This window comes from Rhizobium sp. SG2393, assembly GCF_042610495.1.
Classification (GTDB): Bacteria; Pseudomonadota; Alphaproteobacteria; order Rhizobiales; family Rhizobiaceae; genus RU20A.
In genome coordinates this window covers 1-56316 of the sequence record NZ_JBHGAP010000010.1, presented here as the reverse complement: position 1 = coordinate 56316, position 56316 = coordinate 1, and the positions used below count along the sequence as shown (strand labels likewise).

Here is a 56316-nt window from a genome sequence, read left to right as displayed (position 1 = left end):
CCCTGTTCGGTCAGGGTTCGGCGCAGCAGGTGGACATTGTCCATCAGCGACTGGCGCAGCTGACGGCCTTCTTCCGACTGGATGATGTCGAGCGCCTTCGTGACCACGGCAGCCTGCATCGGCGACAGCGCGTTGGAGAAGGTCGCCGACGGGCTGTAGAAGCGCAGATACTCCTTGAGCGCACGGCTGCGGCAGGCGACGAAGCCGCCATTGGAGGCGAAGGTCTTGGAGAAGCTGCCCATGACCAGATCGACCTTGCCCAGCATGTTCTGCAGGCCGATATGGCCGGTGCCGTCGCCGAGGGCGCCGAAGTCGTGGGCGACATCGACGACCAGGCGGGCGCCATATTCATTGCAGAGTTCCTGCATCGCGATGATGTCGGGCGTATCGGAGTCCATCGAGAAGAGGCCTTCCGTGACCACGAGGATGCCGTTTTCGGTATCGCGGGCGCGGATGGAGGCGAGCTTCTCGCGGCAGTGTTCCACGTCAAGGTGACGGAACTGGTAGATGTTGCGGGTGGCGGCGTTGGCGCCTTCCTGCAGGCAGACATGCGACAGCTGGTCCATCACGATATGGTCGGACGAGCGCACCAGGCCCTTGATGATGCCGTAGCCGGCAGCCCAGCCGGTCGGGTAGAGAATGGCTTCTTCCATCTGCAGCACATCGGCGAGGCGACGCTCCAGTGCGACGGAAAGATTGGTGTTGCCGACGAGCGCGGAGGAGCCGGCAGAGTGCACGCCGTAGACCTTGATGGTCTCGATCGCCGTTTCCTTGATGGCCGGATGGGAGGACATGCTCAGATAGTCCTGCGACGCAAAATTCACGCCTTCGATGCCATTGCCGCGGTCATCTGCAGCCTTGCAGACCGTGCCGGGGCCGGCTTCGGTGGAGCGCGAGAAGGGCCACAGGCCATTGTCGCGGCGATTGTTCTGCCAGGCAAAGAAAGCGTCGCCGCGCGTGGCGAGATCGGGGCCGGTCTGGACGCGGTAGTCGCGCATGCTGCCGGACAGTGCGGTGTGAATCTTCGTGTTGAACGGATCGTAGCTCATCGTAATCCCTGTTTTGAAGTTGTGCTTGTGTTTTCTTGTTGTTGCAGGGGGATGATTGCCGTCGCTATTTAAAGCTGCGTTAAAGCGGGGAGGGCTCGTTTCTCCTATATTTAACAGTCCCTTGAGATGGTCGATAAACCTGCGTGACATTACCCGGCGGCGGATGGGTTAGAATTTGTTAACCATGTCGCGTTAAGGTCTAAGGCAAATCAGGATTTACAAGGGTCATCGTCATGTCATTCGCTCGTCTTCTTGCAAAGCTTCAGGGCTCGAGGTTGCTCGCTCTCGGCTTGGCATCCGGCGTCGCCTTCGCCGCGATGGTATCAGGCAGTGCGGCTCGCGCTGAAGACACGTTCTCCTGGTCGGGCTTTTACATCGGCGGTGTTGCAGGCTATAACTGGAACAAGGACCTGACATCGGAATACATCACCGCCACGGGCGCGGCGCGCGGCATTACCTTCCCCTATGATCCCGATGGGATGAGCGGCGGCGTGAAGGCTGGCGTGAACTTCGAAGCGGGTTCCTTCGTTTATGGCGTCGAAGGCGATTTCGAACTCACCAATATCAAGGGCACCTTCATCGACCGAATCGAGAATATCGGTCGTGGTGACGACAAGTATGACTGGCAGGCCTCGCTGCGGGCTCGCATGGGTCTGTCGATGGACCGGCTGATGGTCTATGGCACGGGCGGTCTTTCCGTCGCGCGCATCGAAAATACCTACACGCTCGTGCCCTTTGGCATTTCCGAGAAGTTCGAGAGCACCCGTACCGGCTGGACGGCGGGTGCCGGTGCGGACTACGCCATCACCGATCACCTGATCGCGGGCGTTGAATATCGCTTCACCAAGTTCGAAAAGTTCTCGAACGTCTCGACGGTGGCCTTCCCGGGGCTGACGGGCACCCAGGAGCCGACCTCCCATGCGCTCCGTTTCTCGCTGAGCTACAAGTTCTGATCCGACACGACGGACGGGACCAAGGCGCCGCCGGAAGCCGACGGCGCCGCATTAATGTCTTTTCAATCGACCTTTGCCACAATCCGGCCGAAAAGCTCTCCCGCGGCCGGATGACGTTGTATGGCGATCCTGAATTCTCTCTCCCTCAAGCTTGACCGTCTCGTCGATTGGTTCATCCCACCCGACATCGCGGCTGACCGGGCCATGCGCAAGCAGGCCCGCATGTTTCTGATCAGCCATCTGCTGGGGCCATTCCTCGGCAATTCGGTGCCGCTCGCCCTTTATATCTTCGATCCGCATCCACAATGGGACGTTGCGATCCTGGCGGCTTCGATCACGGGCTTCTGGATCTTCCCGCTCGTCCTCAAGACCTACGGTCACTACAATCTCCTGGCGCTGATCTCGGTTGAAAACCTGCTCTTCGCCATCCTCTGGAGCTGTTACTGGTATGGCGGCGTCACGTCGCCGACCTTGCCCTGGGTGCTGACGATCCCGCTGCTCGCCTTCTTCTATATCGGGGAGACACCGCATCTGCGCGGTCCGATGCTGACGCTGTTCGGCGTCAACATGGTGATCTTCGGCCTCTGCATGTACCTGATCCCCGCGCCCGGGCACGGCATTCCGTCGGCCGAACTGCAGGGTCTCGGCATCATCTCGACGATTGCCGCGGCGCTCTACGTGGCGATGATGGCCATCTACTATGCCCGTGCTCTCGCGTCCCAGGCGGAGCTGGAAGCGGTGATGCGCCACCATATCACCACCGCGCGCAACCTTCGCCAGGCCGCCTTCGAAGCCGACCGCGCCACGCGTGCCAAGTCGGAATTCCTGGCCAAGATGAGCCACGAGCTGCGCACGCCGCTCAACGCCGTCATCGGCTACAGCCAGATCCTCATCGAAGAGGCAGAGGACGGCGGCAACCCTGACGATCTCGTCGATCTCGAACGCATTCACGCTGCCGGCCAGCATCTGCTGCGTCTCGTCAACAATGTGCTCGATCTCTCGAAGATCGAAGCCGGTCACATGCAGCTCTATTGCGAGGATTTCAGCCTCGTCGACATGGTCAACGACGCCGTGCGGGAGCAGACCCAGGCCGCAGCGGCGAACGGAAATCGCCTGCATGCCATCATCGAGCCGGGCATCGGTTACATTCACGGCGACGAGCTCAAGCTGCGCAACGCCCTGACCAACCTCATGCAGAACGCAACGAAGTACACCAAGAACGGTGAGATCACCGTGCATGTGAGCGAACGTGCCGAAGCGGCCGGCAACATGATCGAGATTCGCGTGCAGGATACCGGGATTGGAATGGACAAGCCCGAGCTCTCCGCCCTCTTCGAAAAGTTTGCGGTCGTCAATGATGAGACGGCAACGAAATATGGCGGCACCGGCGTGGGACTGGCGCTGACGCGCCAGCTCTGCCGCCTGATGAACGGCGACGTGACGGTGACGAGCCAGCCCGGCGTGGGCAGCTGCTTCACCATCACCGTGCCGGCAAAGGTCTCGGTGGCGCTGCAGCCGGTCAATGAGTTGCAAAAGACGCTTGCGATCGCACGCGCCATGGATCCGATGATCGAGCCGTCCGACGCGGCTGGCGAAACGGCATCCCAAGAGCGCAAATGGGGATAAGGGACATGACGAAGATCCTGATTGTTGAAGACAACGAAATGAATCGCGACATGCTGACGCGCCGTCTGCAGCGTTATGGCTACGAGATCTGCGTGGCGGTGGACGGGGCGACCGGCATCGAATCGGCCGAACGCGAAATGCCCGACCTGATCCTCATGGACGTTGCACTCGGGGCAATGGACGGCTGGGAGGCCACGACCCACATCAAGGCCAACCCCCGCACTGCCGGCATTCCGGTGATCACCCTGACCGCCCATGCCCTGTCCAGCGACCGCCAGAAGAGCCTCGAAGTCGGCTGTGTGGATTTCGACACCAAGCCGGTCGATATCCAGCGTCTCCTCGGCAAGATCGAACGGCATATCGTGCGTGACGGCGCGGCTGCGGATGCGCCTCGCCCCGTCTGAGGCGGCGATCCGGACCGAGCACACGGTTTTAGGGCCCCGCTCGCGCTGAAAGCGCGGGCGGGGTCTTGCGTCTGTTTACCGGCGCCTCGGCACGCTGTTTCATTTTCGCTCAAACGGATCTGGCCGAAGCAAACAAAGCGCTGACGCCGGACTAGGGATCTGTCCTTTGGCGGCCGGAACGTGACGGAAGGGGATTCCCGACAAACAGCGGATGGAAAAGGAAAATCCCTGTCGTACTGCGGATTTTCATCGCGGTGCATGCTGGCTGAACCGCCGGATTGATGAAAATACGCGCCTTCGTCGAAGTGAAGAATTAAGCCTGCTACTTTACCGGAGATTCCGACATATCGTTTAAAAGACGATCCATAGTCACACACACGTCGATTGAGGTGCCTCGTGAATCTTGCAGCCAAGACCTTTCGCGATCCGCGCAGCACCCGGGTCGATTTTCGAAATCACCTGCTGACGGCGCATTCGCGCATCGAGAAGGTGTTTCTTGAAGGTGGCGAGACGCTGGTGTCGGTCATGGATCTCGTGAACGGCATGGTCGGCACGCTCGACCGGTTCAGCCGAACCCTCGACGGCGACACGGCCACCGCAACGATCGACGGCATGAACCGTGCGATCCGCGAACTTGCGGGGCTCCCGGCGGCGGCGACGGAACGCCAGCAGTCCTTCGTCGATATCGCTGGCATCTGTGGCGGTGCCGTCACCCATGTTTCCGACATCCGTGAAACCTTTCGCTACCTGAAGGTCTTTGCAACGACCGTGAAGATCACCGGTGCCGGCCTTGCCGAGTTTGCCGAGTTTGCGGATGAAATCCGCAATCGCATCATGTCGGGTGCCGAAGAGATCGACCGGTTCTCCACCGAACTGAGCGGCATGCGGCGGGAACTGGACGGCGCGCGCGACCTGTCGGGCGGCATCATCGCCGAATTCGGCACGACCATCCCAGCGCTCGCGGCCAATCTGCAGCGTAACGCCGCCCGCATGAAGGGCGAGTATGACGCGATGGCGAAGCTTGCTCGCGAGGTGAAGGCCGTTGCGGGCGAAGTTCAGGCGAAGATCGCCCAGACCCTCTCGGCGCTTCAGATCGGCGACATCACCCGTCAGCGCATCGAACACATCCAGTCGAGCTTCGACCTCCTGGATGCCTTCCTGTCCGAACCCGAAGGCCTGGCGCTCGGCCAGGACCAGCGTGCCAACCTGGAAGCCGCCGTCACCCATCTCGTCAATGCGCAGATCGAGCAGACCCTGTCTGATTTCCGCGAGAAATGCGCCCGCATTTCCGCGACGATCTCATCGTTCAGCGCGGATGCGGCACGTATCCTGCAGCTGCGATCCGATCTTTCCGCCTCCCGGTCGGGCGAGGCCGACAGCACGCTGGTGCAGATGGAACGCGACCTGGGAGCAGCCCTCGAACTGACAGCGAAAGTGGAGGAGCGCAGCGGTGAATCCACGCGCCTGGCCCAGTCGGTCGCTGCCTCGGTCCAGAGCCTGATCGCCTCCATCGAGACGATCCGCTCCATCAAGATCGACATCCACTACATGGCGCTGAATTCCAACCTGCGGTGCTCGCGGCTTGGCGATGAAGGCCGCTCCGTCAACGTGGTCAGCGCCGAGCTGCGCAGCTTCGCAGGCCGCCTGGAAGAGCCTGCGGATGCCGTCGTGGCAAGCATGCATGCCATTTCCCGCTCGGCGGGCGTGCTGGTCGGCGCCAAGAGCGGCGGCACGCTTTCAACCCTTGCCCAGCCGCTGGAAGAAAGCCGCGCCGCCGTGGGCGAGGCCGCACGCGAGATGCAGGACGGGTTCCATGCGCTGGACGAGCAGGGCAACGCCGTTTTCGGTCGCATCTCCGCGGCCGTTCGTTCGCTCGACTTCGAGCGGGAACTCGGCGAAACTCTCGCCGCCTGCTCCGAACTTGCGACAGACATGGCCGACGATCTGCCGATGGACCCGTGCGGTGATTATGCCGCGGTCCTCGGTGCGCGCATCCACGCGATCTATACCATGGTCGAGGAGCGCGAGATCCACCTGCGCTTCCTGCCCGGCCCGCCCCTGGGCGAGAGCGTCGCCACGCCTGCAGCGCCGCAGAGCGACGAGGATCTCTTCGAGGACGCGCTGTTCTGACGTCACATTGAAGATACTTCTAATGTGGTAATCTTTACCGAATTTTCTTGTCTACTCCCTAGAATATGCAATCGCGGGACTCTGCGAATTCGGTTAATGGGATCGGCGTCGCGAGTGGACGTTCAATGATGGGAACGGAACGAGACAAGGACGGGGCATGAGGATCCTTCGACGTCAGGAAGCTGACACTTTCCAACCGGCGTTGCGCGCTTGGATGACGGAAAAGTCGATGCTTATCGAGCAGCTTGCTGCTGCCCGTGCGGCGGCGGAAAACGACGACACGGTTTCCGGTGATCTGGATCTTGCAAACCTCGCCTGGCGCTTTGCGGAAATCGAACGGGTTTCCGAGCGCGTGGCGCAGGCCATCGCACCGCTTGAGCCCTTGGCGCGCCAGAGGGCCGTCCACGTTATCGAGGATTGCACCAGCATCCTCCAGCTCATGCGGATTTCAGCCTGAGCGGCATGCCTGCCCGGAGTGCAGGCATTGCGACCCGTACGTTCAAAGCAATGTCAGCGCGAGACCCATGGCAGCGTAAGCCAGGATCACGATCGTCGTCACCCGCGCGCGCAGCAACAGATACCACTTGGGCTGATCGCCGCTGCGGTAGATGGCAAAATCGAGTCCGAGCAGGACGAGAAAACCTGCTGCCTGGACGATCAGCATGAAAGCCGGATCCATCTGCAGGGCGGCTGCAAAGAACACGGCCAGCGCAACGCCGTTGCTTGCCATCAAAAGCCATGCAGATCGGTTCTCGGACCAATGCGCCGCCGTCCAGATGGTGCCGGCCATGAAGGCGGCGATCACCATGCCGTAGGCGAGGAAGATGCGCAGACCCGTTTCGACCTGCAGCACGCCCGCGAACATCGCGGCGACAGTGAACCAGAAGGGCAGGGCGCCTGCATAGGTGAGAAGCAGTGTGAGGGAGCGGTCACGGAACATGGTGATAATCCCACGCTGCGCGCTGTTCCGATCCATGGGGCGTGTGCGCCTCTTCTCTGGCATGCGGTCTTGAGGGTGCGCCAACGATAAACGGGAGCGACTTCACAGGAATTTTCAGGCTCGGCACGTCGAACTCCGCGTTATGCAGATGCCCTACGCACCGTCAAAGGCAACGGATTGCCAGCGTCCCGAATTTTGTGCGTCGTGACAGCATTTTCATGGCCGACGCCGCAAGTGCCAGCAACACATTGAAAATCAGGCGGCTTCTTCGGCTGCCACCACGCGGTTGCGGCCGCCGGCCTTGGCGCGGTAGAGGCGGGTATCTGCGATCCGCAGCAAGGTCTCGACGCTGGCGCTGCCATCGATCTCGCTGGAGCAGGCAATGCCGAGACTTGCGGTGGCGGTGATCGTTCCGCCGTCATGGACGATCGGCGTCTCGCAGATCGCCGCACGGACCCGCTCGGCGATCTGCCCGGCTGTTTCCGTATCCGTCCGCGGCAACAGGATTACGAATTCCTCGCCGCCGAACCGCGTGACGATATCGTCGCGCCGCACCGCCCGCTGGCAGCGCCGCGCGATCTCAACCAGGGTTGCGTCACCGCCGGCATGGCCGTGTTGATCGTTGATTTTCTTGAAGAAGTCGATGTCGAGCAGGATGAGCGACACACAGTCGCCCCGGCCGACGAGCCCGTTGGCGAGCCGTTCGGTTTCTTCGCGGAAATGGCGCCGGTTGAAGGTCGCCGTCAGGTCGTCGAGGTGGATGAGGCGGCGCAGGATCTGGTTCTTCGTCTCGATTTCCCACAGCAGGGTGATGATGACGAAGAAGGAGAACGGTGCGGCCAACATCGGGACAAGTGTCGCCGTCATGTACCAGGCCGGCCCGAAAGCCATGTCGGGAAAAAACAGGCGGCAGACCGCAAAGGCGATGGTGTTCGATATTGCGACCGACAACAGCGTCAGGCAGATGGTCAGTCTGGCCCGTCCCATGCCAAGCATCCAGCGGACGACAGGTCGGCGACCGTCGACGCGAAGCATCAGTGTCCTGTTCATCTGTCCGGATGGCATGACCGCCACGTCTCACCCCCGGTGGCGGATGTCAACCGTCACCGGGCAGCCGATGATCGAGCGGCAGGCACTCGCCGCCGGATCACGGGCGGCGGGGCCGGGTGTTGGCGCTATTCCGCTGCCACCATATCATAGCGCGTCTCAGCGGAGGTCTCCGGGGTCACGGCACGATTGGCGAGATAAATCAGGCAGCTGGTCCGCAGCAACGAGGCGAAGTTCGAGACGCTCCCGTTGATCTCCAGCGCTTCGTCATGCAGCAGCGACAGAAAGCGCGACGTCGAAAGTCCCTGGGCCGCCGACATTTCGTCGATCAGGGCCCAGAAGGCCGATTCGAGCTGGATGCTAGTCGAGTGGCCTCCGATCCGGACCGAGCGGTTGACGGGGCGATAGCGATGCGGGTCCTGGCCCGCGAAGACTTCACACATGGCAGATGCTCCTCCGTTTTTCTTATTGAGAAAAGTATGGGGCGATCCTTGCCATTGGTCAAATCGTCCCTTCGTCGGAGGCCTACGGAAAATTAGCCATGGCGGATGGGCGGTTACTGAGAAATTTTTGGCTGCGGTAACGGGCTGCTACCAGCATCGCCCGAATCCGCCTCACATTTCCTCCCATGCGGGCATATTCGAACCTGCAACGGTAACGGAGGAGCATTCTTGGCAAAGGCAATTCACAGCATGATCCGCGTGCTCGACGAGGCACGGTCGGTCGATTTCTACGAGAAGGCGTTCGGCCTGGCGGTGGCCGACCGGCTGGACTTCGAAACCTTCACGCTCGTTTACATGAGCAATGCCGACAGCCCGTTCGAGCTGGAGCTGACGATCAACAAGGGCCGTACCGACCCCTACAATCTCGGCGACGGCTACGGCCATTTCGCGGTCTCGGTGGATGATCTCGATGCCGAACACGCCCGCGTCAGCGCCCTTGGCCTGACCGTCGGCAAGATCGTCGAGTTCAATCGCGATGGCGGCCTGCTGGCCCGCTTTTTCTTCATGACCGATCCGGACGGATACAAGATCGAGGTCCTGCAGCGGCACGGCCGCTTCCAGTGACCGCAAGACCGTTCGTCCCGTGACGGGAGGTCGCGGGGCGGGTGACGACGACGGACGAAGGCGCTGTTGAGGAGCGGCGCCATGACGGCATGCCGGGCCGCTTGGTCCCCGGCATCGCCGACCACGCCATCAAGGAGGAGAGACGACGATGGTCACCATACATCAGGGAAAGCATGCTCATGAGGGCAAGGCCGGTCTTTCGCGCCGCGAGCTTCTGAAGCGCGGCACGATCGGCGCGGCACTGGTCGTGACGGCGAAGGGCGTGCTCTGTCCCGCCAATGCCTGGGCGCTGGAATCCACCACGCTGAAGCCGGATACCATGGCAACACTGATCCAGCTCGCCCGAGACATCTACCCGCATGACAACCTGGCCGACCGCTTCTACGCGATCGCCGTCAAGGGCCAGGATGCGCGCGCGGCCAAGGACGCCGCCCACAAGACGCTGATCGAAGACGGTATCGCCGATCTCGACAAGCGGGCCGGCGCCGGCGGCTATCGCGGCATCGGCTGGGAAGACGGGCGTGTCGCCCATCTGCGCGAGATCGAAAAGACGCCCTTCTTCCAGGCGGTGCGCGGCGATCTCGTGGTCTCGCTCTACAACCAGAAAGAGATCTGGCCGATCTTCGGTTACGAAGGCGAGAGCTATTCCAAGGGCGGATACATCGAACGCGGCTTCAACGACATCGAATGGCTGTGACGGCGGCTTGACCGCACGACCACGGGCGGCGGCGAGGAGGCCGCGCCCGGCAGGCACAGTCACGGCAACGAGCGACCCATTCGGAGGAAAACATGGCAGCTCCCTATGATCTCAAGGACGACAGCGTCGTCGTCATCATCGGTTCGGGCGCGGGCGGCGGCACGCTCGGCAACGAACTCGCGCAGAAGGGCATCGACGTCGTCGTGCTCGAATCCGGCAAGCGCATCGAGCACGAGGATTTCATCAACGACGAGTGGGACAGCTTCGCCCAGCTCGCTTGGCTCGATCACCGCACCACCGGCGGCGGCTGGCGGGTTTCGAAGGATTTCCCGAACCTTCCGGCCTGGATCGTCAAGGCCGTGGGCGGCACGACCACGCACTGGGCCGGCGCCTCGCTGCGCTTCCAGGAGCACGAGTTCAAGACCCTGACCCACTATGGCAAGCTCGAAGGCGCCAATCTGCTCGACTGGCCGATCACGCTCGCCGATCTCGAGCCCTACTATGCCCGCGCCGAAGACAAGATGGGTGTCACGCGCACCAACGGCATCGAGGGCCTGCCGGGCAACAACAACTTCAAGGTCTTCTCCGCCGGTGCCGCCAAGCTCGGCTACAAGGAGTGCAACACCGGCCACATGGCCATCAACTCCGCCGACCGCGACGGCCGCATGGGCTGCCAGCAGACCGGCTTCTGCTTCCAGGGCTGCAAGTGGGGCGCCAAATGGTCGACGCTCTACACCGAAATCCCGAAGGGGGAGGCGACCGGCAAGCTGGAAGTCCGGCCGCAGTCGCATGTCATCAAGATCGAGCATGACAAGAGCGGCAAGGTGACGGGCGTCGTCTATGCCGACAAGGACGGAAAGATCCATGAGCAGAAGGCCCGCATCGTGGCGGTGGCCGGCAACTCCATCGAAAGCCCGCGCCTGCTCCTGAATTCCGCCTCGTCCATGTTCCCGGACGGGCTGGCGAATTCGTCGGGCCAGGTCGGCAAGAACTACATGCGCCACACGACCGGCTCGGTCTATGCCGTGTTCGAAAAGCCGGTGCACATGTATCGCGGCACGACCATGGCCGGCGTCATCCGGGACGAGGCGCGGCACGATCCCTCGCGCGGCTTCGTCGGCGGCTATGAGCTGGAAACGCTCTCGCTCGGCCTGCCCTTCATGGCGGCCTTCCTCGATCCGGGCGGCTGGGGCCGTTCGTTTACCTCCGCGCTCGACAACTACGCCAACATGGCGGGCCTGTGGATCGTCGGCGAGGACATGCCGCAGGAACAGAACGCCGTGAAGCTGCACAAGGAGCTGAAGGACCAGTACGGGATGCCGATCCCGGATGTCTGGTTCACCGACCACGCCAATGACGAGGCGATGCGCAACCATGCCTACAAGCAGGGCCAGGCGCTCTATTCGGCGGTCGGCGCCATCCGCAGCTTCCCGACGCCGCCCTATCCGTCCACCCACAACCTCGGCACCAACCGCATGAGCGAGAAGGCCAGGGACGGTGTCGTCAACAAATGGGGCCAGACCCACGACATCAAGAACCTGTTCGTCTCCGACGGCAGCCAGTTCACGACGGGTGGCGCTGAAAACCCGACGCTGACGATCGTGTCGCTGGCCATTCGGCAGGCCGAATACATCGCCAAGGAAATGTCGGCCGGCAGCATCTGAGCCGGAGATCCCAATCCTCCCCGACCGTCCCACCGGCGGTCGGAGACCGCGCTGCTGCACACGTCAAGCTGTCGCAGCGGCCACTTCTGGCCGGCGGGAGCCGGCCAGCTTTTTGCTGGGCCGTGTATCTCAGAAGTGGGTGGCGCGCTTTCGTCGAAGCGCGTTGCAGCGGGTCAGCCGGCCGCAGCCTTGAGGTTTCCGGTCAGGCGGCGCACCGTGTCGAGTGTCGCCCGTGCTTCAGGCTCGGGCATGCCGATGGCCTCGCCGATGCAGCGCATCACCTCCTCGGACTGCGCCTTCAGGGCCTTGCCGGCCGCTGTCAGAGAGATGTCGACGCGCCGTTCGTCGTCTTCGCGCCGTGTCTTTTTCACCAGTCCCATTGCGGTCAGGCGCTTCAGAAGCGGCGTCACCGTTCCGGTATCAAGGCCGAGGCGATCGGTGATCTGCGTAACCTGCAGACTTCCTTCGCGCCACAGCAGACGCATCACCAGAAACTGCGGGTAGGTGAGTCCCAGCGGCTCAAGTACCTGACGGTAGACGCGACCGAAAGCCTGCTCTGCCTTGTAAACGGCAAAACACAGCATGTCCTCCAGCGGCAAGGCGTCGATTTCGTCGGATGTCGTCATGCCGTCATGATAGATTGCGCAAAATATGATTGCAAGCCATTGACGTCCGTGCTGTCTCGCATTATGTTGCGTACAACAAAATTTTGAACAATGAATTTGGGGTGAAGATCTGTCTCGCCCCCGATCCGGACATCCGAGAGCACCACAAGGAGAAGACCTATGTCAGTTGATGCAAAATATAAGACCTCCGCGACGGCAAACGGCGGCGGCCGTGACGGCAAGACCTCTCTTGCCGATGGCACGCTCTCACTCGACCTCGTCGTGCCGAAGGAACTCGGTGGCCCGGGCGGTGACGGCGCCAACCCCGAAAAGCTCTTCGCGCTCGGCTATTCCGCCTGCTTCCTCGGCGCCATGCGCGTCGGCGCCCAGCAGTTGAAGACCAAGGTTCCGGACGGCACGACCGTGACGGCGACCATCGGCATCGGCCCGCGCTCGGAAGGCGGCTTCGGCATCACCGCCGCGCTCGACGTCTACCTGCCGGGCATGCCGGAAGACGAGGCAAAGAAGCTCGTCGAGGTCACCCACGACATCTGCCCCTATTCCAACGCCATCAAGGCCAGCGTCGACGTGGAAACCACGACCCGCGGCTGAGGCATCGGTCTCTTATTCCACGCATGTGCACCGGTCGGCTTTTTGGAGCCGGCCGGTGTTTTCTTATGTCGGCGAGAACAATCAACCCACCCGGAGCGCCGGCCCGTCGCAGGGGTGGGCGAGCAGATCCTCCAGCTCCGCATCCAGATGCAGGACCGAGATCGAGGCGCCGGCCATGTCGATCGAGGTGCAGTAGTGGCCGATCCAGTTGGCGGCGATCGTCACGGATTTGGCGGAAAGCCGTTCCTCGATGCGGCGATAGAGAATGAAGAGCTCCATCATCGGTGTCGAGCCGAAGGAATTCACGAGCACGGCGACACGGTCGCCGGCCTTGGGCCGCATTTCGACGAAGATCTTGTCCATGACCATGTCGACGATCTCGTCGGCGGATGTCAGGGCCTCGCGCAGCACGCCGGGTTCCCCGTGAATGCCGATGCCGATTTCCATCTCTTCCGCGCCGATCTCGAAATTGTAGCGCCGTGTCTGCGGCAGGGAGCAGGGTTCGAGCGCCACGCCGAGCGTGAAGGTGCGGTCGTTGCAGCGCCGCGTGACGGCCGCGCAGGCTTCCAGATCGAGGCCGCGATCGGCCGCGGCTCCGGCGATCTTGAAGGCGAAGACGTTGCCGGCCACGCCGCGCCGTCCCTCGCGATCCTCGCGGTTGGCGGAGGCGATGTCATCGGTGGTGATGACCGTGCGGACGGGAATGCCGGCCTCGGTGGCTATTTCGGCGGCCATGTCGAAGTTCATCACGTCGCCATGATAGTTGCCGTAGACGAAGAGCACGCCCGCGCCGCGATCGACCGCCTTGACGCATTCGAAGATCGGATCGGGGGGCGGCGATGAGAAGACGTTGCCGACCGCGACCGCATCTGCCAGCCCCTTGCCGACATAGCCGAAGAAACAGGGCTCATGCCCGGAGCCGCCGCCGATGACGATGCCGACCTTGCCGTTGCGTGGTCCGTCCTTTGCCACAAGGGCGCGCGGATAGCCGGGCAGGGGCGTCATGTGGGAGCGGTAGGCGGCGACGGCGCCCGCCATCATCTCCTCGATCACATCCTGCGGGTCGTTGATGAACTTCTTGACCTTGTCGCGCTGGGTGAAGGCGACCGGCTCGGCGCGCGGGCGGGGCGACAGCCGGGCGTCGATGTCGCCGACGCCGTCGGCCCGCAGGATACCGCGCGCGGTCACCGCATCCGTCACCAGCACGGAAATCAGCTGGCCGCGGAGCGCCGCGAGAATGGCCGGCACCTTGTCCGTGCCGCCGGCAACGCCGATCCGGGTCGGGATCGCCTTCATCTGCTCGAAGCCCATGCCGATGACGCGGTCGTCGAGCGGACCCGCCACGCGCCGGCCGCGCTCGTCGATGAAGTGGCCGGTGAGCGTTCCGACCGCCTTGTTGGAGAGGTAGTGCTGGAGCGTTCCGGGCTCGTCCAGGAGGCCGCTCTGGTGGACGGTGGAGTTGGGCCTGAGCGATGCGATCGAGAAGATGATCTTGTTGGCGGTTGAAAGACGTTCCAGTTGCGTGCGCAGCAGGGTTTCGTCCTCCAGCATCCGCCTGACGGCCGGCGAGGAGACAACGATGGGCGCAAGAATGTTCTCGCAGCGCCCGCCGACGGCCTCGGCGAAGGTCCACGCGCATTGCTGCGGGGTGGAATTCAGTGAGGATCCGGTTCCGCCCGTCGCCTGCAGCACGGTCACGTCCTGCAGGCCGCTCAGTTTCAGTCGCTCGCCGACCGCCAGCGTCGTGCGGCCCCAGACGACGGCGAGGCGATCACCCGAGCGGATCAGCTTTTCCAGGACCTGCGCACCGACGGCGCCCAACCGGTCGATCAGCGCCTCCCCGTCATCGCGTGTCGGGGCGACGATGCAGTCGTGCAGGCCGAAATGGCGCTTCAGTTCCTGCGCGAGGTGAAGCGAGGCAAGGCGGGCGGGGTCGAGCGTGATCTGGATGATACCGCGTTCACGGGCATCGGCGAGGTAGGCATTCACCGTGGCGCGGGAAATGCCCATGGTACTGGCGATGTCACCCTGGGTCAGCCCTTCCTCGTAATAGAGCCAGCAGGCCCAGACGTAAGGGTCCGCCCCGAAGCGAAGCGGAATGTCCATGACGGCGCTTGCGCCGCTGTCGGCCGGCTTTTCCCTTGCCATTCTGCCACCCACCTGCTGCAAGCGCTGCCACGCCTCCATACGAGACGCGGCAGGCACGACGTCGCCCCTGCGCGCGAAGGAAGATCCGCGTGCACCGCACCATTTTACCTATGTGGTCAAACGCAGGCGGGCGGAAGGGTCGTCCGCCTCATCCTTTATAAGCTCGACAGGAAGTCACAGATTTCCGCAACGATGATCGCTGCCGAGGCCGCGCCCGGGTCCATGTGGCCGAGCGAGCGCTCGCCGAGCCGCGAGGAGCGGCCCTTGCTCGCGACCATCGTCTTGGTGGCTTCGGCGCCATCCTCGGCCGCCTTGCGGGCCGCTGCCAGCACATCGGCAAGCGGCTTGCCGGCCGCGCGCGCCTGTTCGATGGCAATCGCTGCTGGCTTCCAGGCGTCGATCATGGTCTTGTCGCCAAGCTCCGCCTTGCCGCGTTCGGCAACACCGCGCGCCATGGCCTCGATGACGGAGGGTGCCTCATCGATCTCCACCGTCTCCTTGCCCTTGAACGCTGCGCCTGCCCTGAGGAAGGCGGTGGCATAGAGCGGGCCGGAGGAGGCGCCGACGGCGTTGAGGAAGGATTTCGCCGCCGTGTTGAACACATCGGTCGGCGTTGCCGGCTCGGAGGTGTCGAGCGCTTTCACGATGGCCCCGAAGCCCTGCTCCATAGCAATGCCGTGGTCGGCATCGCCGATATGGCCATCCAGTTCGCACAGATGATTGCGCTCGCCCTCGATGCGCGTGGCGATCTGGCGGAACATGGCGGTGAAGTCTTTTGCGGTCAGTTGCATCGCCGTTTCCTCACTTCACCTGGAACATCGCGCAGTCGCAGGGATGATCGAGCATCTCGGTCAGTTCGTCATCGAGATGCAGGACGGTGATCGAGGCGCCGGCCATTTCGAGCGACGAGCAATATGTGCCGACCCAGGTCTTGTGGGTCTTAATGCCCTTTTCGGCCAGGCGCTGGCTGACGCGGCGGTTGATGATGTAGAGTTCCATCAGCGGCGTGGAGCCGAGCGAATTGACGAGCACGGCCACCTTGTCGCCGGCCTTGGCTTCCAGTTCGGCGAAGATGCGGTCCATGATGTTGTCGACGATCTCGTCGGCCGTGCCGAGCTTTTCGCGCACGATGCCGGGCTCGCCATGGATGCCCATGCCGACCTCCATCTCGTCCTCGCCCATCTCGAAATTCCACTTGCGCGTCTGCGGCAGCGAGCAGGCGGAGGTGGCGACGCCGACCGTGAAGGTGCGGTCATTGGTCTTGCGGGCAATGCGCTCGCATTCGTCGATCGACATCATCTTGTCGGCGGCAGCGCCCGTCAGCTTGAAGACGAAGAAGTTGCCGGCAACGCCCCGGCGCTTCTCGCGCTGGTCGCGCGGGGCGGAGGCCACGTCGTCGGTGGTCAGCACCGTGCGCACATGGATGTCGTCGAGCGCCATCATTTCGGACGCCATGTCGAAGTTCATGACGTCGCCGGCATAGTTGCCGTAGAGGTAGAGCACGCCCGCACCGCCATCGACGGCGCGCGTGCAGGACATGATCGGGTCCGGCGGCGGGGAGGCGAAGACATTGCCGACCGCGCAGGCATCGGCCAGCCCCTTGCCGACGAAGCCGACGAAGGTCGGCTCGTGGCCCGAACCGCCGCCGACGACGATGCCGACCTTGCCCTGGCGCGGTCCGTTCTTTGCCACGACGGCGCGCGGATTGTCCTCGACATAGGTCAGGATATCGCCGTGGGCGGCGAGAATGCCGTCCACCATTTCATCGACGGCCTTCGCGCCATCATTGATGATCTTCTTGGTCTGCATCGGGACCCTCCCTTCCGTGCTGTCGCCGGTTCGCCCGTAGATTGTGGGTCGGGGGCTGCCGGCGGTCAAACTGAATAAGTCTTTATCAGCCGGCCTTTACCGGCTGCGTCTTCATGAAGTCCATGACCTGGTCGAACGAGCGGATGCCGGCATCCGAGCCAAGCCCGGTCGCCACCAGCGCGGCGGACGCCTGCGCGAAGGACAGCCGCGTTTCGAGATCCATGCCGTGATGCAGTGCCACGATATAGCCGGCATCGAAGCTGTCGCCGCAGCCGGTCGTATCCACGACATCGATCACGTAGGCCGGCTTCGTCAGCCGGTTGCCGGCCTGGTCGGCATAGAAGGCACCGTCCGCACCAAGCGTGAAGACGCAGGCGTTTACGCCCTTGTCGAGGAAGAAGCGGGCGGCGTCCTCGACGGTCGTCTGGCCGGACATGGCGCAGGCTTCCTCGATCGAAGGCATGAAGTAGTCGATGTAGGGCAGCAGCGGCTCGACCAGCGTGATCGTCTCGGCGGTCGCGGCGATCAGATCGAAGGTCACGGTGCGGCCGCGCTTCTTGGCTTCGGCGAGCAATCTGCGGCTCGGCTCGCCGTCGAGCTTCTTCAAGAGACCCGTGCCGCCGAGATGGATGATCGGCGGGGCCAGCACCGTATCGAGCGCGCTTTCCGGCACGTCGAAATGGTCCGAGGCGCCACGCTGGTGCAGCGCCGGGCGCTCGCCGTTGCGGCGGATGTTGAGGATGGTGGCCGAGGATGGCACGCCGGCAAGACGCTGCATGCCTGATGTGTCGATGCCGAACTTCTGCATGGTCGAGAGCATGAAGTCGGCCTTCTCGTCGTCGCCAACAGCGCCGACGGCGAGGCAGTTCAGCCCCATCTTGGCGATATCGACCACCGTGCCGCCGGCAGTGCCGGCGACCGTCAGGCGGATTTCCTCGATGAAATCCACCCGGCCACCCGGCGGAATGGCATCCACCGGACGTCCCAGCACGTCGAGAATGTAAAGCCCGATCACGGACACATCATGCATGGTCTTCTCCTTCACGCGGCCTCTTTCACGCAGCATGGCCGGTCACGTCAGCCACGCGCACACCGTCGCGATAGAGGCTGACATGGGCAGGGTCGATGCCGATATGGGCGGGCGCGCCGACGGCGACGGGCGGCCTTCCATTGGTCTTCGCCTTGACCGTCGCACCCCCGACATCGAGCGTGACGATGAAGCGGCCGGCGATCGTCACGTTCATGTCGCGCACCACGGCCGGCACGCTGCCGGGGCGGGGAGCAACCAGCACATCCACATGCTCGGGACGCACGCCGATGCGGTACTCGCCCTTCGGCATGTTGGATGCGCCGGCCGTCAGCGGGAGCGAGGAGAGCGGCGTCTTCACGGTGGCGCCCGACAGTTCGGCCGGCGGGAAGTTCATGCCGGGATTGCCGAGGAACCAGCCTGCGAATTCCGTGGCCGGCGTTTCGTAGAGCGCCGCCGGGGTATCATATTGCAGGATCTTGCCATCCTTCATCAGCGCCACATTATCGGCCAGCGTCATGGCTTCCGTCTGGTCATGGGTGACGTAGACGATGGTCTGGCGCAGGCGTTGGGTGACGAGCTTGAAGGCGCGGATGAGGAGGAGTTTCGCATGCACCTCCACGTTGGTCGTCGGCTCGTCGAAGAGCACGATGTCGGAGCGGCGCGCCACGGCGCGGCCCACCGCCACCTTTTGGCGGCTGCCGGCGTCGAGATCGCCGATGAAGAGGCGGCGCTTGTCGCGCATGTCGAGAACGTCGAGCACCTCGTCGATGCGGCGGGCCCGCTCGGCTGATGACAGCGACTTATCCTGCTCCAGCGGCAGCGCGAGATTTTCCTCGACCGACAGCGTCTGGTACATGACCGGGTACTGGAACACCATGCCGACATTGCGCTTGCGCGGCGGCAAATGGCCCATGTCCCTATTATCGAAGAGGATGCGGCCGGATGTCGGCTTTTCCAGCCCGACGATCATGCGCATCAGCGTGGTCTTGCCGCAGCCGGAGGGGCCGAGCAGGCAGGTGACCTGGCCATCGGCAAAGGTCGCGTTCATTTGCTTGATCGCGGTGAAGGTGCCGAAGGTCTTGGTCAGGTTTTCGATGACAATGCTGGCCATGGTCCTCTCCTTAAGCCTCCGTCGCGGGCGTGCAGCGGCCGAGGAAACGGCCGGTGTCGCGGTCGAAGACCATCACGTCCTCGGGCCGAACGCTGACGGTGACGGGGCTGTCGATGGGCGGCGCGGTGACGTTGGACGCCGGATAGGCCGAGGTCAGCTGCGTGCCCTCGACATCGGCATAGAGCACGATTTCCGAGCCCAGATGCTCCACGATCGCCACGCGGCCCGTGCGCCCGCCGGGCGTGCCGACGCTGATATGTTCCGGCCGGATGCCGAGCGTGACGGCCGGCGCCGCGATGCCGGCCGGCAGGCGGAAGGAAAAGCCCGCGACGCTCACCGTGCCGCTGCGGGTGGAAACATCGACGATGTTGGCGCGCGGGAAGCCGACGATATCGAGGCTGCGCACATGCTGCGGCTGAAGATAGAGATCGATGGCCGGCGCATGTTCCACGATCCGGCCCTTCTCCAGCACGACGATGGACTGGGCGAGCGTCAGGGCTTCGAGCGAATCCGAGGTGGCGTAGAGGAAGGTGGTCTTCAATTGTTCGCAGAGCTGCTTCAGCTCGTCCATCAGCCGCTCGCGCAGCTTGTAGTCGAGGCCGACGAGGGGATCGTCGAGCACGAAGACCTTGGCGTCCTTCATCAGGCCGCGGGCGACCGCCACGCGCTGCTTCTCGCCGCCGGAGAGCTGGTCCGGCGTCTTTTTCATGAGGTGAGTGATCGACAGCATGCCGGCCGTCGCATCCACCTTGCGGGCGATCTCCTCGCGCGGCGCGCCGGAGAGGTTCAGCGGGTAGGCAATGTTGTCGTAGACGCTCATATGCGGGTAGAGCGCGAAGCTCTGCGGCACATAGCCGATGTTGCGCTCGGACGGCGGCGCGTGCGTGATGTCGCGTCCCGCGAGCAGGATCTGGCCGCCATCGGCCTGTTCGAGGCCGACCAGCAGGCGGAAGAGCACGGACTTGCCGGCCTTCGGCGGGCCGCAGACGACGGTAAACGAGCCTTCGCCCACCGAAAGCGTCACCTGGTCCAGCGCGGTCTTGCCGCGAAAGGCCTTGCTGACGGAGAGAAATTCCACCGCATGCATGTCAGCGTCCAATCTGTGCGAAAATGGGGGCGAGCAGGATGCCGATGCCGAACATCAGCGCGACCACGCCGAGCAGGATGACGATGCGCAGCAGGCTGCGGGCGACCGAGAGATCGCGCGGCACGTTTCCGACCGCGATCTGCACCAGCGTGGCGGTGACGAGGATCGACAGCCCCACCCGGTAGACCGCGACCGACCATTGCTGGGCGACCAGCACGATGCCGATCAGGATGAGCGCCATCAGGATGCTTTCCAGCCTGTCGATGAAGCCGGGCTTTGCCGCGATCTCTTCGAGGGCGTCGGTCTGCGGCGACGTGCCGTTGTCTTGGGATGCCATGTTACACCTCCCCGCGTACGGTGCCGAAGGTCATGCCGACCAGCAGATACTTCTGGAAGAAGTAGATGAAGAGCACGGGCGGCAGGATGTAGATCGAGGTCAGCGCCGAGATGAAAGTCCAGTTGAGACCCCCGTCCGAATAGGCGCCGACGGCGAGCGCATAGGGGATGTTCTGGGTCGATACGCCCCCGATGATGAAATTGAACAGGAATTCGTTCCACACGAAGATGATGTTGAAGATGAAGGCGGCGATCAGCCCCGGCTTCACCTGCGGCAGCACCACGCGGAAGATGATGTGCAGCCACGAGCCGCCATTGACTCGGCCGGTCTCGTCGAAGCGCGTCGAGACGCCGTCGAGGAAACCCTTCAGGATCCACACCGAGAAGGGGATCGAGAACATCGCATAGAAGAGGATCATCGCCAGATGATTGTCCTTCCAGCCGAAGGCCACATACATGAGGTAGACCGGCAGGATGACAGCGGGGCCGGGCAGCATGCGGATCGAGAGCAGCAGGAACATCAGGAAGTCCGTGCCCTTCGGCTTGAAGCGCGAGAAGCAGAAGGCGGCGAGGAAGGACACGAAGACGGCGATGACCACGGCCGTCACCGACAGGATCACCGAATTGGCGAGCTGCAGCAGGAACGACGTGTTGGTGGCGAAAAGATCCGCATAATTGGCAAGCGTCGGCGTGAAGACGAGCTTCGGCGGCGTGGCGAGAATGTCCTCGCGTGTCTTGAAGGACGACAGGATGATCCAGGCGACCGGCGAGAAGAAGATCAGCGACACGATCCACAGCACGACGTGATAGAGGCGGGCGCGAAGGGTCTCGGACATGTCAGCGTCCTTTCCGGCGACGGTTGAGGATGAAGATGAACATGGAGGTCATCGCGATCGAGATGAGGAGCAGCAGTACCGAATAGGCGGACGACCAGCCCATGTTGAAGCTCTCGAAGCTCTGCTTGTTGAGCTCGACGGCGACGAGGCGCGTGGTCTGGCCGGGGCCGCCCTTGGTCATGGGAATGATGAGGTCGAGCGTCTTGAAGCTGTCGATGGTGCGAAGCAGGATGCCGAGCATCAGGATGAATTTGCCGTGGTGCCAGATGACGAGTGAGACGCGCTTCGGCCAGGAGAGGCGATCGATCTCGGCCGCCTCCAGCTCTGCCTTCGGCACGGAGCCCAGCGCCGCCAGCGTCATCAGCGTCATGAAGGGCGTCCACATCCAGCAATCGACGGCGAGCACCGCCCAGAAGGCGATCTGCGGATTGCCGAGGAAATCGATCGTCCCGGTCGGCGACATCCAGCCGACGAGCGCATTCAGCACGCCGAAGGTCGGGTCGTAGATGAAGCGGAAGAAGGTGCCGGTAGCAACCGGCGTCAGCACCATCGGTGTGAAAAGCAGCGTCAGCGCCAGGCGCCGGCCCGGCATGTCCTTGGAGCCCCAGAACAGGAAGCCGAGCAGGATGCCGAGCGTGGTCTGGACCAGCACGCCGACGCCGACAAAGGTGAAGGTGCGGCCGAGATCGCCCCAGATGCCGTTGCGGTTGCGGAAGATGTCCTGGAAGTTCCGGAAGCCGAAGAATTCCGGCGGCATGCCGTTCAGAAGCGAGAACTTGTGGAAGGACAGGCCCAGCAGCCACAGCGTCGGGATCGTGTTGAACACGATGAAGAAGGCGAGCACCGGCGCCAGAAGCGCGAAAATGATGACGCGACGATTGTCCTTGAAGGCGGACTGGCCGGGTGATGACGCCATTGTCTTCCATCCGTCTTGGCATCGCGGATCCGGGATGGCCCCGGCCGGACGATGCGGTCAAATCTGTCCGGGCCTGCGGCAAGCCGATCGGTCCGGCGAGGCGAGGGCGCAGCGCATCGTTCCGTCCTCGCCGGACGGGTAAACCGCTTTGCCGTCATTGAGCCTGTGGGGGTGGCGGCGGCCCGCAATGGGATTGGCGAACCGCCGCCGGGAGAGACCCTTTCAAAAGCCCGCCGCCCTTTCCGGGCGACGGCGCTTCGCATGCGGCAGCCCCTTAGAGGCTGGTCGAGCCGCAGGCGTCGGACGGGGCGGTTGCCGCCGTGCCGTCGTCGTAGAGGATCTGCTGCTGCTGGCAGGCGATGTAGTCGAGCGCCTGCTTGGCCGAGGCCGTGGTGCCGGTCATGTAGGAGGTGAAGCCCTCCTGCTGGACCGCCAGCATTTCCGAGTAGCGCGGGTGGTGCCAGAAGTCGCGCGAGCGGCCCGTTTCCAGCATGAACTTGTAGGCGCGGTTCCACGGATTGATCTTGTCGAAATCCGGGCTGGAAAGCGTCGCCTTGTCGGTCGGGTTGCCGCCGCGCTTGGCAAATTCCAGCGTGGTTTCCGGCAGATACCACCAGTTCATGAAGTCGATGGCGACGCGCATCTTGGCATCGTCATTGAAGGCGTTGATCACCCAGGGCTGGCCGCCCATGCAGTAGACGCGCTTTGCTTCCGCGCCCTTGCCGAACTTCGGCGGCGGCACGACGAGAACCTTGTCCTTGTTCTCCGGCGTGATCATGGCGAGGCCGACGGCGGCCCACTGCAGGCAGGTCGCGACCTTGCCCTGCGTCCACACGTCGATTTCCTCGGCAATGCCGAAGTTCGTCGCGCCCGGCGGCATGTATTTCAGCCAGGACTTGTAGAGTTCCATGGCCTGGGCATTGGCGTCGGTGTTGAGGATGCCCTCGACCTGGCCGGTCTTCGGATCCCAGATGTCGCCGCCGCGGCTCCACATGATCGACAGCAGCGGGCAGGTGCAGAAGTCATAGACGCGGCTGTACTGCCAGGCCGCACCCCAGAGGCCCTGGTCCGGACGCGTGAAGAACTCCATGATCTTCTCGTAGGTCTCGGCGTCGAGCTCTTCATATTCCTCGAAGGTCGAGGGCAGCTTGATGCCGTACTTGGCCTTGAAGGCTTCCTGTTCCTTGGGATCCTCGACGAGGTCCTTGCGTACGTAGAGTGCCTTGGTATCGCCTTCCTGCGGCAGGCCCCAGATGTCCTCGCTGCCGTCGGGATACTTCATGTAGGTGTTGACGACGGTGTCGGAGTACCAGTCGAGCTGCAGGTTCTTGTTCTTGGCAATGATGTCGTTGAGCTTCAGGATCCAGCCCGGCTTGGCGAGCGCGCCCAGCCACTGGCTGTCCGAAATGATGATGTTGTATTCCTGGCTCTTGGTGGCGAGCGAGGTGGCGGCCTTCTGGAAGAGGTCGGCGAACGGCGCTTCTGCGAAGCCGAAGGTGACGTCGTAGCCGTACTTCTCCTTCACGTAGTCGGCAAACAGCGGCGACATCTTCACGCCCAGCGAAGACGGCAGCCAGCCGGCAATGCCGAGGATGTTCATGTCGATCTTCTTGCCGGCGAGCGGGTGGCTCTCCTGCGCCTTCAGGCGATTGATGAAGGGGGCAGAGAACGCGCCCGTCAGGCCGGCCACCGCCGCGCCCTTCAGAATGGTTCTGCGCGGCACGACAAAGCGCGTGCCGGTCTTTCCACCGGAATCTGCAGTCATTGGGATCTCCTCCAAAAAACCGCCCACGGCTCCTCCCGCGGCGGCGATGTGTGACCTTCGCGGTTCCTCAACCGGTCACTTTGACATTTGTTGATGATGATCCGTATTTTGTCAAGTCGAAGGTGGGGAGTGCCAAAGAATTCTTGTTTTGCAGTGCGTTATGAGGTTGCGGTGCGGGAGGAATGCACGGTCTCCCCATAGGAAGCGCCCTCGCGCTGACGTCTGCGCGAGGGATATGACAGCTTAAGGAGGCGACCGGCTTTAGCCGAGGTTGATGGGGCTGCGCGTCATCGCAACGTCAAGCCACCATCGATCGTAATGATCTCGCCCGTCGTGAAGCTCGATGCATCCGAGGCGAGGTAGACGGTGGCGCCGATCAATTCGTCCACGGTGCCGATGCGGCCCTGGACGGCGCCCTTTTCCCAGTACTGGTTGACGACGTCGGGGTGTTCCTTCGAGACCTGGTCGGTAAGTTCGGTGCGGATATAGCCCGGTGCGATCGCGTTGACGCGGATGTTGTGCTCGGCCCATTCGGTGGCGAGCGCCTTGGTCAGCATGTGGACGCCGGCCTTGGAGACGTTGTAGGCGGCATGGCGGAAGGGCCAGTTGACGATGCGGCCGGACATCGAGCCGATGGTGATGATCGAGCCGGTGCGGCGGCTGATCATGTGACGGCCGACATCGCGCGACATCAGGAAGACGCCGTCGAGATTGGTCGCCATGGTCTTGCGCCAGCTGTCGAGCGGGTAGTCCTCGGCGTTGCCGGGATAGATGATGCCGGCATTGTTGACGAGAATGTCGATCTGGCCGAACGCCGCGATTGTTTCCGCCGTCAGGCGTGCGACGTCGTCTTCTTTCGAGACATCCGCCTGGATGGCGATGGCACGACCGCCGAGTGCCTCGATCTCTCCTACCACTTCGGCGGCGCGATCGGCGGCCTGCGCGTAGTTGACGACGACGGCAGCGCCTTCTTCCGCCAGCCCGATCGCCAGCGCCTTGCCGATGCCGCGTGCAGCTCCCGTGACGATCGCAACGCGCCCGGTCAGGTCGAACCGGTTTTTCTTTGTGGTTTCAGCCATGGTTTCCTCCCCGCTGATTTTAATGTTTCTATCCGGCAGCCCGTCAGGCCGCCGTCTTCGCCTTCAGGACGTCCTTGACGAGATGTTCGGCGGTGCGCACCGCCTGGGCGACGATGGTGAGTGACGGGTTGAAGCCGGTCGAGCTCGGCAGGAAGGACGCGTCGACCACGTAGAGATTGTCGACGTCCCAGACGCGACAGTTCGTATCCAGAACCGAGGTGGCGGGATCCTTGCCGAAGCGTGCCGTACCGCACTGGTGCATGGCAACCGTGATATCCATCTTCTGCGTGATGATCAGCGGATAGCCGATCGAGCGCATCAGATTTCCCCAGTGGGTGACGAGATCGCCGTGGGACTTCAGGTTGTTGGGCGTGTAGCTGACGCGGATCTTGCCGTCATTGTCGAGAGTTACCCTGTTGTTCGGATCCGGCAGGTCTTCCGACATGATCCACCAGTCCACGGAGCGGGTGGTGAACCAGTCCATCAGGAAGCGCGGCGCCCATTTGAGATTGGCCGTCAGCATCCCGCCCTGCAGCTTGCCCAGGCCCTGTACGTTGCCCATCGGATAGGGCTTCACCGCGTTGGCCAGGTAGAAATCGTTGATGCAGAGCGATTTCTGGAACTTCACATTGTTCTTGCGCAGCGGGTTGATGGCCATCATGGCCGTGTTGTTGTGGGCCATGTAGTTGCGGCCGAGCTGGTCGGACGAATTGTTGCCAAGCCCGCGCTTGTGCTTGTCGTTGGCCGAGCGCAGCAGCAGCGCGGTGGAGTTGATTGCGCCGGCCGAGGAGATGAAGAGATCCCCCTCGATGGTGCGCTTCTGGCCGCCCTGCGTGACCTCGATCGCCACCACGCGCTTGCCGGAGGCATCGGTCAACAGGCGCTCCACCTTGGTATCGAGCACGAGATCGACGCGGCCGGTCTTCAGTGCGGGGCCGACGAGGCGGACCTCGGAATCGTTCTTGGCGCCCAGCTTGCAGGCAAAACCGTCGCAGGTCGCACAGCGGATGCAGGCGCCGCCATCGTGCCGGTCAATGGCGATGGGAAGGGGGAAGGGGCGCAGGCCCTTCTTCCTGAGCTTCTCGGCAATCGCCTCGATTTCCGGCTCGTGGCCGATGGCAGGGTGGGGCATGGGGCCGGAGCGCGGCGGCTCGATCGGATCCATGCCGGCCGTGCCATGGGTGCCCATCAGCCGCTCGGCAACATCATAGTAGGGCGCGAAATCGGCGTAGGAAACCGGCCAGGCCGGCGCCACGCCATCCTCATGTTGCAGTTCCTCGAAATCCTGGGTGCGGAAGCGTACGGTGGCTGCGCCGAAAAACTTCGAATTGCCGCCGACGTAGTAGTAGGTCGAGGGGTTGAACTCCTTGCCAGACCGGTCACGCCATGTTTCGCGTGTCGTGTACTTCTTGTCGTGGAAGACCGCCTTCACCGACCAGTTGTCGGCCTCGCGCGGCAGATAGTTGCCGCGTTCGATCATCAGGATGCGCGCTCCCGTCTCGGCAAGCCGGTTCGCCATTGCGCCTCCGCCGACGCCCGCGCCGACGATCACCACATCATATTGCCTGTCGATTTCCTGCATCGTCTTTCCTCCTCCCGGTGACCGGCAGCCACAGGCGGACAATCCGCGCGGGCCGGCAGGTCTTCTCGGTCGATCCTCACTCCACAGCGCCGAATGACGGCGCCCTTGTCATCGAATGTGCGGCCTTCCCGGCTGCGGGGTCACATCACCGCGCCGACCTGCCACGGCACGAATTCATTGTCGCCGTAGCCGAGTTCCTCGCTCACCGTCTGGCGCCCTGAGGCGGTTTCCAGAATGCGGGCAAAAATCCGCTCGCCCAGTTCCTCGATGGTCTCGCTGCCCGTGACCACGGTGCCGCAATCGAGGTCCATGTCCTCTTCCATGTGGCGGAACATTTCCGAATTGGTGGCAAGCTTCAGCGACGGCGCCGGCTTGAAGCCCGACACCGACCCGCGCCCCGTGGTGAAACAGATGATGTTGCAGCCGCCTGCCACCTGGCCGGTCACGGCGACCGGATCGTAGCCGGGGGTATCCATGAAGACGAGGCCCTTGGCCGTTACCTTCTCGGAATATTCGTAGACCGCCTCCAGCGTCGTGTTGCCGCCCTTGGCAACGGCACCGAGCGATTTTTCAAGGATGGTCGTGAGGCCGCCTGCCTTGTTGCCGTGGGACGGATTGTTGTCCATCTCGGCATTGTTGCGGGTGGTGTAGTCGCGCCACCAGTCGATGCGGTCGAGCAGTTTCTGCGCGACCTCCGGCCGGGCGGCGCGGCGCGTGAGCAGGTGTTCGGCGCCGTAGATCTCCGGCGTCTCCGACAGCACCACGGTGCCGCCATGCCGCACGATGAGGTCGGCCGCATGCCCGAGCGCAGGATTGGCGGAAATGCCGGAATAGCCGTCCGAGCCGCCGCATTCGAGCGCGACCACAATGCCGGAGGCGTCCTGCTTCGTGCGCTCGGCCTTGCCGACGATCGGCATCATCTTCTCGACCGCTTCGATCCCTGCGGCGATCGTCTTGCGCGTGCCGCCGGTCGCCTGGATGGTCAAGGTGTGCAGCCGGTCGCTTTCCGCCAGCCCCTCGCGCTCCAGAAGCGCTGGGATCTGGTTGGTCTCGCAGCCAAGCCCGATCATCAGAACGCCGCCGACATTCGGGTGCGTGGCATAGCCCGCGATCGTGCGGGTCAGGTAATCGTAACCCTCGCCTTTCGTGTTGAGCGCGCAGCCGCCGCCGTGGGTGAGCGCGATGACGCCATCCACGCCTGGATAGCGATCCATCACGCCGGGCGCGGAAAAATGCGCGCAGACGGCGCGCGACACCGAGGCGGAGCAGTTGACGGAGGAGATCACGACAATGAAATTGCGCGTGCCGACGCGGCCATCCGGGCGCTTGTACCCCATGAAGGTGGCGCGCTCTTCCGGCGCCAGCAGGTTGACGGGCTTCGCATCGACGCAGAAAGCGTAGTCGCGGCCGAACTCGCCGACGGTCAGATTGTGCACATGAACATGGTCGCCTGCCGGAATGTCCTGCGTAGCAAAGCCGATGATCTGGCCGTATTTCATCACGGCATCGCCTTTGGCGATCGATTTCAGGGCAATCTTGTGGCCGCGCGGGATCATCCGCAGCGGATTGACGCCATCGATTGCGCTCGTTTCACCGGGGCGAATGGCCGAGCGGGCGACGGCAACATTGTCGGCCGGATTGAGCAGGATGATCGGCGAAATCGCCGGGGTGGCCGCGGGCGAGGGGGCGGTCGTTGCGTCTGCACTCATGATGTCACTTTCTCCGTCTCCTCGAGGAAGATGCCTTCCCCTCGGGCAATCAGCCCCGCCATGACCTCGAAGGAGGTCTCAAGATGAATGCGCATGGCAAGTTCGGCCTGGTCCGGCTTGCCACGCTTGATCGCCTCGACGATCTGGCGATGCTGCTCCGTCACGCTTTCCAGATGGCCGGGGATCGGCGAGGAAAGCTGGCGCATGCGGTCCAGGTCGACCTTGGCCATCGAGATGAATTTCCAGATCCGGCTGATGCCGGAGCGCCGCGCAATGGCGCTGTGCAGCGCATCGTCGGTGTCGATATAGGTTGTGTGCGCCTTGCGGGCCACGATCGCATCCATATGCGCAATGATCGCGTCGAGTTCGGCCGAGCTTGCGGGATTGTCGATTTCGGCGGCCCGGCGCACGCTTTCGACTTCAAGGGCGCGGCGGATGATGAAGCCTTCCTCGGCGGTCTTGACGGAGATACGGCTCACATAGGTGCCGGAATGCGGGATCACGTTGACAAGGCCCTCGTCGGCGAGCTTCTGCACGGCTTCCCGTACCGGCGTACGCGACATGCCGGTGGCAGCGCAAATCTCCTTCTCGACGATCGCCGATCCCGGAGCCATCTCCAGCATCATGATCGAGCGACGAAGCTTCTCATATATCTGTTGCGCCTTTTGTGTTGGCTTCTCGTCCATGTCCACACCCTTTCCGCGATGAAATTCGCACATAAGTCGCGAAATGGCAAGGACACGAAAGGGTCGATTGACAAACTGATATATTGGTTGCAGGGTGCAGCGCATTGAGCGACCGGCACGATCAGTTGGTCTCGGTCCACGCAGGAGATGTCAGACATGGTTTCGAGCAGAACGCATACCGGACCCGGAGCGCCACGGTGAGCACGATCAACTATCTCACCCGCATCGAGTTTGGCGAGGGCGAAATCCAGAAGCTTCCCGTCTTCCTCGCCGAGCTCGGCATCAAGCGCCCGCTGATTGCCACGGACCGTGGTCTCGTTGCCACCGGACTTGTCGCCCGCATTCTGTCCCTCGTTCCTGATGCCGTTGTCTATGATGGCACACCGGCCAATCCGACGGAAGAAGCCGTTCTCGAGGCCTATGCTGCTTATGAAGGCGGCGCCTGTGACGGGATCGTCGGCATTGGTGGCGGCTCCTCGCTCGATCTTGCCAAGGCCGTTCGCATCCTGACCGGTCACCCCGCGCCGCTCGGCCAATATGCTGCGGTCAATGGTGGCGTGAAGCTCATCCACAACCGCATCTGCCCGCTGATTGCGGTGCCGACCACCTCCGGCACGGGGTCCGAAGTCGGCCGCGCCGCCGTCATCATCACGGCGGATGGTCGCAAGCTCGGGCTTCTCTCCCCGTTCAATCTGCCGACGATCGCGCTGTGCGATCCCGAACTGACCTATGGCCTGCCGCCGAAGCTGACGGCGGCGACCGGCATGGATGCCATCTCGCACTGCCTCGAAACCTACATGGCGCCGGCTTTCAACCCGCCGGCCGAGGCGATCGCGCTCCATGGCCTTGATTGCGGTCTTTCGGCCATCGAGACGGCGACGGCCGATGGCAGCCACAAGGTGGCGCGTCGTGACATGATGATCTGCGCGCTCGAGGGCGCCATGGCGTTCCAGAAGGGTCTCGGCGCCGTGCATGCGCTGACGCATCCGCTCGGCGCAATCCGGTCGCTGAACCTGCATCACGGCACGCTGAACGCGGTGCTGATGCCTGAGGTTCTGCGTTTCAACCGCCAGGCCATCGGTGCCAAGTGGGACGTGCTGAAGGCGCGCATGGGTGGCGAGCCGGATGCCGTGATCACGGCGCTGAATGCCCGGATCGGCATGCCCTCCGGCCTCAAGGAGATGGGCGTGACCGAAGCCATGATGGAAGAGGTGTCGCATGCGGCGCTGAAGGATCATTGCCACGCCACGAATCCACGCCTCGCGACGCAGGAAGACTATCTCGACATTCTCCGCCGCTCCGCCTGAGGTTGGGCATTTGCAGCAGGATGCCGTTCGATGCCAGTGACAGGACGACCATTGCCATGACCATCTCTTCGACCACGCCGCGCCCGATCGGCACCACGGGTCTGACGATTACCGCGCTCGGCTTTGGAACTGCGCCGCTCGGCGGCCTTTATGCCGATGTCCCGACCGCGCAGGCTGTGGAGGTCATCCAGGCGGCCTGGGATGCCGGCATCCGCTACTTCGACACCGCGCCCATGTATGGTCTGACCCGGGCCGAGCATCTGGTCGGCCAGGTTCTGCGTGACCATGAAGGGTCGTTTGCCCTCTCCACCAAGGTCGGGCGGCTGATGACCAACCAGCGCGCCGGACGCCAGCTTCCGCCCGAGCCGCCCAAGAACCCGCTGGACCCCGGCTGGTGGAACGGTCTGCCGTTTCGCGAGGTCTTCGATTACAGCTACGATGCCATCATGCGCAGCTATGATGACAGCCAGCAGCGCCTTGGCATGCGCAAGATCGATCTCCTCTACGTCCATGACATCGGCCGCGTCACCCATGCGGACCTGCACGACCACCACTGGGGCCAATTGACCAGGGGCGGCGGCTTCCGCGCTCTCCAGGAACTGAAGGCTGCGGGCGACATCAAGGGCTTCGGCCTCGGCGTCAACGAGTGGGAAGCGATCCGCGACGCGCTGGAGGAAACCGATCTCGATTGCTGCATGCTGGCCGGGCGCTATTCGCTCCTCGACCGGGATGCAGCCGATACCTTCCTGCCGCTTGCGCAGAAGCGCAACGTGGCGCTCGCCCTCGGCGGCGTCTACAATTCCGGTATCCTTGCCGCTCCGAAGGGCGGCCGCCGCAAGTTCAACTATGCCGATGCCGATCCGGTGGTGGTCGCGAAGGTCGAGGCGCTGCGCGAGGTCTGCGAGCGCTACGACGTCCCGCTCGCCGCCGCTGCCATCCGCTTTCCCATGCGCCATCCGGCCGTGACGGCTGTCGTCATTGGCGCCAAGACAGCCAGCCAGTTGCGCCAGAACGTCGAGTGGTTCGACACGCCGCTGCCCGATGCGATCTGGGGCGATCTCGATGCTGCGCTCGCCTCCGTCAGACCCTGAACAAGACCCTATCTGAGGAAACAACCATGCTGAAATCCATCAATCCGCTGCTCACCGGACCGCTGCTTGCCATTCTCGCCGACATGGGCCATGGCGACGAGATCGTCATCGCCGACGCCAATTTCCCGGCCGATGCACTGGCCCAGCGCCTCATCCAGATGCCCGGCATTTCGGCGACTCAGGTCCAGGAAGCTGTACTGTCGCTGTTTCCGCTGGATGAATTCGTTGACATGCCGACGGCCGTGATGCGCGTACCGGAGGGCAACGGCCGGGCGCCCATCTACGACGAGTTCGACAAGATTTCTGCCGACGCGGAAGGCAAGCCCGTTGGCCTCGAACTCATCGATCGCTTTGCCTTCTACGACCGCGCCAAGGAGGCCTATGCCATCATTTCGACGGGCGAGCGGCGGATCTATGCCAACATCATCCTCAAGAAGGGCATCATCCGCGCCTGACCGGGCGGCGGCCGGTCGCACCGGTCGCCTTCCATCCGTCATCACCCTTGAGAGGAGAAACGATGCTGGACGCCCATCAGCATTTCTGGACCGTTGAACGCACCGATTACGGCTGGCTGACGCCGGATCTGACCCCGCTGTTTCGCGACTTCGGGCCCACCGATCTGGCGCCGCTTATGCGTCATGCCGGCATCAACCGGACCATTCTCGTGCAGGCCGCCGAAACGGAAGCCGAGACGGATTACTGTCTGCGGCTTGCGCGCGAGACGGATTTCGTCGCGGGCGTCGTCGGCTGGCTGGACATGCTTGCGGAGAAATTCGTCGACCGGCTCGACCATTATCAGGCGCAGCCGAAGTGGATCGGCCTCAGGCCCATGCTGCAGGGGCATGACCCCGCGATGATTTCCAACGGCGCGTTCCGCGCGGCGCTGAAGGAAGTCGCGCGTCGCGACATCCCCTTCGACATCCTGACCTTCCCGCGCCACCTGCCTGCGATCCGGGCCGCGCTTGCCTCTGCGCCGGGCCTGCGCGGCATCATCGATCACATCTCCAAGCCCGACATGACGAAGCCCGACATGGGCGAGTGGTCCGAGAATATGTCGGCAATCGGCGCGCTGCCCAATATTCTCTGCAAGATTTCCGGTCTCGTCACGGAAGCCGGTCCTGACTGGACCATCGACCGCATTCGTCCCTTCGTGCGCCATGTCGCCGATTCCTTCGGCCCCGACCGCCTGGTTTTCGGCACCGACTGGCCGGTATGCACGCTGGCCGCGACCCACGAGCAGGTGGTGGACCTCGCCAAGTCGCTGCTTGGCGAAATCTTCGCTGCCGACGATCTGGCGAAGATCTTCGAGAAGAATGCCGTGCGCTTTTACAAATTGCCGGCCTGACCCCACCTCATGCCGGCAGCAAAACGCCTCCTGCGTCCGCAGGAGGCGTTTTGCATCGGGAGGTAATGTGAGCTTAGCGCCGTTCAGATTTCGCCGAAGCGTGTTTCCTCGCGGGAGGGGTCACGCGCGATGATTGCCTCTTCCTCATCGTCGGGAAGTGCCTCGTCGCTGCGCTCGTAGGCATCCTCCTCGTGCCGGCCCGGATTGACCCGGTCTTCTGCGGCCTCCCGTTCCATGTCGAGCTCTTCTGAGGAGACTTCGAAGGGCGCGGCTTCAGGATCCCGGTCGCGGCGCTCTTCGGGTGGCATGCGATTGAGTTCGGCCGCAATTGCGGGTTCCGTCAGTCCATGCCCTGCTTTTTGATCCAGCGTCATCTCGTCGCTCCGCGTTGATGGTTGGGTGTGCCTTCACAACGCCGCTCGCGCCTTGCGGTTCCGCGCCCTGAATTCGGGTATGGAACCTTCGTTCGGGCCAGGGGGTTAACCCGGCAGTGCAACAAAGGAGCCCGCCATGGACCGTCCCATGATCCCCGATACCGACAGCGATGACCTGCGCAGCCGCCCGGCCACGGGCAATGACGCTGGCAAGGCCGTACCCCCGACGCCCCGCGGCGCACAGGGTGAGGGCGGCGATGAGCTGGCGCCCGACGATCTGCCCCGCCACGACGCCATGCGCGAAGCTGCGCGGCTTCGCGCCGATGGCGACCAGTTCCTCGTCAAGACGGATCTGGAAGACCAGGACCAGCGCGACGCCGCACCCGGCACGCGCGAACAGCCCTGAGGCCTGATCCCCAAAGTACGAAAGCCCCGTCTCCGGACCTCCGGAGGCGGGGCTTTTCATATCGGCTGGGGGAAGGCTCAGCCCGTCTTCTTCTGACGCTCCCGCGCCTCGATGCGGACGTCCTCGCTCGTGGCCCATTCGAGATTGCCGGCATAGCGCTTTGAGAGCTGGCCGTGATCATCCACCGCCAAGAGGTGGAGCCAGCCCTGGTCGAAGAGGGCGCGAACCTGGGGATGGCGGCTCAAAATGTCGGTGATCGCCTCCGTTGGCGCCTCCACGGCCACGGTGAGCCGCAGCGGATCGTGGACGAAATCGACGCCGTCATGCACGGATTGCCAGGGCAGGCCGGCGCGCAGGTTTCCGCCATTGCCTTCGACCACGCCAATACCGCCGACGACATTGTGCAGCAGCTTGTTGCCCGCCCCGAAGAGGGACGGGGCAACGGCGGAGCCGAAATATTGCAGGCTGATCCAGCTCGCCACGACGACCGGCGCCGTGAGGATGAGTTCGAGAATGCGGAAACCCTCATCCTTCTGCCAGGCATAGTCATGCAGGAAGGCCTGGCCCTGAAGAGCCCTTCCTTCCGTGCGTGAGCGGGGCGCGGCGATGAAGGCCCGGCAACCCGCAAGACCGAGTTCGGGGCGTACCTCCGACCAGTCGCGACTGCGCCGGCCGAGCGCCGATGCGCTTGCATGCGGCAGGCGCAGCGCCCGCTCCGCCCGCGCAAGGCCGCCGGCCTCCGCCAGCCAGCGCCGCAGCTGCTTGCGCTCCTTCGCCTCGATCGACTGGGCGAGATCGGCGTCAAACAGCGTGATCGCATCGGTCGTCGTATCGTGCAGGCCGCCGATGAAGACGGTGTCGGCGGGGATGTCGATGCCGTCAGCCTTCAGCGCCGTGCGCACCTCGCCGTCGTTGAGGAGGCCCGCGAGCAGCCGCGCATTGACATCGCCGGAATGCCCGCCGCAGGCGCCGCAATGCAGCGCGCTCGCATAGGGATTGTTGACGACATTGGCGCCATGGCCGCAAATCAGCACGAAGCGTCCGAAACCTTCGGTGAGCGACATGGCGTTGAGTACGGTCCGGGCCATGGTCGACCGCGCTCCGAGATCGAGCGACGGCGCAAAGCGCGGGCGTGCCGCTTCCGGCCCCTTGCCCTTGCCGAAGCCCAGCCCATCGCGCAGCAGCTTGCCGGCATAGACCGGCCCCATCGCCTCGACGAAGGCGAAGGAGGAGACGGCGGCGAGCTTGAAGCGACCCCAGGCCCGGATGGCGCGCGCGCCGAACCGCGCCTGCCGGTCCGCCTCATCGCCCTTTTCCACTTCGCTGCAGCTGAAGACGGATGGTTTCAGCAGAACCGGCAGCCGGTGTTCGGCGATATCGGAGGCGAAGGCCTTATGCTGCGTGCCGAGCCCGAAGAAGCCGGCAAAGCCGAGCGTCCGGATGCCGGGATCGACGCTTTCCAGCGCGCGGCGGAAAACTTCCGAGCGGACGTCGATGCAGAAGGCGGCTTGCAGAAGGGGCCGTTGCGGTGCCGCCCGTGCGGGGACGGGTGCGGCAAGCGTGGCCGCGAGCTTGCGCTGAGCGGCGCGTTCGGCAGCCAGTTGCAGCACGCCGTCGATAATCATGTCGGGATCGGCGGCAAGCGGTGCGGTGTGCCGGCGCCGTACCTGTTGCCAGTCCGCATCGATCACGGCCCGATGCTGCTTCAAGAGAGCCTCCTCGAAGACGAGGCGGATGGCGAGCAGCTCCAGCGCGGTCGTGTCGCTGCGTCCGGCGATCTCGGCGGTGAACTGGATGTGGCGGGAAAACTGGGCCCAGCCGCCGAGGCCAAGGAGAAGCTGGTGGAAATAGGTGCCGGGCGTGGCGCCAAGGCCGAGCGAGACGGCGGCCCGTTCGATCATACCCTCGGGCGTTTCCGGCGTGTCGGCCACGTGGCTTCCGAAACCCTTGAGGCCAAGGATTTCGGGCGTCAGATCATGGGTCGCGAAGGCGCGCCAGGCGGCGTAGAGGCCGTTGCGCCGCGAGGCCGCCCAAAGCGCCTGCCCCTCGTCGAAGAAGCCGGCCGCAAAGGTGCCGATCCGCTCCGTCACGAGCCCCGGCCAGTCCTTGTTCGTGGCGCGCGCCGCCAGGTCCGCAACCGTCGGCAGGGCCGAGACGGGGGCGGCTTCCCTGGTCAGGGCATCCTTCAGGGCGGCGAGATCGAGGGTTCCGGCTTCCGGGTATGTGGCGAGCGCGTCCAGAAGGTCCGCATCCGTCATGTCGCCGGCGGCGATCTTTGCCGCCATCTGGCGGCGGGGAAGGGCCAGCCGCACGCCGGAAATCCGGGCGAGCCGCGCGGCGGTCTGTTCCAGCGTTTCGCCCGTCTGGCCGACGAAGGGATTGACGGCGACCGTCGCCGTCAGCGGCCAGGCCGGGGGGATCGCCCGCACCGCCTGATCGGCCGCGCGTGCCAGAGCTTCGCCATGCAGGCTGTTCGGCTGAGAGATCTGGGTCATCGGGTCACTCCTTCACGGCGGCGGTTTCAAGGGCAGGGCGGTCGCGGGACGGGCGGGCCAGGGCCCAGCCGTCGATCAGGCGATCAAAAAGGGCGTTGACGTAGAGCCCGTTGGCGAGATGGACGCGCAGGCCCGCTGCTGCCGGGTGATAGGCCCAGAGCGGGAAGAGCGACTGCGCAATGGCCACCGTGCCGAAGGTGACGACGGCGAGCAGCATCAGCGTCCATTCGAGCGCGCCCGGCGCGGGGGTTGCCGGCAGCGTGCCGTGGAGCAGTCCGTCGGCGAGGCGTTGCAGGCCGAAATAGGCCGTGGCGGCCGAGATCGCGTAGAGCGAGGTCCGCCAGGTCAGCGCGCGCGGCGCGGCATCCGCCAGCCCCTGCGCGATGAGGTAGGCGACGCCGAAGATGAGGATTGCGCCGAGCGCCAGCGCCTGCGGGGGCTTTTCGGCAAAACCGAAGAGCACGCCGATCGCGGCATAGATCGCGAGCGCCAGCAGGAACGCACGCCCGACCGCCCGCGCATCCGGGATGGCCACGGGGCCGGGCCGCTTGATGGAGGCGACCGTTTCCACCGCGGAGCCTGAGGAGAGGAAGGCATGCGCCTTGTAGAGCGAGTGGGCGACGATGTGGAGCAGCGCGATCGGGAAGAGCGCGAGACCGCATTGCAGGATCATGAAACCCATCTGCGCGACCGTCGACCAGGCGAGCGAGGATTTGACCGCCGGCTGGGTGAGCATGACGACGCTGCCGAAGATGGCGGTGAAGCCGCCGACCATGACGAGAACGGCGAGCACCACCGGCGCCTGCAGCATAACATCGGCAAAGCGGATAAGCAGGAAACCCCCGGCATTGACGATGCCCGCATGCAGGAGCGCGGAAACCGGCGTCGGCGTTTCCATCACCTCCGTCAGCCAGCCATGGGTCGGAAACTGCGCGGACTTCAGGAGCGCGGCGAGCGCCACCAGCGTGGCGGCCGGCACGGCAAGCGACAGGCCTTCCCCGGCGCGGGCGCTGGCAAGGATGGTCGCGATGTCACCGGTGCCGAAGGAGATGGCAAGCAAGACTGCTGCCCCGATCAGCGCGGCATCCCCCGTGCGTGAGACGATGAACTTCTTGCGGGCCGCGCGCCGTGCGGCGATCCGCTCGGGGTAGAACAGGAGGAGCTGGTGCAGGCAGAGGCTGGTTGCGATCCAGGCGACAACGAGCTGCAGCAGCGTGCCGGATTGCACGAGCAGAAGGACGGCTGCGAGCGTCGCCGTCATCCAGCCGGTAAACGGTCCCTGCCGCGCCTCGCCATCCAGGAAAGTGCCGGCATAGCGCAGCACCAGCCAGCCGATGAAGGAAACGAGAAGCAGCATGATGAGACTGACGAGATCGAGCCGCGTAGCGAGCGCGACAACCCCGTAGCCGATGGCCGGGCCCGTGCCGGGACCATAGGCGTAAAGCGCGACGCCCGAGAGGATGGCGACCAGCAGGGCACCGAGCGCTGCGAGTTCGGCGACGAGGATGGCGCGGCGCGGGCGCAGGCCGGGCGCGCGGAAGGCATGGACGGACGCGCCGAGAAGAAGCAACGGCGCCAGCAGCGGCAGGGCGGGTATCAGGGCCTGGATCATGACGGGTCTCCAATCTCGACCGCAGCCCGGGAGACGGCCGCGGCGACTGGAGGAAGCGAATAGCAGCCGCTTAAATCCAATAAAAATTCATTGTTTATCGCAATTCGTTCTATAAAATAGAATGATGCCGGAGCTGAATTACCACCACCTGCGCTATTTTCGAGCCGTCGCCCATGACGGGAACCTGACCCGGGCGGCCGAGCGGCTGAACCTGTCGCAATCGGCACTCTCCATTCAGATCAAGCAGTTGGAGGCGCGTCTTGGCCATGCGCTCTTCGAGCGACGCGGCCGCCAGCTCTACCTCACGGAGGCCGGCCGCATCGCGCTCGACCATGCCGACGCGATCTTCTCGACGGGCGACGAACTCCTCGAGACACTGCGCGAGACCGGGCGCGGCCGTCGCGCCATCCGAATCGGGGCGCTGGCGACGCTGTCGCGCAACTTCCAGATCGAGTTTCTCCGGCCGATTCTCGGCCGCGCCGATACTGACATGATTCTGCGCTCGGGCAGCACCAGCGAGCTTCTGTCGGCGCTGGAAGCCCTGAACCTCGACATCGTGCTCCTCACGCAGCCGCCGCGCACCGATGCGGTGACACCCTTCATTGCGCAGGAAATCTACCAGCAGCGCGTGAGCCTGATCGGCCGCCCTTCCGATCGCGCGCCGGGGGCAGGGCTTTCGGACCTTCTCAGCGATCATCCGGTGATCCTGCCGACGCTGGAAAGCGGCGTGCGCGCCCAGTTCGAGGCACTCGTTGCGCGGCTCGGCATCACGCCGCAGATCGCGGCCGAGGTCGATGACATGGCGATGATGCGTCTTCTGGCCCGCGAGGGCGTGGGGCTCGCCGTGCTGCCGCCGATCGTCGTGAAAGGCGAGCTGGAGAGCGGCCTGCTTGCAGAATTCGATGCGCTGCCGGGCATGATGGAGAGCTTCTACGCCGTTACCGTCAAGCGCCGCTTTCCCAATCCGCTCATTCGCGCGCTTCTCTCGCAGGTGGCGTCGCAGCAGACGGGTGAGGAAACGGGCGCGCGCGTGATTGCCGGAGACGCCTGAACCGCGACTGAATGCACCCTTCAGCTTCTGTTCCAAAGCGGGCGTCTACAAGGGAGACGTTCAACCGCGGTCTTATCCGCCTGAGGAGACAGAAGTCATGAACCGCACGTCTTTCGTTGCCACCGCCCTCGTTGCCCTCATCGGCTTCACCAGCGCCGTTCCCGCCATGGCCAACGATGTTCGCATCGAGCAGTATGGCTGGTCGAACTCGGCCGGCGGCCAGCAGGAAGGGTATCGCAACCGGATCCGCACCTACCAGAATGGCAGCTACAACCGGATCGTTGGCCGCCAGAACGGCCGCCACAATCTCTCGGTCGTCGGCCAGGAAGGCTACAACAATTACGGCGCCACCTACCAGACTGGCAGCCGCAACTCCGCCGGCATCGGCCAGTTCGGCTCCAACCACACGACGATCCTGACCCAGGACGGCAATGGCAACATCGCCGCCGGCGTACAGGTCGGCCGTGGCTGCGACGCCAATGTCAGCCAGGCCGGCAACGGCAATGTCGCCGCCTTCGTGCAGGCCTGCGACTGAGCCACCACCCCTGACGCAGCACCGGTCGAGATCGATATCGTAACCTTCGGGAGATCACCATGCCAGACAGCGTCATCCATCCCCGCCGCCTCTTGACCCTCGCCGCGCTCGCGCTCATCCCCGTGGGCGCCATGGCGACCATGACGACGGCTGGGCAGGCAAGCGCGGACAAGCTCTGCACGATTGCGGCCACCCGCGAGGCCGGCATGATCCGCCTCGACGCGCAGGTTCACGCCAACAAGGCGCTCGCCGGCAGCTACACCCTGCAACTCGAAAAGTCCGGCGGCGGCGGCACCGCGACCATCAGCCAGGGCGGCGAATTCGACGCGAGGCCGGGTCAGGCCGTGACGCTGACCTCCGTCTCCGTGGATGCGAAAGGTACGCGCTACAAGGCGGTGCTGGATGTCGAAGCCGGCGGCAAGAGCTTTCGCTGCACGCGCCAGTCCGCTGACGACTGAGCCGGTCTTCGATCCGATCCCTACGCCTCCTCTTGCAAAGGGCGCCCGTCTGTGGCGCCCTTTTCCTATCGGCCGCATGCCGGTGGTCCCATCGCTGAACGGCAACTGAACGGAGAGTTCCGCCTGCATTCAGCCTGCCCATGGGAAAGTGGATCATCCGCAAAGGCAAGCCGCCACAGGAGATCACCATGGCCCGCACCCGTCTCATCAACCGCCTGTCTGTCATCCTGCTCGCCGCCGCGATCGGCCAGGGTGCCGTTGCCATTCCCGCCTATGCGGGCGGCAGTTTCTCGTTCAATCTCGCGCCGCGCAATGCGGATGAAGCCGGACTGCTCTCCACCGGCATTCGTGCCTATTCGCTCTATCGCGGCCTGAAGAGCGGCGAGATCCGCCAGCTGGGTCGCGGCAATGCCGCTGGCCTTTCGCAGGCTGGTCGGGGCAATTTCGGCTATATCCGCCAGCGCGGTGACGGCCATTCCGCCACCTTGCAGCAGACCGGCGACGACAACGCCTATGCGATCTTCCAGTACGGTCGCAACACACGCACCGACGTCATCCAGGACGGCAACGGCGGCAGCGGCGCAACCTTCTCCTACGGCTGGTAAGAGCCACGCTTCGTGGGCCGATCCGTCTCGCTACAGGCGGATCGGGCTTTGATGTCTCAAGGCTTAAGAGATTCCGTTCGGGTATCGGCCCGGCACCTGTTACAGGTTTTCAGTTCCATAAGACACCTTATCTCGCAAAACTGCTCCACGCGGCTCCGCCGGACCCACCCCGCCTGTCAGGCGGAGCTTGCCATTTGCACCACTTCAAGCGCCGAGCGGGTGATGAAGTGGGCGCCGATGCCTTGGAAGGCTTTCGGGGTTGCGATGACGGCGGGGCCGCCGACGGCCACGCGGGTGTCTCGGGTGGCCGGCGTGCTGTGGAGCCGGCGGATGACTTCGCTGCAGGCCGCCACCTCGTCGATACGGCCAACCGAGATGCCGAGCAGCGTGAACGGCTTGCGCGCCAGGCGATGGTAGAGGCCCTCGTCGATCTCCAGGTCGCTGCCGCCTTCCACGCCCCAGCCCATGTCGCGGAAACAGGATGCGACGATCGACAGGCCAAGCGTATGCATGGCGCCGGGTGTGCGGGCAAGCAGGATGCTCTTCTGCCTGGCTCCTTCTGCCTGGGGTGCGATGCTGGCATGGGACAGGTGGTTGACGATCATGCTCAGTCGGGTCGAGGCGACCGCCACCTGCATCAGGTCGGCTTCATCGGTGCACCAGAGGTCGCCAAGGCTTGCGGCGACGGGGGCGAAGAGATGGACCGCGAGCGTGCGCACCGGAACGCCGGAACGCTGCAGTTCGTCCGTGAAGGCGCGATGATGGCGTGGATCGACATCGGTGAGACAGGTGAGCAGGCGTGGACGGAAGGCGACGGCCTGATCGGTTCCGGGCATTTGCCGCGCGAGCGGATGCAATTCGGGATGAAAGAGGTGGTCATGGCCGATGCTGAGATCGCCGGCGCTGCGGATCATGAGCTCGGGGTGTCCCGCTCCCACGAGACCGGACACGGAGCCGCGAATGGCACGCTCCAGAAGTCTGTGGTCGCTGTCGCTCAGATGTGCGTCGCCGTCCGCGCCCTTTTGCGGCACGGTCGGTTCGCTTCTGACACCGGGCTTCACGCGTCCGGCGTCGTCTGAAGTTTCGTCGGCCATCTCCCCCTCCCGGTCCTTGGCCATGGCAACGTTTGACCGTTGTCCGGACGACCATAACGTATCAGCAGGCCCGCTGCCATACGCTTATCGATCTGGTCCCAAGGTCGAACATGCTGCGCATGGACGTTACCGTACCTCCGGATGCAGCACCGGAGCCGGACTTCTCTGACGGGCATGTACGCGGTTCCCGGCTTCCCGGACCATCGCGCCGACCGGCGGAAGCGCCTGCAGCACCTGTCTTTCGATGTCGCCTGCTGTCAGCTGTGCGGCGGCATACATTTCTTCGGGCGATCCCTGCGCGATGAAAAGGTCGGGCAGGGTCATCGTACGGATCGCGCCGCGTCCGTCCAGAAGTCCGCGACCGGCAAGGTGATGCAGCACCAGCGCGCCGAAGCCCCCTGTCGCCCCCTCCTCTACCGTCACCAGGAGCTGGTGGCCGCCATAGAGGCTCTCGATCAGCTCCGTATCGAGTGGCTTGGCAAAGCGTGCATCCGCGACCGTCACGGAGATGCCGCGCCGGCCAAGGGCTACCGCCGCCTCCAGGCAGGGGCCGAGCCGGGTGCCGAAGGAGAGGAGCGCTACCGTATCGCCCGTCTCGACAATCCGCCCGCGCCCGATGGGCAGCGGCTGACCGCAGAGCGGAAGCGGCTGGCCGGTGCCCTCGCCGCGCGGATAGCGAAAGGCGATCGGGCCGCTGTCGTGGGCCGCGGCGGTGGCGACCATGTGCATGAGCTCCGCCTCGTCGCTCGCTGCCATGACAGTGAAGCCCGGAAGGTTCGCAAGGTAGCCGATATCGAAGGCGCCGGCATGTGTCGGACCGTCTGCGCCGACAAGGCCGGCCCGATCGATTGCGAAGCGCACGGGCAGGCCTTGAAGCGCCACATCATGCACGATCTGATCGTAGGCGCGCTGCAGGAAGGTGGAGTAGATGGCGCAGAAGGGCTTCATCCCGGCGGCTGCCAGTCCAGCCGCGAAGGTCACGGCATGTTGCTCGGCAATGCCGACATCGAAGGCACGCTCCGGAAAGACGCGCTGGAAGAGATCGACACCCGTTCCGGCCGCCATGGCGGCAGTAATGGCAACGATGCGCGGATCATGCTCTGCCTCCTTCACCAGCGCGGTGGCGAAGACCTTGGTAAAGGAAGGGCCGTTCGATGGGCTCGCCACCTGCTGGCCGGTCTCGCGATCGAAGCGGCTGACGCCGTGATAGCGGTCGGCGGCCCGCTCGGCGGGCGCATATCCGGCCCCTTTGCGCGTGACGACATGCAGAAGCACGGGGCCATCGGCGGTATCCTTCAACCGCCGGAGCGTGGCGAGCAGCGTCGGAAGATCGTGGCCGTCGATCGGTCCCTCATAGCTGAGGCCGAGGGCGCTGAAGAGCGCCGCCGGCGTGCCCTGCGCGGTATCGGCGGCCTCGTGACCGTCCGTGGTATGCCGCAGCGAGGCGGTGAGCGTATCGAGATGCGCCGACAGGGCGCCGACCGGCGGTGAAATCGACATTCTGTTGTCGTTGAGGATGACGAAGAGGCGGCGCTTCGAGGCCCCGAGATTGTTCAGTGCCTCGAAGGCCATGCCGGCCGATAGCGCGCCGTCGCCGATGACGGCGATGACATCGCCACAATCGGCGCCAAGATCGCGGCCCGTGGCAAAGCCGAGGCCCGCGGAAATCGAGGTGGAGGAATGGGCTGCGCCGAAAGGATCGTGGGCGCTTTCGCTGCGGCGCGTGAAACCGGAAGGACCGTCCTTGCGGCGCAGCCGTGCCATGGCGCTGCGCCGTCCGGTGAGGATCTTGTGCGGGTAGCACTGATGGCTGACATCCCAGATCAGGCGGTCCTGCGGTGTGTCGAAGACAGCATGCAGCGCGACGGTGAGTTCGATGACGCCGAGCGACGAGCCGAGATGCCCGCCGGTGGCCGAAACGATCGCAACCGTTTCCTGGCGCAGTTCGCTTGCAAGACGCACGAGATCGTCGTCGTTCAGCAAGCGAAGATCCGCCGGTGCATGGATCCTGTCGAGAAGCGGGGACGCTGACGGCGTCGGTCTGTGGCCCATTGCGTTTCCTCCCGCAAGGCAGCCGCTCCGCATCCCTTCTGAAAGACCCCCGCCACGCAATGCGCCGGGGCCTTCCGGGGCGTTCTCCCGAACGCGGCACCATGACGCCATCATCGGAGAAGAATTGCGATCTGTAAACTTTTTTTTACACGAACGGCCGTGTTGTGCGGTGATGCCCCGCTTTCCTTGCGGCCGGGGCCTGAAAAACAAACGGCCGGCGCGGTGCCCCGTGGGCTCCGCGCCGGCCGGCGTCGCATCTATGCCCGGTTCAGCCCGTCAATTGGCCGTGCTGAACGTCTTGATGTAGGCGATGACGTTGTCGACGTCCTTGGGATCCTTCAGGCCCGGGAAGGCCATCTTGGTGCCCTTGACGAGCCCCTTGGGATCGGGGAGGTACGTCTTCAGGAGGGCTTCATCCCACTTCTTGCCCTGGCCGAATTCGACCATGGCTGTGGAATACTTGTAGCCTTCGACGGAGCCTGGCTGGCGGCCGATCACGCCCTTCAGGGACGGGCCGACCTTGGCCTTGTCGGTGTCGATGTTGTGACAGGCCATGCACTTGTTGAAAACGGTCTTGCCGGCCGCCGCATCGCCCGCCTGGGCGAAGGCGAAGGTCGGGGCGGCGAGACAGGCAAGGCTGGCTGCGAATGCGATAAGCTTGGACATGCGTTACCTCCCGTAATATCTGGGAAATTGAAGCTAGAGCATCTGACGAAAAAGTGAATACCCGTTGCTCATCGTTTTGACGCCCATCTGGAATGGCGGGATCCGGCCCTGGATGCGCACGGTCGAGCCAGTTGGTCTTCACGGTCAGGCCTCCTCCAGCCCGCGGCGCAATGATGTGTGGGGCGCAATCTGCCGCTTTGCGCAAAGTGGCGGAATGTGTAGTGTCCCGGCGTGGATTTGGATCACAGGGAACGCCCATGGCTGCCATCATTATCATCGCCGTCGTCGTTCTCGCTGCCGCCAGTGGCGCGGTTTTCAAGCCCGGCCCCTGGTATGAGACCCTGCGCAAACCGTCCTGGACGCCGCCCAAATGGGCCTTTCCTGTCGTCTGGTCGGTGCTTTACGCGGCGATCGCCTATGCGGGCTGGAGCGTGTGGACGCTTTCCGGATGGTCGCTGCCGATGATGTTCTGGGTCGTTCAGATCCTCGTCAATGCCGCATGGTCCTGGTTGTTCTTCGGCCGCCGGCGCATGGATCTCGCCCTTGCGGATATCGCCGTCCTCTGGTTGTCGATCCTCGGCTTCATCCTCACCGCCTGGCCGATCTCGACGCTCGCTGCGCTGCTCTTCATCCCCTACCTCGCCTGGGTCACCACCGCGGCTTTTCTCAACCGCGCCGTCATGCGGCTGAATCCGGCCGCCTGAAGCGTGCCAGCATGTCGATGCCGTGGGCGACGAGCGATCCCGCCATCAGCGCCAGAATGGGAACGGCACCTGCTCCGGAGAGGGCAAGCCCCACAGCGGCGAGCAAGAAACTGCCGGCAAAGGCATTCGGGGCAAGGACGCTGAGGCGCTTCCCGGGGCTTGGTGCGGAAAGACAGAGCACCGCGACTTCCAGCCACAGGACGATCAGTGCCACCGCCCCCACCCAGCCTGCCATCAGCCAGTCAATGACCGCGCTCATTTCTGTCTCGCGGCGGGTGTGAGCAACTGTTTGAGATCGCGCAGGAAAACGCGCAGATGCGCCAGCGGATCGCGCCGCGTGATGCGCTTTTCGAGATAGGACTCCCAGGTTAGCCGTTGCACGTCCGGATCGGCGCACATGGTCACGAATTTCTCCCGCATCCGGTCGGAGCGGTACCAGACGGCCTGGAGGATGCCCAGGATGAGGAAGACGCGGCCATGCGCCTTCATGAAGCGCTTCCGCACCGTCTTCAGCGCCGCCGTCCGACCGGTCCGCAGGCAGTCGTCGACGGCCTCGGCCGCCAGCAGGCCGCCCTGCAGCGCATAATAGATGCCCTCGCCGGAGGATGGCGCGACCGTTCCGGCGGCGTCGCCGATCAAGAGCACGTTGCGGCCATTGTCCCAGCGTCCCATGGGCTTCAGCGGTAGGGGCGCGCCTTCGCGGCGGATAGTGCGTGCTGTGTCCAGCCCGGCCGCTTCGCGCAGCGCGCCCGTGGCGCGCCGCAGGTCGTGGCCCTTGATGCCGGAGCCGCAGCCGACCGAGACCTGTCCGCCATGGGGGAAGACCCAGCCATAGAAATCCGGGGAGATGCGCCCGTCATAGATGACGTCGCAGCGATCTGCCTTGAAGGTCGTGGGGTCCGGTACGGCCGGCGTCTCGATGATCTCGTGATAGGCGAAGACGTAGCGCGGTTTGTCGGCGGGTGAGAACATCAGCCGGCGGACCGCGGAATTCGCGCCATCCGCGCCGATCACCAGCCGTGCCTTGACCTCGGCGGGTCCGCATCCCGGCGCGGCCTTGCGCGATGGTGACAGGGTGAGCGCCAGCGGTTCCCCTGCCCTTTCCGTGATGGCTTCGAGACGGCCGGTGTAGCGGAGAGCGCCCGCGGCGGCGGCGCGGTCGCGCAGGTAGGGATCGAAGCTGGCGCGGTCCACCATCCCGACATAGCCGGCGGTGCCGATGCGCATCTCCACCGCCTTGCCGGAGGGTGCAATGATGCGGGCCGCGTGGGCGCGCGCGACCAGCATGTCCGGCGTGATCGCGAAGTCCTCAAGTGTCCGGCAGGGAATGGCACCGCCGCAGGGCTTGATGCGGTCGCCGGGATCGACGAGCAGCACCGTGCGGCCCCGTGCCGCCAGCCATTCGGCCGCGATCGCCCCGCTCGGGCCGCCGCCGATGACGGCGACGTCGAAAATGGCCGGCCAGTGTGCGGTCGAAGCCGCGGCGGTCGTCTCGCTGTCGGTCTGCATGGTCTACTCCGCCGGCACGGGTTGATCGGAAAGCGGCGTCACAACTGCAGCCGCGGGGCGGCGGATGCCGATGCGCAGCGCAACGAGCGTAGAGACGAGGAACAGCGCGGCTTCGAGCGAAAAGACGATCATGAAGGCCTCGCGATCGGAGGTGGTGATGCGCCGGCCAACATCGAGCACGACGCTGCCCGTGAGGCCGCCGAGACCGAAGGCGATGGCCTGCGCTGCACCCCAGACACCCATGCGCATGCCGGCATTGTTGGTCCGCCCGCCCGCAGCAAGTCCCATCATCGTGCCGATGGCGGCCACGGCGAACATGCCGTTGGCAACGCCAAGGGCAAAGACGGTGGTGACCAGCGGCCAGTGCGGCGCGGCCGAGGCTGCCGTGACAAGCAGGGCAAGTGCCGCGGCCGAGCCAAGACAGCCTGCAACGATGAAAAGCCGGGCAAGCGACGGCGCGTGTCGTCCGGCCAGCCAGCCCCCGATTCCGACGGCGGCCATGCCGAGGAAGACGCCGGCATGCTGGGTGCCGGAAAGCTTGGTGGTCTCTCCCGGCGTCATGCCGAAGAGAAGGCCGGCAAAGGGTTCGAGGATCAGGTCCTGCGTCGAATAGGCGAGCATGGAAAGGAAGATGAAGAGCGTGAAAAGACGCGCCTCTCGATCCTGCCAGACATCCCGGAGACTGTCCCGGAAAGGCACCGGCGCCTCCGCCGGGCCGCTGTCGACCGGCGCGGTTCGTGCCTCGATGCCAAAGAGGGCGAGGAAGGCAATCAGCAGGCAGGCCGCACCGGTCAGCGCGGTGATGGTTACCAGACGGGCGTGCGAATAGGGATCGAGCATGCTGCCGGTGACAACCGAGGTGACGATGATGCCAAGGATCATCATCATCCAGGTGATCGTCGCCGCGCTGGCCCGCCGCCCCGGTGTGGTTCGCGTTGCGATGAGGGCGAGCAGCGAGGTGCCGCTGGCGCCGATGCCGATGCCGATCAGCACATAGGCGATGACGGCGACGAGGAGGCCGAGCCGAGGATCGCGCTCGAAGAGGAAGGTCGTGGCCGCCGCGAGCGTGCCCGCGAGCGCAAGCAATGCAAGGCCGGACAGGATGAAGCGCGTGCGCGAACCGCCGGCATCGGAGCGGTGGCCCCAGACGGGCCGGGTGATCTGCACCGCATAATGGATGCCGACGAGCAGGCCCGGAATGACGGCGGAAAGGCCGAGTTCCACCACCATCACCCGGTTCAGCGTCGAATTGGTGAGGACGACGATGGCCCCAAGCGTGGCCTGCACGAGACCGAGCCGCAGAATGTCGAGCCAGCCAAGGCCTTGATCCGCGCTCCTGCCAGAAAACCACCTGCGCAAGCGGTGCATGGTCCTCTCCTTCAGACGGCTGGCAGGGAAAGGGCGGAAAGCGTCAGCCCACGCATCGCAAACGCCGTGATCATCATGCCGCTGACGTAAAGGCCGACGCCGATTGCCGAGTACCAGACGGCACGGCCGACGGGATCGGCGAGGAAGCGCGCCATGCAGGCCACCTGCACCGCGATCAGCAGAGCCAGCACACTGGCAAGGACCGGCAGATCCCAGTGGATGAGAAGTCCCGCCACGCCGACCTGCGGCACGGCCATGACGAGGCAGGCGATGCGCGCGGCATTCGCCGCCCCGTGCAGGACCGGAAGGGTCGAAATTCCCATCAGGCGGTCGCCACGGATCGACTTGAAATCGTTGAGGGTGAGGATGCCATGGGCGCCGATGCCGTAGAGCAGCGCGACAAGAAGCGTCCCGGCTGCCGGCGTGCCGCCTTGCAGGGCAGCCGCCGCCGTGATCCAGGGCAGCGTCTCGTAGCTCAGGCCGACCACGCCGTTTCCGAGCCAGCCATTGCGCTTGAAGCGGAAGGGAGGCGCGCTGTAGCCCCAGGCAAAGGCGATGCCGATGAGGGCCGCTACGAAAACGAAGGGCCCGAGAAGCGCCGCAACGAGCGCCGACAGAAGCGATGTCGCAATCGCAATCGCCAGGCCCCAGCGGCCCGGCATGCGACCGGAGGGAATGACCCGGTGCGGTTCGTTGATTGCATCGACGTGACGATCGAACCAGTCGTTGACCGCCTGGCTGGAGCCGCACAGCAAAGGACCGGCAAGAACGATTCCGAGCAGCGCCGTCGGCGCCATGGCGAGGATCGGCTGACCGGACGCGATCGCTCCGCAGGCATAGGCCCACATTGGCGGAAACCAGGTGATCGGTTTCAGGAGCGCGATGATGGCGGAGACGCTGGGGACATCCGACCGCAGGCTATGTGAGGGTGTGATCTCCATGCGGAAAGGCTATGCCTGCCCGCGAAAGGTGTCAAATGAAATTGACACTTGCCCATCTTCCAACCCGCTCTGAGCGTCCGGATCCCCGGGGCGATGCCCGGAGTTGACACCGGGTGGACGTCAGGACGTCTCGCCGGCCGGCCGATAATCTTCCAGCCCGTAGCGCCGCAGCTTGATGTAGAGGCTCTGGCGCGACAGGCCGAGGATCTGTGCGGCGAGCGCGCGGTTGTTGTGGGTCTGGTCGAGGGCGGCCTCGATGCAGATCTTCTCGATGACATCGAGCGATTCCCGCATCAGGTCCTTCAGCGGCACCTTGCCGACGAGATTGGCGAAGCCCTCCGCCTGCTGCTCACCCGCGCCCGGTGCCGGGATTGCCAGCCGCTCGGGCAGGATCGCGGGACTGGCGAGGATCATCTGGATCTCCCCGCTATCGGCATTGCGCCGCGCCGAGATCGTTACGGGACGGTCGGCGGCCAGATTGTCCGTCAACGTCGAGGAAAAGCCGCGCACCACCTGCTCGTCGGCGAGCCGCGAATAGAGCACGTGGATGTCGAGCGCGGATTTCGAGAACCACGAGCCGATGCCGCGGCCGAGAACCTGCGGCAGCGAGGGCGCATGGACGATGTCGAGAAAGGCCGCATTGGCAGCGAGCACGATGCCATCGGAGGAGGTCTGCACGGCCGCTTCCGGCAGGTCGGAGAGATCGACCACCTGCCGCTCTGCCTTGACGACCCGCTGGCGTCGTGCCTCGCCCGTATCGCCGCTCGGCCAGACCGAGACGATGAGATTGGTAAAGCCGTTCTCCCGGTACGCCCTGAGGCTGAGGGAGACGGGAACGCCCCTGGCGCTCTGGATCGTCTCGACGGTGACGGGATGCGGCGCATGGCGCGCCTCGCCGACGGCATCGCTCAGGCGATCGCGCTCCTCCTTGTCGAAGAGTTCGCGAAGCGGCTTTCCGACGACGCCGCTCGTGCCGAGGGAAAGAAGCGACAGTGCCGCCGCATTGGCATCGAGCACGCTACGCTTTTCGCCGTCCACCATGATGTGGCCGACGGCGGAGATCTGAAAGGCTGTCCGGTATCGCGCCTCGGCTTCCTGAAGATCCCGATATTCGGATTCGAGCTCCATCTGCGTATCGACCAGCCGCTGCTGGTCGCGCATCTGCTGGCGCAGTTCCCGTCCGACGACAAGTGTGAAGGGATAGCCCGGCGCGCCATAGGCCGAATAGACGACGGGAAGGTCCGGTCGCCCCGCGGCGCGGTGATTGACCTGATAGCCGCGCTCGCGGCGCGCCTCGCCCGTCACGGCCAGCATCGCGTCGATTTTCGGCACGGATTCGATGGTGACGAGATCCTGCAGCTTCTTGCCTTCGGCGCGCGCAAGGCCGAAACGGCCCAACTCCTCGTCGGCGAGATAGACGCGATGAACGGCGTGGGCGTTGTCGAGCAGGAGGACGATGTCGGCACCGAGCCCGACCAGCGCGCCAACGGCATCGGGATCGAGCGCTTTCAGCAGCCCGACGGCACTCTCAAACCCGTCTTTGTCAGCGTGACCGTTGAGGGTCTTCATGGAACGAGCCAATCGTTTCCGGCCGTCTCCACCGCCGCCCGGCCATGACCTGGAGCCTGTTGGCTAGCCTTCTTGAACTCATAGAAGCATTCGCAGATTCTGGAAGCGGAGTAAACACTGTCACAGACGCAGTCAATCCCTAAACTCACAAGAAAATCAATGCAATCGAGGGCTGCGACACCCCCTGCGACGATCGGCGCCTGCTTGTCGGGGCGAAGACGCTGGATGGTCCTGACGAGATCGGTAAAGGCGCCGCGCAGGCGCACATTGCTCCATCCAATGCAGATGACGTCCGCCTGCTCGATGGCGCTCTCGAGCTGTGCGCCGGAGGCGGCGCGGCCATCAATGATCTGGCGCGTCCAGCCAAGCGCATCGAAGAGCAGGCCGAGCAGGTGCAGCATCAGCGTATGCTGTTCTCCCGCCGGACAGACGAGCAGCACATGCGGCATGGTCCGGCCAAGCTGGATGTCGCGGAATTCGGCCGACATGGCCCGGATGATTTCCTGCAGGCGGGCTGTCGCGATCGTGACGTCGAGGAAGTCGCAATCATCCTCTACCCATTTGCGGCCCAGCACGCGCGCCGTCGTTTCCAGAAAGAGGATACGGTAGAAATCCGGCCTCTCCTGCGGCAGGCCGGTGCGCAGAAAGTCACGCAGCGCCGGCAGGCTGACCTTCGGGTCCACCAGCAGGTCGCAGAAAGTCGCCAGAGCACCGTCGTAGTCACGGTCGTGCTCCAGTCCGACGTCATAGCGCGTTGCCAGTTTCTCGGCGGTCATGGAAGCCACCGTCCCCTGTATGATGCGGCGGAGTTCATTCCGATCGCCCGAGCCTAGGTAGCCTGCCGCCGCCGTCGGAGCAAGCAATCCCTTCGAACCGCCAGGCGGTCGATGTGTTCCCGGTGATTCCGGCGGTCCTGCGCCGGGTTCTCCTGTCATCCTGTGCATCCGCCCCGCGCCGAAACGCCCTCCCTGAACGACCACGAGCATTGCTGGCGCGAGGCTGTCTGAAGACCCAGAGGGACGCAGAACCACGAGCTTCATTAGAATGGAGCGAATAGGAGAGGATGTAAATCGAAAGTTACGTCAACTCAAGTTGACACCTTGTCGTTTGGGGGATTAGTCTCCCCCTGTTCCGACGACCCGCCGGAACCCGCTCGGGAGGCGACAGGCGTGATGGGCAAGACCGGACAATCGGCAGGACACCCCATCCTCTACACGGAAGAGGAACGGCGCCGGCGTGATCAGAGCCCGTGGACGCTGGTGCAGGGAATCCTCGCGCCTGTCCAATTCGTCATCTTCCTCGTCAGCCTCGCTCTCGTGCTGCGCTACCTTGCCACCGGCGAGGGCCTGTGGGCGGCATCCGTCTCCGTTGTGGTGAAGACGCTCGCTCTTTACGCCATCATGATCACGGGCTCCATCTGGGAAAAGGTCGTCTTCGGCCGCTATCTCTTCGCGCCGGCCTTCTTCTGGGAGGACGTCTTTTCGATCCTCGTCCTGGCGCTGCACACCGCCTATCTCCTCTGCCTGTTTCGGGGCCTGCTGGCACCGGGCGCGCTGATGGCATTGGCGCTTGCGGCCTATGCCACCTATGTCGTGAATGCCGGACAGTTTCTCTGGAAGCTGCGCATGGCCAGGCTCTCGGCGCCGGCCGTGTCGACGCGGACGAGCGGGTTTTCGGTGGCGGGGCGCACGTCATGAACAAGCCCTTCACCCCCGGCGCGCTGGACAGCCTGTGCGCAAATCCGCCACCGATTGCCGGGCTTGCGGATGGCGAGCGCAGCGGCCGCATTCTGCGCCAGCGCGGCCAGCACGAAGTCTTCTGCGGCCTGACCTCCATCATCTGGCTGCACCGCAAGATGCAGGACGCCTTCTTCCTCATCGTGGGCTCGCGCACCTGCGCGCATCTCATGCAGTCGGCGGCCGGCGTGATGATCTTTTCCGAACCGCGATTCGCCACCGCCATCATGGAGGAGCGCGATCTGGCCGGTCTCGCCGACATGCATGACGAGCTCGACGGCGTCGTGGAGCGGCTGCTGGCCCGCCGGCCCGATATCCGCATGCTGGTGCTGGTCGGCTCCTGCCCCTCCGAGGTCATCAAGCTCGACCTTGCGCGCGCCGCCGAACGGCTCGATGCCCGCCATCAGCCGGCCCGCCGCGTGATCGCCTATTCAGGCAGCGGCATCGAGACGACCTTCACGCAAGGCGAGGACAATTTCCTGGCCGCTCTCCTTGCCGACGCGGCCAGGCGCCCGCCGGCCGGCACGCAGAGCCCCGTCCGTCTCGTCGTGGCCGGCTGTCTGGCCGATGTCGTGGAAGACCAGTTCGCCCGCCTGTTTGCCGCTCTCGGCATCGATGGCGTCACCTTCCTGCCCGGCCGCAGCGCCACCGAAACGCTGACGATCGGCCCCGGCACGCGCTACGTGCTCGCCCAGCCCTATCTCGGTGCCACCGCCGCCGCGCTGGAAAAGGCGGGCGCGACCCGCATCGATGCGCTCTTTCCGCTCGGCGGCGAGGGGACGCGGGCCTGGCTCGCCGCGATTGCCGATGCCTTCGGGGTGGCCCCTTCGCTCTTCGAGGCGGTGATCGCCAAGCCGCTGCAGCGCGCCGCAGAAGCCACCGGCCATTACCGCGACTGGCTTGCCGGCAAGCGCGTCTTCTTCTTTCCTGATTCGCAGCTGGAACCCTCGCTTGCCCGCTATCTCCAGAGCGAGCTTGGCGCGGAGATCGTCGAGGTCGGCAGCCCCTATCTGCATCGGGAGCATGTAGCGGGCGAGCTTGCCCTGCTTTCCCCGGACGTTCTCGTCAGCGAGGGACAGGATGTGGATCGGCAGATCGACCGCTGCCGCGCCGCCAGCCCCGATCTCATCGTCTGCGGCCTCGGCCTTGCCAATCCCTTCGAGGCGGAGGGACGGGTGACGAAGTGGTCGATCGAGTTTGCCTTTACCCCCATCCAGGGCTTCGAGCAGGCCGGCGATCTCGCCGAACTCTTCGCCCGCCCCCTCATGCGCGCATCCCTGCTCGATGGTGCCGCCAGCCGGGAGCGCCTGTCATGAAGCTTTCCATGTGGACCTATGAGGGACCGCCGCATGTGGGCGCCATGCGGATCGCCGCCTCCATGACGGGGCTGCATTACGTGCTGCATGCGCCGCAGGGCGACACCTATGCGGACCTGCTCTTCACCATGATCGAGCGGCGTCCCTCGCGCCCGCCCGTCACCTACACGACCTTCCAGGCCCGCGACCTCTCCTCCTCCACCGCCGACATCTTCCGCGATGCCTGCCGCGAGGCGGTCGAGCGCTTCCGGCCGGAGGCCCTCATCGTCGGCGCCTCCTGCACGGGCGAACTCCTGCAGGACGATCCGGGCGGCCTGGCCCGCACGCTGGATCTCGGCCTGCCCGTCATTCCGCTGGAGCTGCCGAGCTACCAGCGCAAGGAGCACTGGGGCGCGGCCGAGACCTTCTACCAGATCGTCCGCGCCTTTGCCGCCAACCGCCAGCGTCCCGAGACCATCGATCCGGCAAGCTGCAACATTCTCGGGCCGACCGCGCTCGGCTTCCGGGTGCGCGACGACATCACCGAGGTCCGTCGCCTCCTGGAAAGCGAGGGCATCGACGTGCGTGTGGTGGCCCCGCTCGGCGCCACCCCCGCCGATCTTGCCCGCCTGCCGGATGCGGCCTTCAACATCGTGCTCGCGCCGGAGATCGCCAATCCCGCCGCCCAGTGGCTGAAGCGTACCTATGGCATGCCGATCGTTTCCACCGTGCCGATCGGCCTCGGCGCGACGCGCGATTTCCTCGCCGAGGTGCGGGCGGCCGCCGGTCTGCCGCCGCGTGCGCTCGGGGCAAAGGCGCAGGCGGGTCGCGACCGTCTGACCTGGTATGCGCGCTCGGTGGACAGCACTTACCTCACCCGCAAGCGCGTCTTCATCTTCGGCGAGGCGACCCATGCGGTCGCCGCCGCGCGCATCGCGACGGAAGAACTCGGCTTCACCGTCTGCGGGCTTGGCACCTACATGCGCGAATTCGCCCGCGAGATCCGCGATGCCGCCGCCCGCTACGGCGTCGAGCCGCTGATCACCGACGATCATCTGGAGGTCGAGGACGCCATCATGGCCGCCCGGCCGGAGCTGGTGCTGGGCACGCAGATGGAGCGCCACATCGCCAAGCGGCTGCGGCTACCCTGCGCGGTCATTTCCGCCCCCGCCCATGTGCAGGATTTCCCGGCCCGCTATGCCCCGCAGATGGGCTACGAGGGTGCCAACGTGATCTTCGACAGCTGGGTGCACCCGCTGATGATGGGGCTCGAAGAACATCTGTTGCAGATGTTCCGCTCCGATTTCGAATTCAACGATCAGGCCGCCGCCTCGCATCTCCATCCCCATCCCGTTGCCCCCGCGGCGCCCGCCCCCGTCGTGCCTGCCCCCGAGGCCGCGCAGCCGGTGCCGGATGAAAGCGCCGACAGCATCACCGCCATCGATGTCGGTACGGGCTGGACGGCGGATGCCGAACGGGAATTGAAGAAAGTGCCGTTTTTCGTTCGCGGCAAGGCACGCCGCAACACCGAGGCCTTTGCCGCCAGCCGCGGCATAAGGTCCATCACCGTGGAGACGCTGTATGACGCGAAAGCCCATTTCGCCCGTTGACAGCACCCCGGTCCGGGTCGTGCTGGTGACACTCGACAACCACATCGTGGCGGCCGCCGATGATGCGCGCGCAGCCCTTGTCGCCGAGATGCCGGGCCTGACGCTCACCGTCCACGCCGCCACCGACTGGGCCGACAGCCCGGCCAAGCTTGCCGCCTGCCGCGCCGCCATCCGCGCCGGCGACATCGTCATCGTCTCCATGATCTTCGTTGAAGAGCACGTGCGCGCCATCGCCGACGTCCTGGAAGAGCGCCATCGGCTGTGTGACGCCATGGTCTGCTGCATGTCGGCCGGCACGATCATGAAATACACCGCCATGGGCCGCTTCCGCATGGGCGAGGAGCAGAAGGGGCCGCTGGCGCTCCTGAAGAAGCTGCGCGGCTCCAGCTCGCGCGAGGGGCGCGACAGCGGCAAGACAGCCGGCGAGCGGCAGATGGCCATGCTGCGCCGCCTGCCGAAGCTTCTGCGCTTCGTGCCCGGCACGGCGCAGGATGTGCGCGCCTATTTCCTCACCCTGCAATATCGCATCGCTGCCTCCGACGAGAACATCGCCAACATGGTGCGCCTGCTGGTCGGCCGCTACGCGCGCGGTGATCGCAAGGCGCTGGCCGGACGCATCCAGGCGGCCGATCCCGTCGATTATCCCGATGTCGGCCTTTATCATCCGCGCCTGAAACCCCGCGTGACGACGGATGTGCGGACCCTGCCCGCGCCCGCCGAGGTTCGCGGCACGATCGGCCTCCTGCTGCTGCGCACCTACATTCTCTCCGGCGATACCGGCCATTATGACGCTGTCATCGCGGCGCTTGAAGCGCGCGGTTTCCGGGTCGTGCCGGTCTTTTCGAGCGGGCTCGACATGCGCGCGGCGATTGCCCGCTACATGGACGCGGCCAGCGGTGGCGTTGGTATCGATGCGCTCTGCTCGCTCACCGGCTTCTCGCTGGTCGGCGGCCCGGCCTATAGCGATGCGGCGGCTGCGGCCGGCACGCTGGAAGGGCTCGACGTTCCCTATCTCTCGGCCTTCGTCACCGAGTTTCAGTCCCGCGAGGTCTGGGCCGCCTCCACGCAGGGGCTGACGCCGATCGAGACGACGCTGATGGTGGCGATCCCCGAACTCGATGGCGCCATCGGCTCCATGGTGATTGGCGGGCGTTCCGATTGCGGCGGGGCGGCGAAGGCCTGCATCTGCGCCCGCGATGTCGGCCAGTGCCCGGCCGGCCGCGCCTGCATGCATCCCGATGACGAGCGCGTGGCGCTTCTTGCCGATCGCCTCGCCGCGCTCGCCACGCTGCGCCACACCGCCCGCGCCGAACGGCGCATCGCCGTCACCCTCTTCAACTATCCGCCGAATGGCGGCAGCATCGGCACGGCCGCCTTCCTCGCCGTCTTCGAGAGCCTTTACGAGACGCTGCGGCGCCTGAAGGCCGAGGGTTACACGGTCGAACTGCCCGAAAGCGCGGAGGCGCTGAAGACGATGCTGCTTGAGGGCAATGCCGCCCTCTCGGGCACGGAGGCCAATATCCACGACATCATTCCGGTCGATCGCCATGTGCGCCACCAGCGCCACCTCGCAGACATCGAGGCGCAGTGGGGCCCGGCGCCGGG

54 protein-coding genes (1 of these 54 only partly in view) are annotated in these 56316 nt (G+C 64.6%); 23 read left to right on the top strand and 31 right to left on the bottom strand.

Annotated elements, in window-relative coordinates:
- Positions 1 to 1049: the 5' portion of an aminotransferase class I/II-fold pyridoxal phosphate-dependent enzyme gene (locus tag ACED18_RS17625; RefSeq protein WP_377294679.1), read on the bottom strand. The gene continues 292 nt to the left of window position 1, outside the view; 1049 of the gene's 1341 nt are visible here — the first part of the coding sequence; its start codon is at positions 1047 to 1049; the stop codon falls past the left edge of the window.
- Between the two features lie 233 nt (positions 1050 to 1282).
- On the opposite strand from ACED18_RS17625, the gene ACED18_RS17620 reads away from it, so the two are divergent.
- The 5 genes from ACED18_RS17620 to ACED18_RS17600 all read left to right on the top strand — a co-directional run bounded on the left by ACED18_RS17620 (position 1283) and on the right by ACED18_RS17600 (position 6619).
- Entirely contained in the window at positions 1283 to 2002 is a 720-nt protein-coding gene (locus ACED18_RS17620; protein WP_377294677.1) for an outer membrane protein, read from the top strand.
- A gap of 120 nt (positions 2003 to 2122) precedes the next feature.
- A complete protein-coding gene (locus ACED18_RS17615; protein WP_377294675.1) occupies positions 2123 to 3628 on the top strand; it encodes a sensor histidine kinase in 1506 nt (501 codons plus the stop codon).
- A gap of 5 nt (positions 3629 to 3633) precedes the next feature.
- A complete protein-coding gene (locus ACED18_RS17610) occupies positions 3634 to 4032 on the top strand; it encodes a response regulator (RefSeq protein ID WP_377294673.1) in 399 nt (132 codons plus the stop codon).
- A gap of 396 nt (positions 4033 to 4428) precedes the next feature.
- Positions 4429 to 6162 carry a chemotaxis protein gene (locus tag ACED18_RS17605; RefSeq protein ID WP_377294671.1) on the top strand — a complete coding sequence of 578 codons (1734 nt, stop codon included), beginning with the start codon at positions 4429 to 4431 and terminating at the stop codon, positions 6160 to 6162.
- A 229-nt stretch (positions 6163 to 6391) separates the two neighbouring features.
- Complete coding sequence (locus tag ACED18_RS17600; protein ID WP_377294669.1) at positions 6392 to 6619, top strand: hypothetical protein; 228 nt, start codon at positions 6392 to 6394, stop codon at positions 6617 to 6619.
- 42 nt (positions 6620 to 6661) lie between these two features.
- On the opposite strand, the gene ACED18_RS17595 is transcribed toward ACED18_RS17600, so the two are convergent.
- The 3 genes from ACED18_RS17595 to ACED18_RS17585 all read right to left on the bottom strand — a co-directional run bounded on the left by ACED18_RS17595 (position 6662) and on the right by ACED18_RS17585 (position 8592).
- Positions 6662 to 7102, bottom strand: a complete 441-nt coding sequence (locus tag ACED18_RS17595) for a DUF3429 domain-containing protein (RefSeq protein ID WP_377294667.1) — start codon at positions 7100 to 7102, stop codon at positions 6662 to 6664.
- 255 nt (positions 7103 to 7357) lie between these two features.
- On the bottom strand, positions 7358 to 8089 hold the full coding sequence (locus ACED18_RS17590; protein WP_377294665.1) for a GGDEF domain-containing protein: 732 nt from the start codon (positions 8087 to 8089) through the stop codon (positions 7358 to 7360).
- Positions 8090 to 8277: 188 nt separating this feature from the next.
- Entirely contained in the window at positions 8278 to 8592 is a 315-nt protein-coding gene (locus ACED18_RS17585) for a ribbon-helix-helix domain-containing protein (protein WP_377294663.1), read from the bottom strand.
- A gap of 228 nt (positions 8593 to 8820) precedes the next feature.
- Between ACED18_RS17585 and ACED18_RS17580 the strand changes: the two genes are divergently transcribed.
- The 3 genes from ACED18_RS17580 (at position 8821) to ACED18_RS17570 (ending at position 11577) form a co-directional block, all read left to right on the top strand.
- Entirely contained in the window at positions 8821 to 9216 is a 396-nt protein-coding gene (locus tag ACED18_RS17580; RefSeq protein WP_377294661.1) for a VOC family protein, read from the top strand.
- Between the two features lie 148 nt (positions 9217 to 9364).
- A complete protein-coding gene (locus ACED18_RS17575; protein WP_377294659.1) occupies positions 9365 to 9913 on the top strand; it encodes a gluconate 2-dehydrogenase subunit 3 family protein in 549 nt (182 codons plus the stop codon).
- 92 nt (positions 9914 to 10005) lie between these two features.
- Positions 10006 to 11577 (top strand): GMC family oxidoreductase, encoded by a 1572-nt coding sequence (locus ACED18_RS17570; RefSeq protein WP_377294657.1) that lies wholly within the window; start codon positions 10006 to 10008, stop codon positions 11575 to 11577.
- Positions 11578 to 11750: 173 nt separating this feature from the next.
- Here the strand turns inward: ACED18_RS17570 and ACED18_RS17565 are convergent, their stop codons facing one another.
- Entirely contained in the window at positions 11751 to 12176 is a 426-nt protein-coding gene (locus ACED18_RS17565) for a MarR family winged helix-turn-helix transcriptional regulator (protein WP_377294655.1), read from the bottom strand.
- Positions 12177 to 12362: 186 nt separating this feature from the next.
- Here ACED18_RS17565 and ACED18_RS17560 point away from each other — a divergent pair, with 186 nt between their 5' ends.
- Positions 12363 to 12794 (top strand): organic hydroperoxide resistance protein, encoded by a 432-nt coding sequence (locus ACED18_RS17560; RefSeq protein ID WP_377294653.1) that lies wholly within the window; start codon positions 12363 to 12365, stop codon positions 12792 to 12794.
- An 81-nt stretch (positions 12795 to 12875) separates the two neighbouring features.
- Here the strand turns inward: ACED18_RS17560 and ACED18_RS17555 are convergent, their stop codons facing one another.
- The 14 genes from ACED18_RS17555 to ACED18_RS17490 all read right to left on the bottom strand — a co-directional run bounded on the left by ACED18_RS17555 (position 12876) and on the right by ACED18_RS17490 (position 28888).
- Positions 12876 to 14942 (bottom strand): bifunctional sugar-binding transcriptional regulator/dihydroxyacetone kinase subunit DhaK, encoded by a 2067-nt coding sequence (locus tag ACED18_RS17555; protein ID WP_377294651.1) that lies wholly within the window; start codon positions 14940 to 14942, stop codon positions 12876 to 12878.
- A gap of 155 nt (positions 14943 to 15097) precedes the next feature.
- Positions 15098 to 15733 carry a dihydroxyacetone kinase subunit DhaL gene (gene dhaL, locus ACED18_RS17550; RefSeq protein WP_377294649.1) on the bottom strand — a complete coding sequence of 212 codons (636 nt, stop codon included), beginning with the start codon at positions 15731 to 15733 and terminating at the stop codon, positions 15098 to 15100.
- Positions 15734 to 15743: 10 nt separating this feature from the next.
- Positions 15744 to 16751 (bottom strand): dihydroxyacetone kinase subunit DhaK, encoded by a 1008-nt coding sequence (locus ACED18_RS17545; protein WP_377294647.1) that lies wholly within the window; start codon positions 16749 to 16751, stop codon positions 15744 to 15746.
- A gap of 85 nt (positions 16752 to 16836) precedes the next feature.
- Positions 16837 to 17781 carry a carbohydrate kinase family protein gene (locus ACED18_RS17540; RefSeq protein WP_377294645.1) on the bottom strand — a complete coding sequence of 315 codons (945 nt, stop codon included), beginning with the start codon at positions 17779 to 17781 and terminating at the stop codon, positions 16837 to 16839.
- Positions 17782 to 17806: 25 nt separating this feature from the next.
- Positions 17807 to 18892 (bottom strand): ABC transporter ATP-binding protein, encoded by a 1086-nt coding sequence (locus tag ACED18_RS17535; RefSeq protein WP_377294643.1) that lies wholly within the window; start codon positions 18890 to 18892, stop codon positions 17807 to 17809.
- A 10-nt stretch (positions 18893 to 18902) separates the two neighbouring features.
- On the bottom strand, positions 18903 to 19979 hold the full coding sequence (locus ACED18_RS17530) for an ABC transporter ATP-binding protein (RefSeq protein WP_377294641.1): 1077 nt from the start codon (positions 19977 to 19979) through the stop codon (positions 18903 to 18905).
- A 1-nt stretch (position 19980) separates the two neighbouring features.
- Positions 19981 to 20316 (bottom strand): hypothetical protein, encoded by a 336-nt coding sequence (locus ACED18_RS17525; RefSeq protein ID WP_377294639.1) that lies wholly within the window; start codon positions 20314 to 20316, stop codon positions 19981 to 19983.
- A gap of 1 nt (position 20317) precedes the next feature.
- A complete protein-coding gene (locus ACED18_RS17520; RefSeq protein WP_377294637.1) occupies positions 20318 to 21151 on the bottom strand; it encodes a carbohydrate ABC transporter permease in 834 nt (277 codons plus the stop codon).
- 1 nt (position 21152) lies between these two features.
- The gene (locus ACED18_RS17515; RefSeq protein WP_377294635.1) at positions 21153 to 22067 is read right to left on the bottom strand and encodes a carbohydrate ABC transporter permease; all 915 of its coding nucleotides are present in this window, start codon (positions 22065 to 22067) and stop codon (positions 21153 to 21155) included.
- Positions 22068 to 22341: 274 nt separating this feature from the next.
- A complete protein-coding gene (locus tag ACED18_RS17510) occupies positions 22342 to 23832 on the bottom strand; it encodes an extracellular solute-binding protein (protein ID WP_377294633.1) in 1491 nt (496 codons plus the stop codon).
- 287 nt (positions 23833 to 24119) lie between these two features.
- Positions 24120 to 24911, bottom strand: a complete 792-nt coding sequence (locus ACED18_RS17505; protein ID WP_377294630.1) for an SDR family NAD(P)-dependent oxidoreductase — start codon at positions 24909 to 24911, stop codon at positions 24120 to 24122.
- Positions 24912 to 24954: 43 nt separating this feature from the next.
- A complete protein-coding gene (locus tag ACED18_RS17500; protein ID WP_377294628.1) occupies positions 24955 to 26493 on the bottom strand; it encodes a GMC family oxidoreductase in 1539 nt (512 codons plus the stop codon).
- A gap of 140 nt (positions 26494 to 26633) precedes the next feature.
- On the bottom strand, positions 26634 to 28202 hold the full coding sequence (locus tag ACED18_RS17495; protein WP_377294626.1) for a UxaA family hydrolase: 1569 nt from the start codon (positions 28200 to 28202) through the stop codon (positions 26634 to 26636).
- A complete protein-coding gene (locus ACED18_RS17490) occupies positions 28199 to 28888 on the bottom strand; it encodes a GntR family transcriptional regulator (RefSeq protein WP_377294624.1) in 690 nt (229 codons plus the stop codon). Before ACED18_RS17490 ends, ACED18_RS17495 begins: the two co-directional genes overlap by 4 nt.
- Positions 28889 to 29085: 197 nt before the next feature.
- Here ACED18_RS17490 and ACED18_RS17485 point away from each other — a divergent pair, with 197 nt between their 5' ends.
- The 4 genes from ACED18_RS17485 to ACED18_RS17470 all read left to right on the top strand — a co-directional run bounded on the left by ACED18_RS17485 (position 29086) and on the right by ACED18_RS17470 (position 32631).
- Positions 29086 to 30195, top strand: a complete 1110-nt coding sequence (locus ACED18_RS17485; RefSeq protein WP_377294622.1) for an iron-containing alcohol dehydrogenase — start codon at positions 29086 to 29088, stop codon at positions 30193 to 30195.
- A gap of 56 nt (positions 30196 to 30251) precedes the next feature.
- Positions 30252 to 31286 carry an aldo/keto reductase gene (locus ACED18_RS17480; protein ID WP_377294620.1) on the top strand — a complete coding sequence of 345 codons (1035 nt, stop codon included), beginning with the start codon at positions 30252 to 30254 and terminating at the stop codon, positions 31284 to 31286.
- A 26-nt stretch (positions 31287 to 31312) separates the two neighbouring features.
- Positions 31313 to 31741, top strand: a complete 429-nt coding sequence (locus tag ACED18_RS17475; protein ID WP_377294618.1) for an RbsD/FucU family protein — start codon at positions 31313 to 31315, stop codon at positions 31739 to 31741.
- A 62-nt stretch (positions 31742 to 31803) separates the two neighbouring features.
- A complete protein-coding gene (locus ACED18_RS17470) occupies positions 31804 to 32631 on the top strand; it encodes an amidohydrolase family protein (protein ID WP_377294616.1) in 828 nt (275 codons plus the stop codon).
- An 83-nt stretch (positions 32632 to 32714) separates the two neighbouring features.
- Here ACED18_RS17470 and ACED18_RS17465 read toward each other — a convergent pair whose 3' ends face one another.
- Positions 32715 to 33005, bottom strand: coding sequence for a hypothetical protein (locus ACED18_RS17465; protein WP_377294614.1), 291 nt, complete (start codon positions 33003 to 33005; stop codon positions 32715 to 32717).
- A gap of 136 nt (positions 33006 to 33141) precedes the next feature.
- Here ACED18_RS17465 and ACED18_RS17460 point away from each other — a divergent pair, with 136 nt between their 5' ends.
- The gene (locus ACED18_RS17460; RefSeq protein WP_377294612.1) at positions 33142 to 33411 is read left to right on the top strand and encodes a hypothetical protein; all 270 of its coding nucleotides are present in this window, start codon (positions 33142 to 33144) and stop codon (positions 33409 to 33411) included.
- A gap of 77 nt (positions 33412 to 33488) precedes the next feature.
- Here ACED18_RS17460 and ACED18_RS17455 read toward each other — a convergent pair whose 3' ends face one another.
- Together ACED18_RS17455 and ACED18_RS17450 are read right to left on the bottom strand one after the other, a co-directional pair.
- On the bottom strand, positions 33489 to 35906 hold the full coding sequence (locus ACED18_RS17455) for a YbcC family protein (RefSeq protein WP_377294610.1): 2418 nt from the start codon (positions 35904 to 35906) through the stop codon (positions 33489 to 33491).
- Between the two features lie 4 nt (positions 35907 to 35910).
- Positions 35911 to 37518 (bottom strand): proton-conducting transporter membrane subunit, encoded by a 1608-nt coding sequence (locus ACED18_RS17450; RefSeq protein WP_377294608.1) that lies wholly within the window; start codon positions 37516 to 37518, stop codon positions 35911 to 35913.
- A gap of 124 nt (positions 37519 to 37642) precedes the next feature.
- Between ACED18_RS17450 and ACED18_RS17445 the strand changes: the two genes are divergently transcribed.
- The 4 genes from ACED18_RS17445 (at position 37643) to ACED18_RS17430 (ending at position 40167) form a co-directional block, all read left to right on the top strand.
- Positions 37643 to 38569, top strand: a complete 927-nt coding sequence (locus ACED18_RS17445; RefSeq protein WP_377294606.1) for a LysR family transcriptional regulator — start codon at positions 37643 to 37645, stop codon at positions 38567 to 38569.
- A 97-nt stretch (positions 38570 to 38666) separates the two neighbouring features.
- On the top strand, positions 38667 to 39104 hold the full coding sequence (locus tag ACED18_RS17440; RefSeq protein WP_377294604.1) for a curlin: 438 nt from the start codon (positions 38667 to 38669) through the stop codon (positions 39102 to 39104).
- Positions 39105 to 39163: 59 nt separating this feature from the next.
- Positions 39164 to 39562: a curli-like amyloid fiber formation chaperone CsgH gene (csgH, locus tag ACED18_RS17435; RefSeq protein WP_377294602.1), complete on the top strand. Its 399-nt coding sequence runs from the start codon at positions 39164 to 39166 to the stop codon at positions 39560 to 39562.
- 188 nt (positions 39563 to 39750) lie between these two features.
- Positions 39751 to 40167, top strand: coding sequence for a curlin (locus ACED18_RS17430; protein ID WP_377294600.1), 417 nt, complete (start codon positions 39751 to 39753; stop codon positions 40165 to 40167).
- Between the two features lie 176 nt (positions 40168 to 40343).
- On the opposite strand, the gene ACED18_RS17425 is transcribed toward ACED18_RS17430, so the two are convergent.
- The 3 genes from ACED18_RS17425 to ACED18_RS17415 all read right to left on the bottom strand — a co-directional run bounded on the left by ACED18_RS17425 (position 40344) and on the right by ACED18_RS17415 (position 43979).
- On the bottom strand, positions 40344 to 41261 hold the full coding sequence (locus ACED18_RS17425; protein WP_377294598.1) for a B12-binding domain-containing protein: 918 nt from the start codon (positions 41259 to 41261) through the stop codon (positions 40344 to 40346).
- A gap of 126 nt (positions 41262 to 41387) precedes the next feature.
- Positions 41388 to 43313, bottom strand: a complete 1926-nt coding sequence (locus tag ACED18_RS17420) for a 1-deoxy-D-xylulose-5-phosphate synthase (protein ID WP_377294596.1) — start codon at positions 43311 to 43313, stop codon at positions 41388 to 41390.
- 276 nt (positions 43314 to 43589) lie between these two features.
- Positions 43590 to 43979, bottom strand: a complete 390-nt coding sequence (locus ACED18_RS17415; RefSeq protein ID WP_377294594.1) for a c-type cytochrome — start codon at positions 43977 to 43979, stop codon at positions 43590 to 43592.
- Positions 43980 to 44236: 257 nt separating this feature from the next.
- Here ACED18_RS17415 and ACED18_RS17410 point away from each other — a divergent pair, with 257 nt between their 5' ends.
- Positions 44237 to 44683, top strand: coding sequence for a TspO/MBR family protein (locus ACED18_RS17410; protein WP_377294592.1), 447 nt, complete (start codon positions 44237 to 44239; stop codon positions 44681 to 44683).
- Here the strand turns inward: ACED18_RS17410 and ACED18_RS17405 are convergent.
- From ACED18_RS17405 to ACED18_RS17380, 6 genes are all read right to left on the bottom strand, one after another.
- Positions 44658 to 44942 (bottom strand): hypothetical protein, encoded by a 285-nt coding sequence (locus tag ACED18_RS17405; RefSeq protein ID WP_377294590.1) that lies wholly within the window; start codon positions 44940 to 44942, stop codon positions 44658 to 44660. The genes ACED18_RS17410 and ACED18_RS17405 overlap by 26 nt on opposite strands.
- Positions 44939 to 46192 carry a geranylgeranyl diphosphate reductase gene (locus tag ACED18_RS17400; RefSeq protein WP_377294588.1) on the bottom strand — a complete coding sequence of 418 codons (1254 nt, stop codon included), beginning with the start codon at positions 46190 to 46192 and terminating at the stop codon, positions 44939 to 44941. Before ACED18_RS17400 ends, ACED18_RS17405 begins: the two co-directional genes overlap by 4 nt.
- A gap of 3 nt (positions 46193 to 46195) precedes the next feature.
- Complete coding sequence (locus ACED18_RS17395) at positions 46196 to 47560, bottom strand: BCD family MFS transporter (protein ID WP_377294585.1); 1365 nt, start codon at positions 47558 to 47560, stop codon at positions 46196 to 46198.
- Between the two features lie 11 nt (positions 47561 to 47571).
- Positions 47572 to 48501 carry a chlorophyll synthase ChlG gene (gene chlG / locus ACED18_RS17390; RefSeq protein WP_377294583.1) on the bottom strand — a complete coding sequence of 310 codons (930 nt, stop codon included), beginning with the start codon at positions 48499 to 48501 and terminating at the stop codon, positions 47572 to 47574.
- 120 nt (positions 48502 to 48621) lie between these two features.
- Complete coding sequence (locus tag ACED18_RS17385) at positions 48622 to 50070, bottom strand: helix-turn-helix domain-containing protein (RefSeq protein WP_377294581.1); 1449 nt, start codon at positions 50068 to 50070, stop codon at positions 48622 to 48624.
- Complete coding sequence (locus ACED18_RS17380; RefSeq protein WP_377294579.1) at positions 50067 to 51005, bottom strand: cobalamin-binding protein; 939 nt, start codon at positions 51003 to 51005, stop codon at positions 50067 to 50069. The genes ACED18_RS17385 and ACED18_RS17380 overlap by 4 nt, the downstream gene beginning before the upstream one ends.
- Before the next feature lie 237 nt (positions 51006 to 51242).
- Between ACED18_RS17380 and bchF the strand changes: the two genes are divergently transcribed.
- The 4 genes from bchF to ACED18_RS17360 all read left to right on the top strand — a co-directional run.
- Positions 51243 to 51767 carry a 2-vinyl bacteriochlorophyllide hydratase gene (gene bchF, locus ACED18_RS17375; RefSeq protein WP_377294877.1) on the top strand — a complete coding sequence of 175 codons (525 nt, stop codon included), beginning with the start codon at positions 51243 to 51245 and terminating at the stop codon, positions 51765 to 51767.
- The gene (locus tag ACED18_RS17370) at positions 51764 to 53122 is read left to right on the top strand and encodes a ferredoxin:protochlorophyllide reductase (ATP-dependent) subunit N (protein WP_377294577.1); all 1359 of its coding nucleotides are present in this window, start codon (positions 51764 to 51766) and stop codon (positions 53120 to 53122) included. Before bchF ends, ACED18_RS17370 begins: the two co-directional genes overlap by 4 nt.
- Positions 53119 to 54711, top strand: a complete 1593-nt coding sequence (gene bchB / locus ACED18_RS17365) for a ferredoxin:protochlorophyllide reductase (ATP-dependent) subunit B (RefSeq protein ID WP_377294575.1) — start codon at positions 53119 to 53121, stop codon at positions 54709 to 54711. Before ACED18_RS17370 ends, bchB begins: the two co-directional genes overlap by 4 nt.
- A partial coding sequence (locus tag ACED18_RS17360) for a cobaltochelatase subunit CobN (protein WP_377294572.1) occupies positions 54683 to 56316 on the top strand: 1634 nt, incomplete at its 3' end. The genes bchB and ACED18_RS17360, both read left to right, overlap by 29 nt.

Coding starts and splice junctions, on each gene's coding strand:
- ACED18_RS17475 (WP_377294618.1), top strand. CDS start 31,313: ATGCTGAAATCCATCAATCCGCTGCTCACCGGACCGCTGCTTGCCATT.
- ACED18_RS17500 (WP_377294628.1), bottom strand. CDS start 26,493: ATGCAGGAAATCGACAGGCAATATGATGTGGTGATCGTCGGCGCGGGC.
- ACED18_RS17610 (WP_377294673.1), top strand. CDS start 3,634: ATGACGAAGATCCTGATTGTTGAAGACAACGAAATGAATCGCGACATG.
- ACED18_RS17595 (WP_377294667.1), bottom strand. CDS start 7,102: ATGTTCCGTGACCGCTCCCTCACACTGCTTCTCACCTATGCAGGCGCC.
- ACED18_RS17380 (WP_377294579.1), bottom strand. CDS start 51,005: ATGACAGGAGAACCCGGCGCAGGACCGCCGGAATCACCGGGAACACAT.
- ACED18_RS17530 (WP_377294641.1), bottom strand. CDS start 19,979: ATGCATGCGGTGGAATTTCTCTCCGTCAGCAAGGCCTTTCGCGGCAAG.
- ACED18_RS17410 (WP_377294592.1), top strand. CDS start 44,237: ATGGCTGCCATCATTATCATCGCCGTCGTCGTTCTCGCTGCCGCCAGT.
- ACED18_RS17495 (WP_377294626.1), bottom strand. CDS start 28,202: ATGAGTGCAGACGCAACGACCGCCCCCTCGCCCGCGGCCACCCCGGCG.
- ACED18_RS17470 (WP_377294616.1), top strand. CDS start 31,804: ATGCTGGACGCCCATCAGCATTTCTGGACCGTTGAACGCACCGATTAC.
- ACED18_RS17385 (WP_377294581.1), bottom strand. CDS start 50,070: ATGAAGACCCTCAACGGTCACGCTGACAAAGACGGGTTTGAGAGTGCC.
- ACED18_RS17460 (WP_377294612.1), top strand. CDS start 33,142: ATGGACCGTCCCATGATCCCCGATACCGACAGCGATGACCTGCGCAGC.
- ACED18_RS17420 (WP_377294596.1), bottom strand. CDS start 43,313: ATGGGCCACAGACCGACGCCGTCAGCGTCCCCGCTTCTCGACAGGATC.
- ACED18_RS17525 (WP_377294639.1), bottom strand. CDS start 20,316: ATGGCATCCCAAGACAACGGCACGTCGCCGCAGACCGACGCCCTCGAA.
- ACED18_RS17570 (WP_377294657.1), top strand. CDS start 10,006: ATGGCAGCTCCCTATGATCTCAAGGACGACAGCGTCGTCGTCATCATC.
- ACED18_RS17430 (WP_377294600.1), top strand. CDS start 39,751: ATGGCCCGCACCCGTCTCATCAACCGCCTGTCTGTCATCCTGCTCGCC.
- ACED18_RS17560 (WP_377294653.1), top strand. CDS start 12,363: ATGTCAGTTGATGCAAAATATAAGACCTCCGCGACGGCAAACGGCGGC.
- ACED18_RS17455 (WP_377294610.1), bottom strand. CDS start 35,906: ATGACCCAGATCTCTCAGCCGAACAGCCTGCATGGCGAAGCTCTGGCA.
- ACED18_RS17490 (WP_377294624.1), bottom strand. CDS start 28,888: ATGGACGAGAAGCCAACACAAAAGGCGCAACAGATATATGAGAAGCTT.
- ACED18_RS17465 (WP_377294614.1), bottom strand. CDS start 33,005: ATGACGCTGGATCAAAAAGCAGGGCATGGACTGACGGAACCCGCAATT.
- ACED18_RS17600 (WP_377294669.1), top strand. CDS start 6,392: ATGCTTATCGAGCAGCTTGCTGCTGCCCGTGCGGCGGCGGAAAACGAC.
- ACED18_RS17520 (WP_377294637.1), bottom strand. CDS start 21,151: ATGTCCGAGACCCTTCGCGCCCGCCTCTATCACGTCGTGCTGTGGATC.
- ACED18_RS17405 (WP_377294590.1), bottom strand. CDS start 44,942: ATGAGCGCGGTCATTGACTGGCTGATGGCAGGCTGGGTGGGGGCGGTG.
- chlG (WP_377294583.1), bottom strand. CDS start 48,501: ATGGAGATCACACCCTCACATAGCCTGCGGTCGGATGTCCCCAGCGTC.
- ACED18_RS17510 (WP_377294633.1), bottom strand. CDS start 23,832: ATGACTGCAGATTCCGGTGGAAAGACCGGCACGCGCTTTGTCGTGCCG.
- ACED18_RS17425 (WP_377294598.1), bottom strand. CDS start 41,261: ATGGCCGACGAAACTTCAGACGACGCCGGACGCGTGAAGCCCGGTGTC.
- ACED18_RS17575 (WP_377294659.1), top strand. CDS start 9,365: ATGGTCACCATACATCAGGGAAAGCATGCTCATGAGGGCAAGGCCGGT.
- ACED18_RS17370 (WP_377294577.1), top strand. CDS start 51,764: ATGAACAAGCCCTTCACCCCCGGCGCGCTGGACAGCCTGTGCGCAAAT.
- csgH (WP_377294602.1), top strand. CDS start 39,164: ATGCCAGACAGCGTCATCCATCCCCGCCGCCTCTTGACCCTCGCCGCG.
- ACED18_RS17615 (WP_377294675.1), top strand. CDS start 2,123: ATGGCGATCCTGAATTCTCTCTCCCTCAAGCTTGACCGTCTCGTCGAT.
- bchB (WP_377294575.1), top strand. CDS start 53,119: ATGAAGCTTTCCATGTGGACCTATGAGGGACCGCCGCATGTGGGCGCC.
- dhaL (WP_377294649.1), bottom strand. CDS start 15,733: ATGCAACTGACCGCAAAAGACTTCACCGCCATGTTCCGCCAGATCGCC.
- ACED18_RS17450 (WP_377294608.1), bottom strand. CDS start 37,518: ATGATCCAGGCCCTGATACCCGCCCTGCCGCTGCTGGCGCCGTTGCTT.
- bchF (WP_377294877.1), top strand. CDS start 51,243: ATGGGCAAGACCGGACAATCGGCAGGACACCCCATCCTCTACACGGAA.
- ACED18_RS17505 (WP_377294630.1), bottom strand. CDS start 24,911: ATGGCTGAAACCACAAAGAAAAACCGGTTCGACCTGACCGGGCGCGTT.
- ACED18_RS17415 (WP_377294594.1), bottom strand. CDS start 43,979: ATGTCCAAGCTTATCGCATTCGCAGCCAGCCTTGCCTGTCTCGCCGCC.
- ACED18_RS17590 (WP_377294665.1), bottom strand. CDS start 8,089: ATGGGACGGGCCAGACTGACCATCTGCCTGACGCTGTTGTCGGTCGCA.
- ACED18_RS17620 (WP_377294677.1), top strand. CDS start 1,283: ATGTCATTCGCTCGTCTTCTTGCAAAGCTTCAGGGCTCGAGGTTGCTC.
- ACED18_RS17545 (WP_377294647.1), bottom strand. CDS start 16,751: ATGCAGACCAAGAAGATCATCAATGATGGCGCGAAGGCCGTCGATGAA.
- ACED18_RS17395 (WP_377294585.1), bottom strand. CDS start 47,560: ATGCACCGCTTGCGCAGGTGGTTTTCTGGCAGGAGCGCGGATCAAGGC.
- ACED18_RS17515 (WP_377294635.1), bottom strand. CDS start 22,067: ATGGCGTCATCACCCGGCCAGTCCGCCTTCAAGGACAATCGTCGCGTC.
- ACED18_RS17445 (WP_377294606.1), top strand. CDS start 37,643: ATGCCGGAGCTGAATTACCACCACCTGCGCTATTTTCGAGCCGTCGCC.
- ACED18_RS17480 (WP_377294620.1), top strand. CDS start 30,252: ATGACCATCTCTTCGACCACGCCGCGCCCGATCGGCACCACGGGTCTG.
- ACED18_RS17440 (WP_377294604.1), top strand. CDS start 38,667: ATGAACCGCACGTCTTTCGTTGCCACCGCCCTCGTTGCCCTCATCGGC.
- ACED18_RS17540 (WP_377294645.1), bottom strand. CDS start 17,781: ATGCATGATGTGTCCGTGATCGGGCTTTACATTCTCGACGTGCTGGGA.
- ACED18_RS17585 (WP_377294663.1), bottom strand. CDS start 8,592: ATGTGTGAAGTCTTCGCGGGCCAGGACCCGCATCGCTATCGCCCCGTC.
- ACED18_RS17400 (WP_377294588.1), bottom strand. CDS start 46,192: ATGCAGACCGACAGCGAGACGACCGCCGCGGCTTCGACCGCACACTGG.
- ACED18_RS17535 (WP_377294643.1), bottom strand. CDS start 18,892: ATGGCCAGCATTGTCATCGAAAACCTGACCAAGACCTTCGGCACCTTC.
- ACED18_RS17555 (WP_377294651.1), bottom strand. CDS start 14,942: ATGGCAAGGGAAAAGCCGGCCGACAGCGGCGCAAGCGCCGTCATGGAC.